Consider the following 56,720-nt stretch of genomic DNA (forward strand, 5'->3'; position numbering starts at 1 on the left):
ACATGTCGGAGGCGGGATCGCGGAAGCGCAGCGTGATCGTGCGCCGGCCCTCGGCCAGCGCCTTGCCGGTGCGCAGCAGGAAGGGCACGCCCTCCCAGCGGTCGTTGTCCACGAAGACCTCGGCCGCGACGAACGTCTCGACGTCCGAGTCGTCGTCCACGTCGTCCTCGTCGCGGTAGCCCTCGTACTGCCCGAACACCACGCGCTCGGGGTCCAGGGGGCGCAGGTCGCGGAACAGCGCGGCCTTGGTGTCGCGCACCGCCTGCGCCGTGAACGAGCCCGGGTCCTCCATCGCCACGAAGCCGAGCAGCTGGCACAGGTGGGTCGAGATCATGTCGCGCAGGCACCCGGTGGACTCGTAGAACGACGCCCGGCCCTCGATGGTGAGGCTCTCGGGCACGTCGATCTGCACCGAGGCGATGGAGCGGCGGTCCCAGGCCGGCTCGAACAACCCGTTGGCGAAGCGCAGCGCGAGGATGTTCTGCACCGCCTCCTTGCCCAGGAAGTGGTCGATGCGGAAGACCTGCTCCTCGTCGACGGCGTCCAGCAGCGCGGCGTCGAGCTCCTCGGCGGTGGCGAGGTCGAGACCGAACGGCTTCTCGACCACGAGCCGGGCCCGCTCGACGAGCTCCTCGCGCTGGAGCATGCCGATCATGTCGGTCATCGCCGACGGCGGGACGGAGAGGTAGACGAGCCGGCGCACCTCGTCGACCGCCACCCCGGCCTCGTCGGCGACCTCCTCCTCGGCCTTGCCCACGGCGGCCGCGAGGTCGGCGCCGTCGTCGGCCGAGGACGTCTGGAAGGTCAGTCGCTCGAGCAGCGGCTCGATCGCCTCGCGCTCGTCGTCGTCGGCGGCCTCGGTCAGCCCCTCGCGGACCTGCTCGCGGAACTCGTCGTCGCTGCCCGGCGAGTGCCGCCCCGAGCCGATCACGCGGTAGCCCTCGGGCAGCCAGCCCGACGCGGCGAGCCGCAGCAGGGCGGGGAACAGCTTGCGCTTGGCGAGGTCGCCGGTGGCGCCGAACAGGACGACCACGTGGGGCGGGGGCGTGGGCGAGGACGACGGGGAGCTGGGCTCGGTCATGAGAACAGCGTGCTCGGTGCCGCCAAAGCGCGACGACCCTCACAGCGCGCGCGGAGTAAGGCTGTACTAAGTTAGGCATGCCTGCCCTCATGTGGAGCGGCAGGGCCCCTGCCCCCTCCCGGAGGACGTCTCTCGTGATCTCTCGCAAGGCCGCACTGCTCTCGCTCGTCGCCGTCGCCCCGCTGGCCTTCGCCGGCTGCGCCTCGGAGGACGCGGAGGCCGACCCGAACGCCGCGACCATCGAGGTCGAGGACAACTTCGGCACCGTCGAGGTGGCCTCCCCGCCGAGCCGGGTCGTCGCGACCGACAACCGCCTCTTCGAGACGCTGTCGGACTGGGGCGTCGAGCTCGTCGCCGCACCGGTGCCGCTGATCCCCGAGTCGAGCGGCTACTTCGGTGACGACGGGATCGTCGACCTGGGCCTCCACACGGAGCCGGACCTCGAGGCCGTCGTCGCCGCCGAGCCCGACCTCATCGTCAACGGCCAGCGCTTCGCCGACTACCAGGAGGACTTCGCCTCCCTCGCCCCCGACGCCGCGATCGTCTCGCTCGACCCGCGCGAGGGCGAGCCCCTCGACGAGGAGCTGAAGCGCCAGGTCACCGTCCTGGGCGAGATCTTCGACAAGCAGGACGAGGCGCAGGCGCTCGCCGACGAGCTCGACGCGGCCGTCGAGCGTGCCGCCGCGGCGTACGACGCCGCCGACACCGTGATGGCCGTCAACGTCTCCGCCGGCGAGATCGGCTACCTCGCGCCCGGCGTCGGTCGCACCCTCGGCCCGGTCTTCGACCTGCTGGGCCTCAGTCCCGCGCTCGAGGTGGACGGCTCCTCCGACGACCACCAGGGCGACGACATCTCCGTCGAGGCCATCGCCAGCGCCGAGCCCGACTGGATCCTCGTGCTCGACCGCGACGCGCCGCTGACCACGCAGGACGGGTCGTACGTCCCGGCCGCCGAGGCCATCGAGGGCTCGCAGGCGCTGGCCGGCGTCCCCGCCGTCGAGGAGGACCAGATCGTCTACATGCCCACCGACACCTACCTCAACGAGGGCATCCAGACCTACATCGAGTTCCTGGACGGCTTCGCCGACGCCCTCGAGGGCGCCGCCTGACGCACCACCGACGGCCTCCGGCCACGGGCACCCGCCCGTGACCGGAGGCCCGGTGCGTGACGAGGACGAACCTGATGGTGGAGAAGACCGCGACCCCCACGCGTACGCCCGGTCGACTGCTCGACCCCTGGCTGGTCGTCGGGGTGGTGGTGGTCGGGCTGCTGCTCGTCGCCTCGCTGCTGACCGGCGTCTACGACGTCTTCGGCGGTGAGCGCGGCGGCGAGATGTTCGCGATCACCCGCATCCCGCGCACCGTCGCGCTGGTGCTGGCCGGCGCCGCGATGGCGATGTCGGGCCTGGTGATGCAGATGCTCACCCAGAACCGCTTCGTCGAGCCCAGCACCACGGGCACGACGGAGTGGGCCGGCCTCGGCCTGCTGACCGTGATGATCCTCGTGCCCCAGGCCAGCCTGACCGAGCGGATGCTCGGCGCCGTGCTCGCCGCGTTCGTCGGCACCATGGTGTTCTTCGCGTTCCTGCGCCAGGTCACCCTGCGCTCGTCGCTGATCGTGCCCATCGTCGGCATCATGCTCGGCGCGGTGGTCAGCGCGGTGTCCACCTTCGTCGCCCTGCAGACCAACATGCTGCAGAACCTCGGCGTGTGGTTCGCGGGCAGCTTCACGTCGGTGCTGCGCGGGCAGTACGAGGTGCTCTGGCTGGTCGCCCTCGTCGTCGTCGCGGTCTTCGTCCTGGCGGACCGGCTCACCGTCGCCGGCCTGGGCGAGGAGATCGCGACCAACGTCGGGGTGGACTACGACCGGATGATCCTGCTGGGCACCGGCCTCATCGCCGTCGCGACCGGCATCGTCACCGTCGTCGTCGGCAACCTGCCGTTCCTCGGGCTCGTCGTGCCCAACATCGTCTCGATGTTCCGCGGCGACGACCTGCGCAGCAACCTCCCGTGGGTCTGCCTGCTCGGGGTCGGCATCGTCACGGTCTGCGACCTCGTCGGCCGCACGATCATCGCGCCGTTCGAGGTGCCCGTCTCCCTCGTCCTCGGCGTGGTCGGTGCGGTCGTGTTCATCGGCCTCCTCCTGCGGCAGCGGCGTCGTGGCTGAGGCGTCCACGTCGCCGGCGGACCTCGTGGCCGCGAGCGCCCCGCGCAGCCGGCGGGCCTCCGGGGCGCTGGACGCACCGGGCGTACGCCGTCGCTACTGGCTCGTGCTCGCCGTCCTGGTGGTCCTGGCCGTCGGGTTCGGGTTCGGCCTGCTGGCCTGGGACAACCCGATGCCGTTCGGCACGCGCGGCTTCTGGCTGATCGCCGAGCTGCGGGCCACCAACCTGGTGGTGATGGCGCTCGTCGCCGTGTGCCAGGCGCTGGCGACGGTGGCGTTCCAGACGGTGACCAGCAACCGGATCATCACGCCGTCGATCATGGGCTTCGAGGCGCTCTACGTCGCCGTGCAGACCTCGGCCGTGTACTTCCTCGGCGTGGCCGGGCTGGTCGCGATCCGCGGGGTCGGGCAGTTCGTGCTCCAGGTCGCCCTGATGGTGGGCTTCGCGCTCGTCCTCTACGGCTGGCTGCTCTCGGGCCGCTACGGCAACCTGCACGTGATGCTGCTGATCGGCATCGTCATCGGCGGCGGGCTCGCGTCGGTCTCGGCCTTCATGCAGCGGCTGCTGACCCCCAGCGAGTTCGACATCCTCGCCGCGCGGCTGTTCGGGTCGGTCTCCAACGCCGACCCCGACTACCTGCCGATCGCGATCCCGCTGGCGCTGGGGGCGGGGCTCCTGCTGCTGCTGCGCTCGCGGCGCCTCGACGTGGTCGCGCTCGGACGCGAGAGCGCGACCAGCCTCGGCATCGCGCACCGTCGCGAGACCATGGTGGTGCTGTTCCTCGTCTCGGTGCTGATGGCCGTCTCGACGGCCATGGTCGGGCCGATGACGTTCTTCGGGTTCCTCGTCGCGACGCTGGCCTACCAGTTCGCCGGCACCCACGACCACCGCTACGTCTTCCCCGTCGCCGTGCTGTCGGGCTTCGTGGTGCTGGCGGGGGCGTACTTCGTGATGCGCCACGTCTTCTACGCCCAGGGCGTGGTCTCCATCATCATCGAGCTGGTCGGCGGCTCGGTGTTCCTGCTCGTCGTCCTGAGGAAGGGCCGTCTGTGATCACGCTGTCCGGTGTCCGCAAGAGCTACGCCCGCGACGCGGTGATCGGGCCCGTCGACCTCACCATCCCGACCGGCGGCATCACCGCCCTGGTCGGGCCCAACGGCGCCGGCAAGTCGACGCTGCTGACGATGGTGGGGCGCCTGCTCGGCATCGACGAGGGCGTCATCGAGATCGCCGGCTACGACGTGGCCAGCACGCCGTCGCGCGACCTGGCCAAGGTGGTCTCGATCCTGCGCCAGGAGAACCACTACGTGACCCGGCTGACCGTCCGTCAGCTCGTCGCGTTCGGGCGCTTCCCCTACTCCCGCGGCCGGCTGACCACCGCCGACGAGGAGGTGATCAGCCGCTCCATCGACTTCCTCGGCCTCGAGGGCCTGGAGAACCGCTTCCTCGACCAGCTCTCCGGCGGCCAGCGGCAGCGGGCGTACGTCGCCATGGTCCTCACGCAGGACACCGACGTCGTGCTGCTCGACGAGCCCCTCAACAACCTCGACATGCGCCACTCGGTGCAGATGATGCAGCAGCTGGGGCGCGCGGCCGAGGAGCTGGGCCGCACGATCGTGATCGTGCTGCACGACATCAACTTCGCCGGGCACTACGCCGACCACATCTGCGCGGTCAAGGACGGCGCCGTCGTCGAGTTCGGCACGCCGGCCGAGATCATGACCGACGAGGTGCTCTCGGAGGTCTTCGACACCCCGGTGCGGGTGATCGAGGGTCCGAGCGGGCCGCTCGCCGTCTACTACTGAGACCGCCGCGGGCTGCTGGGGACGGCTACGAGGCCGCCTCGCCGAACGACAGCGGCGGGGTCGTCTCGCCCAGCAGCCAGGCGTCGAAGAAGCCGGTCAGGTCGGTGCCGAGCTGCTGGCCGACCCACGGCAGGTACGCGCCGCGGTCGCTGCTGACGAACCCGTCGCCCGGGTGGGTGGGCCAGGCCCGCACCATCGCCCAGAAGCGGTCGTCGCCGACCTGCGTGCGCAGGTCGTGCCACATCACGGCGGGGATCACGTAGATGTTGCTCTGCGCGAACTGGTCGGGGTCGTAGGCGGCCGGCGGCCCGGCCTCGGCGCGCAGGCCCGCGTCCATAGCGGCGTAGTAGGAGGCCAGCTCGTCGTCGGTGTAGCCGCCCGCCTCGGCCTCGTAGAGCATCTGGACGTAGGTGGCCATGCCCTCGTTCATCCACACGTCGCTCCAGTCGGCGGGGGAGACCTTGTTGCCGTACCAGTGGTGGGCGATCTCGTGCACCAGCGTCGGCACCGACAGCGCGTAGTCGGTGTTGCCGTAGGTGATCATCGTCTGGGTCTCCATCGCGCTCTCGGACGGCACGACGACCGAGCCCAGGCTGGAGAACGGGTAGGGGCCGAGGAGGTCCTCGACGAACGCCAGCGCGGCCGGGGTCTCCTCGAGCATCGCGAGCAGGCCGTCCTCGCCGGCCGGGGTCCAGTAGGTCAGGTCGACGCCCGACTCCGAGACGTCCTCGGTCAGCTCGTAGTCGCCGACGGCGACGGTCGCCAGGTAGGTCGGCAGCGGCGCGTCGGTGTGGAAGCGGGTGACGGTCTCGGTGTCCGTGCGGACCTCCTCGACCTGCACGCCGTTCGCCACGCCGCGCCACTCGGGGGTCGTGCGCACGGTGATGTCGTAGAGCGCCTTGTCGGAGGGGTGGTCGTTGGCGGGGTACCACGTGAACGCGCCGTAGGGCTCCTGCATCGTCCACAGCCAGTCCTCGTAGCCCGGCTCCTCCGAGCGGGTGATGCCGAGGCCGCCGTCGAAGTCGCTGCGCGTGGTCGGCGCCGCGGTCGGCGTGGGGGGACCCGCGTACGCCACGGTGACGGCGTACCGCTCCTCCGCGGTGACGGGGACGCCCACCGTGAGGTCGTCGCCCGCGTGCTCCCATTCGACGGACGCGCCGTCGATCGTCACGTCGTCGACCTCGAGGTTCCCGGCGAGGTCGAGCGCGAAGGAGTCCTGCGTGGTCGTGGCGCGGAAGGTCACCGTCGTCGTCCCGACCAGCTCGTCGGTTTCAGGGAACCAGGCCAGCTCGATCGCGTAGTGCAGGGCGTCGACCACCGGGTCGCCGACCTCGGGGTAGACCGAGTCGGCGCGCGGACGGCTGACCGCGGTCGCCAGCTCCGCCTCGGCGGGCGTCGCGACGGGCGGCAGGTCGGCGGCGCCCTCCCCGGCGGAGCCGTCGGAGCCGTCGGCCCCGTCGGCCCCGCGCTCCTCGCTGCTGCGGTCCCGGTCGTCGCGGTCGACCACCGCGCCCACCGCGACGACGGCGCCCGCGGCGCCGACCGCGGCCGAGACGAGCGCGACGAGGAACACGGTCCAGCCGCCGACGCGGCCGTCGGTACGCCCGCGGCGCGGCGCCCGGGGCGGCCGGGCGGGGAGCGCGGTGGGACCCGCGGGGCCGGGCGCGCCGGCAGGGCCGGGCGGCGGGGCGTGGGGCGTGGGCTGGGGCTGGGGCGTGGGCTGGGGCGCCGGCTCGGGCCGGGGCTGCGGCGCCCGGTGCTCCGGCAGGACGGGGCGGTCCGGCGACGTGGGGCCGTCGTCGAGCCCCGGGCCGGGCGGCTGCGGCGGCGTCGGCTCGTGCCGCTCCGGCTCGGGTGCGGGGCCGGGGGGCGGCGAGGGCCAGCTCATGGGCTCAGTGTGCCCGCTCGGGCGGTGCAGGCGGGCCAGGAGTGGTCGAGCGGGGAGGGAGCGAGTGGCGGATCGGCAGAGGATCGGCGGGCCGGCTGAGTGGAGAAAACGCGACCGGGCCGGAGAGAACGCGGACGCGGCCGCGTCCCGCGGGTCCGGCGGTCCGCGTTCTCCCGCCGACCGTCCGCGTCTTCTGCGCCGATGGCCCGCGGGCGACGATCCGCACGGTCCGCACGGCCCGCGCCGACCCCGCGCCGACCCCGCGCCGACCCCGTGCCGACCCGCGGCGGCTCGGTTCCCCGCCCTCGTTAGGGTTCCCGCCATGGCCACCCTGCTCATCCGCCAGGCGCGCCTCGTCCCCGTCGGTGCGGGGGTCGTCGCCGGCCCGTCACCCCGTCCCGTCGACGTCGCCGTCACCGACGGCCGGGTCACCGCGGTCGGTCCGGACCTGCCGGTACACCCGGGCGCCTCGAACGCCGAGGTCGTCGACGCCGAGGGCCGGTGGCTGATCCCCGGCCTGTGGGACCACCACGTGCACCTCGGCCAGTGGACCCTCGCCTCGCAGCGCCTCGACCTCGCCGCCGCGCGCTCGCCCGAGGACGCGACGGCCGCCGTGGCGCAGCGGCTGGCCGAGCATCCGGGCTACCCGGTGATCGGCTGGGGCCACCGCTCCGGCGGCTGGGAGCGCGACGTCACCGTCTCCGAGCTCGACGCCGTCTCCGGCGACACCCCCGTGGTGCTGATCTCCGGCGACGGGCACCACGCCTGGCTCAACACGACCGCCCTGCTGCACCTGGCGATGCCGGTGCGCGACTCGGTGGTGCGCGAGGGCGAGTGGTTCGCGGCGTACGCCCGCCTCTCCACCCTCGTGGGCGACGACGGCACCTCGCCGGAGGCGTACCGCCGCGCGCTCGACTCGGCCGCCTCCCTCGGCGTCGTGGGCCTGACCGACTTCGAGTTCTCGGGCGGCGCGAGCGACTGGCTGCACCGCTGGGAGAACGGCTGCGACCGCCTGCGGGTGCGGATGTCGACCTACGCCGAGGGGCTCGACGAGGTGCTCGGCCTCGCGCTGCGCACCGGCGACGTGCTCCCCGGGGTCGCGGACGTGACCGGCCCCGACGACCGCCGCCTGACCATGGGCCCGCTCAAGATCATCAGCGACGGGTCGCTCAACACGCGCACGGCGTGGTGCTGCGAGCCGTACGCCGACGCGCACCGCCTCGAGTACCCCTCGGGCCAGCCCAACCTGTCCGGCTCGGAGCTGCGCACCCTGCTCGAGCGCGCCCACGCCGCCGGCCTTGAGGTCGCCACCCACGCGATCGGCGACGCCGCTGCGGCGGCCGCGCTGTCGGCGTACGCGGCCACCGGTGCCCGCGGCTCCATCGAGCACGCGCAGATGCTGGCCCGGGCCGACTCGCGGCGGATGGCCGAGCTCGGGGTGCGCGCCAGCGTGCAGCCGGCGCACCTGCTCGACGACCGCGACCTGACCGAGAAGATCTGGCAGGAGCGCGCGGCGCGCTGCTTCGCGTTCCGCTGGATGCTCGACGACGGCGTCGACCTCGTGCTCGGCTCCGACGCGCCCGTCTCGCCGCTCGACCCGTGGCTGGCGATCGCGGCCGCGGTGCACCGCAGCGCCGACGAGCGCGAGCCGTGGCACGGCGAGCAGGCGCTGACGGTGGCCGAGGCGCTGGCCGCCTCGACCGACGGGTGGGGCACCGTCGACGTCGGTCACCCGGGCGACCTGGTGCTGCTCGACGCCGACCCCTACGCCTCCTTCGAGACCAGCGCCGAGCAGGGCGCGTGGCTGCGCTCGATGCCGGTGGCCGCCACCTACGTCGCCGGCGAGGCCGTGCACGGCGAGGGCGTCGAGCTGGGTTGACGCGCCGCCGATCGCGCCTCAGCCCGCCGCGGGCTCGCGCCGGCGGGGCGTGAGTTCGCCGGGGTCGCGACGCGTACGCCCGGAGCCCACGGCCCGCCCGACCCGGGCGGCGTCGGCGCGGGCGAGGTCGGAGACCGCCTCGAGCCAGGCGGCGCGGCGGGCCGCGTCGCTCGTGCGCACGCTGGTGAAGCGGGTGACGTCCACCGGCTTCATCCCGACGAAGCGCAGGGTCCCGCCCCGCAGCTGGCGCACGGTCGCGCTGCCCCGCAGCCGCAGGTACCACCCCGGCGAGTCCGCCGTCACGAGCACACGGGCGCTGCGGCCGGCGAGCAGCCCCACGGGCCGGTGGCCGCGGTACGTGTACGCCCACCCCGCCTGCAGCAGGCGGTCGAGGAAACCCTTGAGAAGCGCGGGCGTCGACTCCCACCACACCGGCGTGGCGAGGACGACGTGGTCGGCCTCGCGCAGGAGCCCGGCCGCGTGCAGCAGGTCGGGCTCCAGGGGCTGGTCGGCGCGCAGCCCCCGGTGGAGGACGAGGTCGACGTCGAGGTCGCGGACCGCGAGCAGCGTGGCGTCGGGGTGCGCCGCGGCGTAGGCGCGGGCCAGAGCGGCGGTCAGGGAGTCGGGATCGGGGTGGCCGTCGACGACGAGAGCGGACATGCCGGGCTCCTAGATCTGGTCACTGTCAAGAATGAGGACAGTGACCAGATTAGCTACAGTCTTGCGGGTGTCAAGATCCACGTCGACGTACCACCACGGGAACCTCCGCCCCGTGCTCCTCGCTGCGGCGCTCGACCTGCTCGAGACGCAGAGCGCAGCGGCCCTGAGCCTGCGCGAGGTCGCGCGGCGGGCCGGGGTGAGCCACAACGCGCCGTACCACCACTTCGGTGACCGGTCGGGGCTGCTCGCCGCGGCGGGGGCGGAGGCCATGCGCCAGCTCGTGGCGGCGCAGCGCGCGGCGTACGAGGCCGAGGCCGACCCGCGCGACGCCCTCGTCGCGCTGGGGGTCGCGTACGTGGAGTGGGCGGTGGCGCACCCGGGCGCGTTCGGCGTCATCTACGACCCGGAGATCTGCGCGCCCGGGGCCCCTTCCGAGACGATGGCGCCGTTGATCGCGGCGAACGAGGAGCTGCTGAGCGCGGCGATCGCCGCGACCGACCCTCGACCGGACGGCACGACCGGGCGCGCCGCGGAGCTCGCGGCCCGCGAGGCCGGCGCGTGGGGGAGCGTGCACGGGCTCGCCGCGCTCGTCACGGCCGGACACCTCCCGCGAGCGGCGGTGCGTCCGGCCCTGGAGAGCCTCTTCCCGCGCTCCTGAGCGCCCGGCTCGCCGACGGGTCGCGGTACCTCCGATAGTCGAGAACTACCGGAGGTACCGCGACCCGGGGTGAGGGACGCGCGTACGCCTCAGGCGTCCAGCAGCTCCACGAGCGCGGCGGCCGCGGCGCGCTGCTCGGGCGGCAGCGGGTGGTACGGCGCGGCGGCGGGCGAGTCGTCGTTGATCCAGGGCTCCTCGGAGCACAGGGCGTGACCCTCGGTGGCCGCGAACAGGTCGACGAACTCGACCCCCGCGGCCTCGGCGGCGCGGCGCTGGGCGTTGGCCAGCTCGGAGTTCAGCAGCCGCACGAGCCCGACCTCCTCGGGGGTGACGGGCAGCGCGTCGCAGCCCTCGGTCGCCGGGGCCACCTGGGGGTAGCCGACGACGAGGACCCGGGCCTCGGGCGCGCGCTCCTGCACGGCGCGGATCGCCGCGGCGAGGTCGGTCTCGATGCCGGCCAGCCCCTCCTGCGCCGACTCCAGGGTCAGGTCGGGGCAGGAGCCCGCGGAGCAGCTGCCCGCGAGGAGCGCGAACGCGCCGAAGTCGTTGCCGCCGGTGCTCATCGTGACGACGTCCGTGTCGGGGGTGACCGCGTCGATCTGCGCGGGCACGGTCGTGCCGTCGCCCAGGGTCTGCGGGGCCAGCAGGTCCGCGGTCGTGGCGCCGGAGCACGAGACGTCGGCGAGCTCGGAGCCGCCGTACGCCCCCTGCACCAGGCTCGGGTAGTTGATCGTGGAGCGCGCGCACAGCCCCGAGGCGTTGTCCACCGGGGCGACGCCGGGCGCGGACGTGTAGGAGTCGCCCATCGCGACGTAGCGCTGGTCGGCGAAGTCGTCGGAGTCGTCGGTGCGGACCTCGGGGCCCTCCGCCCCGCTGCCGCCGTCGGCGCCGTCCGACGTCGAGGTGCTGACCTCGGGGGACAGGTCGGGCTCGGAGACGTCGTCGGACCCGCCGCTGCAGGCGGAGAGCGCGAGGAGCAGGGCGCCGGCGAGGGCGGTGCGCCGCAGGGCGACGGGGGTGGGGGACGTCATGGCGACCAGTATCCGCACGTCACGCCAGCGCCACCACGAGGTCGCGCACCACGTCGGGGTCGGCGAGGGCGTCGCCCCACAGCTCGCGCACCCGCCCCATCCGGTAGCGCACGGTCTGCGGGTGCACGAACAGCGCGGCCGCGACGTCCTCACGACGGCCCTGGTGCAGCAGCCAGGCGCGCAGCGTCTCCTCCAGCCGCGCCCGGGTGTCGGCGCGCTGACCGTCCAGCGGGGCCAGGGCCCGCTCGCGCAGGGCCGCGAGCGCCGCGGGGTCGGCGTGCACCACCAGCTCGGCCAGCAGGTCGTCGGTGTCGAGGACGCCGTCGAGCTCGGGGTGCAGGTCGAGGGCGCGGGCCACCCGGTCGACCGACGAGCGGGCCTCGAGCCAGGGCACGGCCGGTCCGATCGCGGCGTCGCGGCGGGCCAGCGCCTCGCGCAGCGCGGCGGCGCTGGCGTCTGGCACGAGCAGCAGCGTGCGCTCGCCGTCGCGGAGCATGGGCAGCTCGTCGGCCGGCGCGAGCGAGGCCGGGTCGACCACGGCCAGCACGGCGCGGGTCTGCTCGCTGGGCACGACGACCGCGGCGAGCGTGGTCGGCGGGGTCCACTCGACCGCCTCGACCGCGGCGTGGACGGCGTCGGCGGGCGCGCCCTCCAGCAGCAGGTGCGCGATCCGCTCCAGGTGGCGGCGCCGCACGCGACCGCTGGCGGCCAGCTCGTCGGAGTGTCCGGCGGCGCTCGAGGCGGACAGCTCGTCGATGAAGGCGAAGACCAGCTCGGCGAACTCGGCGAGCGTCGCCGCGTCGACACCGTGCTCCACCGCCGTGCGGGACAGCTCGCGCCACGAGACGCGGGCGCCGATGCGGTACGCCGCGAGCAGCGCCTCCATCGACCGCCCGGAGCGCGCCTCGCCGCGCCCGAGGTCGTACGCCCCGCGCACGGCGCCCGCGGTCGGCGTGCGCGCCTCGGTGCCCCCGCCCCGGGAGACGAGGGAGACGAAGCCGCCCAGGGCCAGCTGGACGGCCTGCTGGATGGTCGAGCCCATGGGCCCGGTCAGGGCGCCGGCATAGCTGGGGACGTCGGCGATGATGGCGCGCACGGTGCGCTCGGCGACCTCCGGCAGCGCGCCCCGCAGGGCGGCGACAGCCGGATCGGAGAGCGCCAGGTCGTCGGACAGGCCCGCCATGGCCATCGCCTCTTTGTTCGCCGGGGACAAGTTCGTGGCGGGTTTTCACCCGCCGAGCGTGACGAGTTTACGCCTCCGCGGCATCAGGATGGTCACATGACGTCACTGACGCCGCTGCTGCAGGCCCAGACCGGGCTCACCGGTCGCCGGGCCGCGTGGGCCTCCCTGCGCACCCGTCTCGAGAAGGTCGCCAACGCGGCCGTCACCCCGCTGGTGCCGGCCGACTACCTCGACCTGTTCCACCCGCTGCGCGCGGGCGCCGAGCTGCGTGGTCGCGTGGTGTCCGTGGAGTCCGAGACGGCCGACGCCGCCACGATCGTGATCCGTCCCGGTTCCGACTGGGCGGGCCACGTCCCGGGGCAGTACGTGCGGGTCGGCGTCGACGTCGACGGCGTGCGGCAGTGGCGGGCGTACTCGCTGACCCACGGCCCGCGCCGCGACGGCTGCATCTCGATCACCGTCAAGGCCGTGCCCGAGGGCGTCGTCAGCAACCACCTCGTGCACCGCGTGCGCGTGGGCACGCTGCTGCACCTCGAGCAGGCGACGGGCGAGTTCGTCCTGGCGCCCGAGGTGACCGACGGCCCCGACGTCGCCCGCCTGCTCTTCGTCACCGCCGGCTCGGGCGTGACCCCGGTCGTCGGGATGCTGCGCAACCTCTTCCCCGTCACCGACTCCGGCGTCGTGCGGCCGCGCCGCAGCGCCCACCTCGACATCACCGTCGTGCACGTCGCCCCCAGCCGGCCCGACTCGATCTTCCTGCGCGACCTCGAGGCGCTCGACGCCGCCGGCGCGATCCGGCTGGTCGCCCGCTACGACGACGCCCACGGCTTCCTCGACGTCGACGACCTCGAGTCCCTCGTGCCCGACCTGGCCGGGCGCACGACGTACGCCTGCGGCCCCGGCGGCCTGCTCGACGTGCTCACCGCGCACCACGAGGCCCGCGGCCTGCCGCTGTTCACCGAGCAGTTCCGCCCCTCCACCCTCGTGGTCGGGGAGGGCGGCACCGTCAGCTTCCGCAACGGCGCCACCGTCGAGGCCGACGGCTCCTCCCCGCTCCTCGACGTCGGCGAGGCCGCCGGCGTCCTCATGCCCAGCGGCTGCCGCATGGGCGTCTGCTTCGGCTGCGTGATCCCGCTCAAGGAGGGCGCCGTGCGCGACCTCCGCAACGGCGAGGTGACGACCGCGGTGCCCGGCGAGACCGGCCCCGAGGGCGTCCGCATCCAGACCTGCATCACCGCGGCAGCCGGCCCCTGCCACCTCGACATCTGACCCGTCCCTCGCACCGACAGGAGCCCCTCATGACCGTCGTCACCAAGAAGGACGTCAACCCGACCGCCCACCTCACCCCCGAGGACGTCGAGGCGCTCGGCCACGAGCTCGACGCGATCCGCCAAGAGGTGCTGGACACCCGCGGCGAGCGCGACTCGGCGTACATCCGCAAGGTCATCGACACCCAGCGCAAGCTCGAGCTGGGCTCGCGCGCCGTGCTGCTGGCCAGCGCCTTCCCGCCCGCCTTCGTCGCGGGCACCGTGGGTCTCTCGATCGCCAAGATCCTCGAGAACATGGAGATCGGCCACAACGTCATGCACGGCCAGTGGGACTGGATGCGTGACCCGAAGATCCACTCGACCACGTGGGAGTGGGACAACGCCTCGACGGCGGACGGCTGGAAGCACAGCCACAACGAGGTCCACCACACGTACACGAACATCGTCGGCAAGGACAACGACCTCGGCTACGGCATCATGCGCGTGGACGAGGACCAGCGCTGGGTGCCGATGTACCTCGCGCAGCCGCTGTGGAACTTCATCAACGCCTGCTTCTTCGAGTACGGCATCGCGGCCTACGACCTCGAGCTCGGCAAGAACCTGAAGACGCCGAAGGACCGTCGTCCCGAGTCGTTCAAGAAGGCGGCGCGGGCGACGCTGAAGAAGATCCGCGGCCAGATGACGAAGGACTACGTCGTCCACCCGCTGCTGTCGCTGCCGACCGGCTCGTTCCTGCCGACCCTGGCCGCCAACTTCACCGCCAACGTGGTCCGCAACGTGTGGAGCCACTCCGTGATCATGTGCGGCCACTTCCCCGAGGGCGTCGAGACCTACGAGAAGAACGCGATCCCCGAGAAGGAGACGCGCGGCGAGTGGTACCTGCGCCAGATGCTCGGCTCCGCGAACATCTCGGGCTCGAAGGCCATGCACATCATGACCGGCAACCTGTCGCACCAGATCGAGCACCACCTCTTCCCCGACCTGCCGAGCAACCGCTACGCGGAGGTCGCGCCGAAGGTGCAGGCGCTGTTCGAGAAGTACGACCTCAACTACCACTCCGCGTCGCTCCCGGCCCAGGTGTACTCGGCCTGGCACCGCGTGGTGCGGCTGTCGCTGCCCAACGGCTGGCTCGAGACGACGAACCGCCAGAACCTGCCGAGCCAGCTCAAGATGCTGTGGGCGATGACGACCGGCGACCGCAAGGTGCGCCGCGTGGCCCAGCTGCGTCTCGAGCAGCAGGCCCGCCGCCAGCGCGCGGCCCGCAAGGCCGAGGCGGAGGCCGCCGCGGCCTGAACCGCGGCTCCGGCGAGTTTCACACGCTCCGACGGGTGTAGCCGGCGTGCCGGTGGGCCACACTGGCCCCCGGCACGCGGCGACACGAGGAGCGACAGATGAGCGACGACCGGCAGGGTGGAGGTCCGCCCCAGGGCGGTGACGACGAGGCGACCCGGGTGACCCGGGCCCTCCCGGCCACGCCCCCCGGCAGCACGGACCCCGGCAACCAGGGTCCGGGCAACCAGGGTCCGGGCGACCAGGGCGGCGCCGAGGACGACGGGGCCACCCGTGTGACGCGGGCGCTCCCGGCCGACGCGGGCGGCCCGCCGCCGCCCCCGGCGTACGACGCGCCCCCCTCCCCGCAGACCGGGGGCGGCCTGCCCCCGCAAGGGCCCGGTGGCCTCCCGCCCCGAGGCCCCGGTGGTCTCCCGCCGCAGCCCGGCGGACGGCCCTACGGCGCCCCGGAGGGCGGCCGGAGCGACGGTGCGGACGGCGGTGGTGGGAACAAGAAGGTCCTCGTGGCGGCCGGCGCGGCCGCTGCCGTGCTTGCGGCGATCGTCGCGGTCGTGCTCGTCGTCGTGCTCACGGGCGGCGACGACGCCGACGAGGCGGACGGCGACGGCGGCGACGACCGCACGTCGGCGACCGAGGACGCCTCCGACGGGCCCACCGACGCGGAGACCTCCGGCGACGACGAGGAGACCTCGGACGCCGAGCCCACCGAGTCCGCCACGACGGACACGACCGGGGCCCCCGAGACCTCCGCGGCGGCGAGCGACGTCACCGTGAACGTCTCCGGCGGTCGCTACCTCACGCTCGAGGCGCAGCCCGAGGCCTCGACCAGCCTGGTCGTCGACGGCACGGGCGCGATCACGGTCGACGCGTACAACTACTACAGCGACCTCGACATCGTGCTGCAGGTCGTCGGGCCCGACGGCACGGCGGTCTGCGAGGAGGACGCCGGCCTGCGCGGGGCCGGCGAGTCCTGCTCCTTCGACGTCGAGCCCGGCACGTACACGGTGAACGTTGCCGAGTACTGGGGAGAGACCTCGTCGTCCGACGGCTACGTCGCGGTCGCGGCGTACCCTTCCTGACCGATCGGTCGCGCGGTCGCAGGGCCGCGCGCTCCCGGCCCTGCACACGAGCGGAGTGGTGACATGACGGACAACGGCCAGACCGAGCCCGGTTGGTACGACGACGGCACCGGCACGATGCGCTGGTGGGACGGCAACCAGTGGACCGACGAGGTGCTCCACGGCCAGGCGGGCGGCGGCGACGCGACCGAGGTCGCGCCGGCGTTCGGCAAGCAGCCGGGGTTCGGTGACCAGCAGGGGTACGCACAGCAGCCCTTCGGCCAGCAGGGCGGGTACGGCCAGGACGCCGGCGGCTACGGGCAGCAGGGCGGCTACGGCCAGCAGCCCGGGTTCGGTCAGCCGGGCGGCTACGGCGGCGGGTTCGGCGGCCCCGAGCAGGGGCGTCCGCAGGGCGGCGGCAAGGGCATGCTCTACGCGATCATCGGCGTCGCGGCCGTGCTCGTCATCGGCGTCGTGGTCGTGCTGGCCGTGGTGCTCGGCGGGGGCGACTCGAACGACGAGGCGGGTGGCGACGGCGACTCCTCCTCCGAGGGCACCGACGGCGGCAGCTCGGACGGCTCGGGCGGCTCGGGCGACGGGCCGGCGCTGGAGGCCGACGAGATCGAGCTGCCCGACGGCACCACCGAGACCACGACCCTGACCATCCCCGCCGACGGCGACTACGTGCTGAGCGCCGACAACGGCTACGACGACCTCGACATCGTGCTGAAGGTCCTCGACGGCTCGGAGGAGCTGTGCGACGAGGACTCCGGCCTGTCGGGCGACGACGAGGTGTGCGAGGTCCAGCTCGACGAGGGCGAGTACGACGTCGAGGTCTACGACTTCTGGGGCAACGAGCCCAGCTCCAGCGGGGCGGTCACGCTCACCGTCGAGCAGGAGTGACGGCCGGCGCGCAGGGTGATCCAGACCGCAGCGGTGTGGCGGGGTTGAAACGTCTGCGCGGCGGGTACACCGCGGGCCGCTGCCCGTCCTCCCGTGCGTGACCCCGGCGCCAGACGCGGCCAGCTGAAGGGAGCTCAGCGATGAGCAACTGCGCCGTCTGCGGCCACCAGGTCTCCCCCGACTCCGCGTTCTGCGACAACTGCGGCACGCCGAACGACGGCGGCGGCGCGGGCAGCGACGCGCCCACCTCGATCGGTACGCCCGTGGGCTCCGGTGGCGGATACCCGTCGGGCGGCGGCCAGCCCGGTCAGCCGGGCCAGCCGGGCCAGCCGGGCCAGTACGGCGGTGGCCAGGGCTGGGGCGGCCAGCAGGGCCAGCCCTTCGGGCAGCAGGGCAACCAGGGCAACCAGTACGGCCAGCCGTTCGGCGGCGGTGCCGGCGGCGGCTACGGCGGCGGGGGCCAGTACGGCGCGCCGGCCGGGGGCAACGGGGGCGGCAAGAAGAAGACGGGCGTCATCATCGGTGCGGTCGTGGCGGTGGTCGTGGTGGCCGGCCTGGCGGTCGGGATCACCCTCGCGACGAGGGGCGGGGACGACGAGGCCGGCGGTGGCGGCGGCGGTGGCGAGTCCTCGTCCGAGCCGACGGCGGCGCTCAGCACCGACCCGAGCGGCCTGGTGCTCGGCGGCCCGAACGACGTCGAGGTCAACAGCAACGACGAGGTCGTGATCGAGGTCAGCGCGACCGACGAGCAGGTCGTGCTGCTCGGCTCCGAGGACGCCGGAGACCTCTACATCTTCCCGTCCGACCTGAACGCCGAGCTGACCAACACGGCGGCGCTCAGCACCGAGGGCCTGCTGGCGTTCCAGCCGAACCGCTCGGGCACGCAGGTCCTCGAGTTCACCTACTACGGCGACCGCGACGAGGTCGAGCTGTTCGTCGACGTCATCGACGTCCAGGAGCTCGAGCCGGGCGACCCCATCGAGGTCTCCGAGGCCAAGCCGTTCTCGGCCGCGGTCTACGACCTCGAGGGCCTGTACGCCTCGGGCGGCGACATCTTCTTCGGCACCTGCACGCGGGAGTTCTGCCAGCTCGACGGCGACACGCTCGTGATCGCCTCCGCGAACGACCAGACCCCGGAGGAGGCCGCGGTCGAGACGGTCGCCGGCACGTGGTCGGACGGCTCGACGTCGATCGCGTTCACGATGCCGCCCGGCGGTGCCACCAAGACGTTCACGGCCTCCGAGGAGGGCACGATCACCGTGCGCCAGGAGAACGTGGACGAGGAGGTCGACTTCAAGCTGGTGATCACCGACGAGAGCGGCGAGGAGCTGTGCAACGCCGACTCCACCCTGTTCGACGACGAGGTCTGCGTGATCGAGGTGGAGCCGGGCATCGGCTACCGCACGACCGTCAGCGAGTGGAACGACGACCCGGCCGAGACGGGCGACGTCGTCCTGCACCTGGAGTGACCGCGGCGGGGACGCGGAGGTGCACCCGCTATTGAACGCGTGACAACAAGCCGGTGTCTGCGTCATGATCCCCGTCATGGCGCAGACATCGGCACGTCCGCAGGACCCCGCGCAGGGGCGTACGCCCGAGCACGTCGACGTGCTCGTCGTCGGGGCCGGCCTGTCCGGCATCGGGGCGGCCGCGCGTCTCGTGCGCGACCACCCGGACCTCTCGGTGCTGATCCTCGAGTCGCGCGAGCGGCTCGGCGGCACGTGGGACCTCTTCCGCTACCCCGGCGTGCGCTCCGACTCGGACATGTTCACGCTCGGCTACCGCTTCAAGCCGTGGCTGGGGGAGAAGTCGCTGGCCGACGGCGCCGCGATCCGGGAGTACGTCCACGAGACCGCCGAGGAGCACGGCCTGCTCGAGCGGATCCGCTACTCCCACGAGGTCGTCGCGGCGTCGTGGAGCAGCGAGGAGGCCCGCTGGACCGTCGACGTCCTCGCCGACGGCGAGCCGACGACCTTCACGACCGGGTTCCTCTACTGCTGCTCCGGCTACTACGACTACGAGTCCGGCTACCGCCCCACCTTCCCGGGCGAGGAGCACTACCGCGGCGAGCTCGTGCACCCGCAGCAGTGGCCCGAGGACCTCGAGTACGCCAGCAAGCAGGTGGTCGTGATCGGCTCGGGTGCCACGGCCATCACGCTCGTGCCGTCGATGGCGGGCACCGCCGCGCACGTGACCATGCTGCAGCGCACCCCGACGTACGTCATCTCCATCCCGGCCGTCGACCCGCTCGCGCGGGTCCTGCGCCGCGTGCTGCCGGAGATGACGGCGTACCAGGTCACCCGCTGGCGCAACGTCCTGCAGCAGATGGCCTTCTACAACGTCAGCCAGGCGCTGCCCGGTGTCGTGCGGCGCGGCGTGAAGGCGTGGACGCGCCGCCAGCTGCCCGGGGTCGACGTCGACACGCACTTCCACCCGCCCTACGACCCGTGGGACCAGCGGTTCTGCGTGGTGCCCGACGGCGACCTCTACAAGGCGCTGCGCAGCGGCGACGCCTCGATCGCGACGGGCACCATCGAGACCTTCACCGAGCGCGGCGTGCGGCTCACCGACGGCACGGAGCTCGAGGCCGACGTCGTCGTCACGGCCACCGGGCTGAACCTCAAGGCGTTCGGCGGGATCGCGCTCGAGGTCGACGGCGTGGACGTGAAGCTGCCGGACACGATGGCCTACCGCGCCCTGATGCTGACCGGGGTGCCGAACTTCGCCTACACGATCGGCTACACCAATGCCTCGTGGACGCTGAAGGCCGACCTCGTCGCGGACTTCGTCTCCGCCGTGGTCGCCAAGCTGCAGCGCGACGGGCTGCGCAAGGTCGAGGTCGAGCGCGACCCCAGCGTCGGCGAGGAGCCGTTCATGGACTTCGAGGCCGGCTACGTCCTGCGCTCGGTGGACCAGCTGCCGAAACAGGGCTCGCGCACGCCGTGGCGGATGAAGCAGAACTACGTCTACGACCTGCGCGCCATCCGGGGCGCCGACCTCGACGCCGATCCCGCCCTCGTCTGGTCCTGACAGGCTGGTTACCTGCGAGTAGTATCCGCGGCATGGTCGCCTCGCCCACCACCACCCACGTCAGCTGCACCGTGGAGGACGGCGTCGCGCACGTGCGCCTCGACCGGCCCTCCAAGCTCAACGCGCTCACGCTCGAGACCCTCGACGACCTGATCCGCACGGCGCGGTGGCTGCGCACCGACCGGACGCTGCGGGCGGTGATCATCTCGGGGGAGGGCGACGCGTTCTGCGCCGGCCTCGACTTCGCCACGGTGCTGCGCAAGCCGGGCAACGTCGCGCGGGCCTTCGTGCCCTCGCCGCTGCGCGGCACCAACACGTTCCAGGAGGCCTGCTGGGCCTGGCGGCGCGTGCCCGTGCCGGTCATCGCGGCCGTGCACGGCCACTGCTACGGCGGCGGGCTGCAGATCGCGCTCGCGGCCGACTTCCGGATCGCGACGCCCGACTCGAAGTGGTCGGTGCTCGAGGGCCGCTGGGGCCTCATCCCCGACATGAGCGGTGTGCGAAGCCTCTCCGAGCTCGTCGGCCTCGACGTCGCGAAGAAGCTGACGATGACCGCCGAGATCGTCAGCGGCAAGGAGGCCCGCGACCTGGGTCTCGTGACCGACCTCGACGCCGACCCGGTCGCCGCCGCCGAGGCCCTCGCCGCCTCCCTGACCAGCCGCTCGCCCGACGCGGTCGCGGCCGCGAAGCGGCTCTTCGACGGCGCGCGCACCTCCAGCGCCCGGCGCACCTTCGCCCGCGAGCGCCTCGAGCAGCTCTACCTCCTCGCCATCCGCAACACCCGCGTCGCCCGCGAGGCCGCGTTCGCGAAGGTCGTGCCCACCTTCGGACCGCGCTCGCGCTGACGCCGCTCGATCGCTCCCCGGCCGGCCCGCCTCAGCAGCCCCCGTCCGCGTCGGGCTCCGGAAGAAAACGCGGACCACGTCCGAGAGAACGCGGACGCAGGACGGTTGGCGCCCGCGCCGCGTCCGCGTTCTCTTCCGACCGGTCCGCGTTTTCTTCTCCGGCGCGGGAGCCTCGGGCCGGGTGGCAGGCTGGTGCGATGCACGCACCTGTCGCCGACGACGCCCGTCTGAGCGCCACCGAGCGGTGGTTCGCGACGCACGGCCTGCCCTTCTTCGTGCCCGCCGCCCGCACGCAGGCCCGGGCGGCGCTGCGCCCGCGGCGGGTGGTGCCCCGCCTGGTGCTCGTGGGCGTCGCGACGCTGCTGGTCGGCGTGGGCCTGGCGTGGGCCGGGTCGGACGCGGCGCTGGCGCCCGCCGTCCTGCTCACCGGCGGGGGTCTCGCGGTGGCGGCCTACGTCGTCGTCGCGCTCGGCGCGAGGCCGATCGTGGCCTGGGCGGTCGGGCGTACGCTCGGCAGCTTCCGCCAGCTGCTGCCCACCGTGACCCGGGCGCTGCCGCTGCTCCTGGTCTTCGTCACGTTCCTGTTCATCAACGCCGAGGTGTGGCAGATGGCCGCCAGCCTCCCGACCGGGCTGCTGTGGCTGACGGTCCTGCTGTTCGGTGCGATGGCGGTGGTGTTCCTGCTCGTGCGGCTGCCCGAGGAGGTCGGTCGCGTCGATGACAACGTCGACGACACCCTCCTGCTGACGGCCTGCCGGGGCACCCCGCTCGAGGGGGACGCGGCCCGGCTCGTGGCCGACGAGGGCGCCGACCCGGCGCGGCACACCGAGCTCGGACGGTTCGAGCGGTGGAACCTGCTGCTCGTGCTGCTCGTGGTGCAGGGCGTCCAGGTCCTCGTCGTCGCCGCGACGATCTTCCTGTTCTTCCTCGTCTTCGGCGTCCTGACGATGCGGCCGGAGGTCGCGGAGGCGTGGACGGGCGGCCCCGTCGCCTCGGTGCCGGGCCTGCCCGGGCTGACGGCGGAGCTGCTCGCCGTCTCGGTGTTCCTCGCGGCCTTCTCGGGTCTCTACTTCACCGTCGTCGCGGTCACCGACGACACCTTCCGCGGCCAGTTCTTCTCCGGGGTGCTCGGCGAGCTCGAGCGCGCCATCGGCGTGCGGGCCGTCTACCGCGAGATGCTGGAGCGCGACGCCGACCGCGGTGGGTCGGGAGCGGGGGCGGGCTGAGCCCGAGCGTCACGGCCAGGCGAGCCCGACGGTCTCCTCGCTCAGCGCCCACAGCCGACGCTGTGCGTCGGCGTCGCGGGCGAGCTTCGAGCTGCCCACCGGCCGCGGCAGGCCGCGTACCTGCTGGAAGCCGCTGGGGCCGCAGTAGGTGCCGCCCCGCAGGTCCGCCGTCGAGGCCATCAGCGTGGGCAGGGCGCCGTCCGCCGACGACTGGGCCGTCACGGAGGTGACGGCGTCGAGCACCGAGGCGATCGGGCCGGGGCGGCTGGTGCGGCCGGCCGAGAGCAGGTGCGTCGCGGCGTAGCCGGGGTGCGCGGCCAGCGCGCGCACGCCCGTGCCCGCGGCGCGGCGCTGCAGCTCGTAGGTGAAGAGCAGGTTGGCCAGCTTGCTCTGGGCGTAGACCTGCCAGCGGGCGTAGCGCCGCGGCGCGACGTGCGGGTCGTCGAGCGGGGCGCGGCGGGCGATCGCGTGCATCAGCGACGACACCGACACCACGCGGGCGTCGTCGGCGGCGATGAGCTGCGGCCACAGCAGGCCGGTGAGCAGGAAGTGGCCGAAGTGGTTGGTCGCCATCTGCAGGTCGAGGCCGTCGACGGTGCGCCGCGCCGGCGTCGCCATCACCCCGGCGTTGTTGACCAGCAGGTGCAGCGGCCCCAGGTCCGCCGCCTGCGCCGCGGCCTCCCGCACGGAGGCCAGCGACGCGACGTCGAGCACCAGCGACGACAGGTCCGCGTCCGGCACCTCGCCGCGGACGTCCGCAGCCGTCGACGCCAGCTTGTCGGGGTTGCGGCCGGCCAGCACCACGCGGGCGCCGGCGCGGGCCAGCTCCAGCGCGGTCACGGTGCCGATGCCGCTGGTGGGGCCGGTGACCAGCGCCGTACGCCCGTCGAGGCGCGGCATCTGCGCCAGCGACCAGATCCGCGGCTCGTGCTTCACGGGGTCACCGCGAGCGCCTCGACCACGCGGCGGGCGAGGTCGGCGTCGCCGTCGGTCTCCCACTGGGCGAGGTCGACGGAGCCCCGGCCCCCCGACGCCCGGCAGAACGTCTCGAGGTCGGTGCCCAGCGCCGCCGTGGGCGAGGTGATCTCCTCGGCGGCGACCGGTCGCGCCCGGCCGTCGTCGTCGACCCGGACGGCCACCGGCGGCAGCGCCCCGACCACCAGCACGATCGTCGTGCCGACCGGCGGGGCGACGCGCTTGCCCACCACGAAGGGCACGGAGCGCAGCAGCTTCTGGGCGCAGTACGCCGCGGGCAGGCCGTCCAGGCCGCCCGGCAGGCCGACGGCGCGGCGGACGTCCTGCTCGTGCATCCACACGTCCAGCGGCCGGTTGCCGAGGAAGGTCTCGGTGTCCCACCCGATCGCGCCGAACGCCGTCGGGGCGGGCGCGTCGGGGTCGGTCGGCGGGTCCGCGGCCAGGGCGTCGCGGCGCTGCTCGGTGGTGCGGCGCAGCTCGGCGAGGAGGTCGGCGGGCGACGCGTCGCGCCGGGCGACGACGCCCTGCTCGGTGAAGCGGCCCATCTCGTTGCGCACGTGCGGCGGGTCGCCGACGTCGACGGGCTCGTCGGTGACGCCGACCGCGACGGCCTCCAGGTGCGCGAGGTGCGCGAGCACGTCGCGGGCGAGCCAGCCGGGGAGGTCGGTGGGCGCGTCCCAGCCGGCCCCGTCGAGCTGGTCGACCTGGTCGGCCAGCTCGAGGAAGTCCTGGACGGCGGCCCACCAGACGTCGACGTACGAGGCGAGCCGCGCAGCCGGGTCCGTGTCGGAGGGAGGGGAGGAGGCCATGGTCCTCACCCTAGGGCGGGGGTCCCCACGCGGGCCACGGCAGACTTGCCCCCATGAGCAGGACGCCGCGCGTGCGCGCCCCCGAGCTGACCGGCCGCGGCTGGCTGAACACCGGCGGCGAGAGCGTCTCGCTGCGCGACCTGCGCGGCCGGTTCGTGCTGCTGGACTTCTGGACCTTCTGCTGCATCAACTGCCTGCACGTGCTCGACGAGCTGCGGCCCGTCGAGGCGAAGCACGCCGCGCACCTGACCGTCGTGGGCGTCCACAGCCCCAAGTTCGTGCACGAAGCGGATCCGGAGGCCCTCGCCGCGGCCGTCGAGCGCTACGCCGTCGAGCACCCGGTCCTCGACGACCCCGAGCTGCGCACCTGGCAGGCGTACACCGCTCGCGCCTGGCCGACGCTCGTGCTCGTCGACCCCGAGGGCTACGTGGTCGCGCAGTACGCCGGCGAGGGCCACGCCCACGCGATCGACCGGCTGCTCGACACGCTGGTCGCCGAGCACGAGGCGAAGGGGACGCTGCAGCCGGGCGACTCGCCCTACGTCGCGCCCGTCCCGACGCCCGGGGACCTCCGCTTCCCGGCGAAGGCGGTGCCGCTGCCGGACGGTCGGGTGCTGGTCGCCGACGCCGGGCACGACGAGGTCGTCGAGCTGGCGGGGTCGGACGGCCCGGTGCTGCGCCGCTTCGGCGGGTTCCGCGAGCCCAACGGCCTGTGCCTGCTGCCGGCCGACGTGGCCGCCGAGGTCGGCTACGACGTCGTCGTCGCCGACACCGTGGCGCACCGGCTCGCGGGCCTGCGGCTCGCGGACGGCGACGTGCGTACGCTCGCGGGCGACGGCCGCCAGGGTCTCCCGGGCGAGCCCACCACGAGCCTGTCGTCGCCGTGGGACGTGGCCTGGTGGCGCGAGCGGGTCTGGGTGGCCATGGCCGGCGTGCACCAGCTGTGGACGTTCGACCCCCGCACCGGCGTCGTCGAGGTGGCCGCCGGCACCGCCAACGAGGGCCTGCTGGACGGTCCGCTCGCCGAGGCGTGGTTCGCGCAGACCTCCGGCCTCGCGGTCTCCTCCGACGGGGAGCACCTGTGGATCGCCGACTCGGAGACCTCCTCGCTGCGCCGCCTGGACGCGCACGGGGTCCGCACGTTCGTCGGCACCGGCCTCTTCGACTTCGGGTTCCGCGACGGGCCGGGCGGCTCGGGCGAGGCGGCGGGCCTGCTGCAGCACCCGCTCGGCGTCACCGTGCTGCCGGACGGGTCGGTGGCCGTCAGCGACACCTACAACGGCGCCGTGCGCCGCTTCGACCCCGCGGTCGGCGCGGAGGGCGAGCTGACGACCCTGGCCACCGATCTCGCCGAGCCCAGCGGGGCGTACCTGGCCGACGACCACCTCGTCGTCGTCGAGTCGACCGGCCACCGCCTCACCCGCGTGCCGCTCGGCGCCGCGGTCGCGACCGAGGGCTTCGCGCACACCACGCAGCGGCCGGTGACCGAGATCGGGGGCGAGGTCGAGCTCGTCGTGGCGTTCGCGCCGCCGCCCGGCCAGAAGGTCGACGACCGGTTCGGACCGGCCTCGCAGCTCTTCGTCTCCGCGACCCCGCCGGCGCTGCTGCGCGAGGGCGAGGGGCGCGGCACCGATCTCGTGCGCCGGCTCGTGCTCGACCCGGCCGTCGGGGACGGGGTGCTGCACGTGGCCGCGCGTGCCGCGTCGTGCGACGCCTCGGTCGACGGCGTGGTGCCCGAGGGGGCCGCCTGCCACCTGCACCAGCAGGACTGGGGGGTTCCGGTGCGGGTCGTGGCCGACGGGCCCGGCGAGGTGCGCCTCGCGCTCGGCGGCGCCGACGCCTAGCCTCAGGTGGTCGCGGCGTCGAGGAACGCGCTGCCGAGGGCGGCCGCGTCGTCGCCCGTGGTGACCGTCAGCGGCCAGAGCAGGTTGGCCACCGCGTCGCCGCGCGCCGCCGCGCACACCCACTGCTGCGCCTGCTGCGACTCCCCCTCGCCGACCACGACGGGCAGGAAGCCGCACGCGAGGGCCGCGTCGTCGACCTCGCCGACCGCGACGTCCTGGCCCAGGTTGGCGGTGACGACCTGGTACGCCGTGTCCGCCGGTGCGCTGGCCGCCAGCTCGTCGCCCACCTCGAGGGAGACGATCAGCGGGTCGGTCGAGCCGTCGACGACGTAGACGGCCCCCGCCGGGCTGCCGTCCTCCGCGACGGTGCGTCCGTCGAACCCGTCGCCGAGCGCGGCCTCGAGCGCGTTCTGCGCCTGCTCGGAGGCGTCCCGGGTCCAGGTCGCGCCGCCGGCCTCGAAGGTCTCGGGCAGGACGAGGGCGTCACCCGTCGCGCCCGAGGCCTCGGAGGACTCCGTCGGCTCCGGGTCGTCGGTCGGCGGCTCGCCGTCGGGCTGGCGCAGCCACCACACGAGCACGACCAGCCCGGCGAGCGCGACCGTGACGGTCACCCACCAGCGGCGCTTCATCATGGTCGGGACCGGGCCCGGCTCGTCCTCGCTCACGGGGACCAGACTGCCACCTGCGACCGACGACCGCTCGGGGTGACCCAGGAGACAGCCGCGCGGATTGCCGAGCGCGGCATGGCGGCACGTAGATTCCCCGACGGCCAGTGATCAGCCGCAGTCGGCCCGGATCACCCTTCCTTGTGCCCGGTGTGGTGCGCCCCCCTCGGGCGCAGGGACCAGCGATCGGGTCCATCGAGATCGCGTCTCGTCAGGCCCACCGGAGCAGCACCCGCGGTTCCGCGCGCAGACGCACACCCCTGCAGTGCGACGCGCCCCCGTGCGCGAGAAGAGAGTGCCCGGCTTGTCCGAGACCGTCCTGACCCCTGACGACACCGAGAACACCGAAGAGACCGCGTCGTTCGCCGGCCTGAAGCCCGAGCTGGTCGCCGCCCTCGCGGCGCAGGGCATCACCGCCCCGACGCCCGTCCAGCAGGCCGTCATCCCCGACGCGCTCGCCGGCCGCGACGTCCTGGGCCGCGCCCAGACCGGCTCCGGCAAGACGCTGGCGTTCGGCATCCCCGTGCTCGAGCGGCTCGCTGGCCGCCGCAGCCGTCCGTGCCACCCGCGGGCGGTCGTCGTGGTGCCGACCCGCGAGCTCGCCACGCAGGTCACCCGCTCGCTGTCCCCGCTCGCGCAGGCCGTGGGCCTGCGCCTGACGACGGTGTACGGCGGCGTCCCCTACGAGCGGCAGGTCCGTCAGCTGCGGCAGCGCGCCGACATCGTGGTCGCCACCCCCGGGCGCCTCGGCGACCTGCTGGAGAACGGCTACTGCTTCCTCGACGACGTTCGGCTCACGATCCTCGACGAGGCCGACCACCTCTGCGACCTGGGCTTCTTCCCGGTCGTCGACGAGCTCGTCGGGAAGACCCCGGCCGGCTCCCAGCGCCTGCTGCTGAGCGCGACCCTCGACGGCGACGTCGACACCCTGGTGCGCCGCCACCTGAGCGAGCCCCGGCTGCACGAGCTCGACCCGAACGCCGGCGCGGTCACCACCATGACCCACCACACCCTCGTGGTCGGCGGCTTCCGCGAGAAGGTGGACGCCGCGGTGGACCTCGTCCGGGCCAACGGGCGCACGATCGTGTTCACCCGCACGCGCGACGGCGCCGTCGAGCTCGCCGAGGCGCTGGAGAACGCCGGCGTCGGTGCGGTGGACCTGCACGGCGACCTGTCCCAGCGCGTCCGCGAGCGCAACCTCGCCCGCTTCTCCTCCGGCGGCGCGACCGCCGTGGTCGCGACCGACGTCGCCGCCCGCGGCATCCACGTCGACGGCGTGAACCTGGTCGTCCACTTCGACGCGGCGTCCGACCCCAAGGCGTACCTGCACCGCTCGGGCCGCACGGCCCGCGCCGGCACCGCCGGCACCGTCGTCACGCTGACGACGCCGAAGTTCCTCGCCGCGGTCGTGCGCCTGCAGAAGGGGGCGGAGGTCGAGGTGCTGCACCACGACGTCCGCACCGCGCCGCGCCCGATGACCGCCGAGGCCCTCGACGCGTCGGGCACGTCGGCGCCGCCGACCCGCACCGGTCCGGGCGCCCGCAGCGGCGGGCCGCGGTCGGGCGGACCGCGCCCGGGCGGCTTCCGCCAGGGCGGCCCGCGCCGCGACGGTGGCCCCCGTTCGGGCGGCCCGCGCTCGGGTGCTCCCCGTGCGGGCGGGCCGCGCCGCGACGGCGACCGTCCCGACGGTGGCTACCGGGGTCGGCGCGACGACCGCGCGACGTCGGGTGCCTCGGGTTCCTCGGGCAAGCCCGCCGGCGCGTCGGCGTCGGGCAAGAAGCAGCGGTGGAACCGCGAGCAGCGCGAGGAGCGCAGCGGCCGCTGACGCGACCCACCCCGCCCGGAGGGGGAGAGAACGCGGACCGGGTCCAGGAGAACGCGGACGGGACGAGCCTGCACGACTCGTCCCGTCCGCGTTCTCTCGCGACCGGTCCGCGTTTTCCCGCGACCGGTCCGCGTCGTCCGACCCCGCTCCGGCGGGCGGGGCTCACGGCGCCCCGCGGTTCTCCTCCAGCTTGGGCAGCACGTCGCCGAGCTCGTCGCGCACGAGCAGGTCGGTGCGGACCTGCCCGGCGCGGTAGGACGCGCGTCCGACCATGTGCGAGGCGACCGGCGCCGTCACCATCTGGAAGGTCGCGACGAGCACGAGGATCGCGGTCGCCGCGGGGTCGCGCAGGATCAGTGCGAGCCCGAGCACGACGAGCAGCAGCCCGAGCACCTGCGGCTTCGTCGCGGAGTGCATCCGGGTCAGCAGGTCGGGGAAGCGCAGCAGGCCGATCGCGGCCACCAGGCTCAGGAACGCGCCGAGCAGCAGGAAGATCCCGCCGGCGATGTCCAGGACGTTCGTCATCGGCTCATCCTCCTGGCCCGCAGGCTCTTCTCGCGCAGGCTGCGCTCGCGGCGCTGCGCGAGCCGGGCGCGGTTGTCGGGGTCGTCGCCCTCCTCGGCCTCGACGTCGTCGCTGCCGGGGGAGAACCGCGCGACGCTGACGGAGCCGACGAAGCCCAGCAGGGTCGCCATCAGCAGCAGCGGCATCGTCTCGGAGCTGCGGTCGATGGCCGCCTCGAGCGCGATCGCGCAGATGCTGATGGCGATCAGCACGTCGAACGCGATGGCGCGGTCGAGGATCGTCGGGCCGAGGGTCATCCGCAGCACGACGAGCAGCGCCGCCACCCCCAGCAGCAGCCCACTGGCCACGAGCAGGACGGTCATGAGGGAACCTCCTCCGAGAGCTCGAAGTCGCCGAAGGCGTCGACGACACGCTTCTCCTGGGCCAGCACGCGCTGGCGCACGGCCTCCACGTCGTCGTCGTTGCGCACGTCGATGGCGTGCACGAACAGCGAGTGCGTCCCGCGGTGCACCTCGACGACGACGCTGCCCGGCACCAGCGAGACGAGCTCGGCGACGACGGTGAGCACGAAGTCCGACTCGCTGCGCAGGCGCACGCCCACGAGCGCGTTGGTCAGCGGCTTCGGCGGGAACAGGGTGGTCCAGGCGACCTGGACGCTCGCCACGACGATGTCGAAGTGGAAGCGCGCCACCAGCACCACGAGGGGCCACGGCCGGAGCCGCATCTCCAGGCGCAACGGCGGCAGCGGGAAGACGAGGCAGACCAGGACGGCGACGACGACACCGCCGAGGAGCGAGAAGGGCGTGTAGGTGCCCCACAGCACCCACCACACGAGCGCGAGCAGCAGCACCATCGGCCACTGCACGGCGCGGTAGCGCGCCAGTCGCTGCTTGCCGGAGCGCGTGGTCCTCATCTGGGGGCTCACGGCGCCTCCCCCAGGACCGAGGAGAGGTACGGCGTGCGCTCCTGCAGGTCCTCCGCCGCCCGGTCGGTGAAACCGAAGAGCGGACCGGCGAGGAACGAGATCGCGACGCTCACCGCGACGAGCGCGGCGGCGGGCACGACCATCGAGCCGGGCAGGCGGCTGGGCAGGGCGTCCTCCTCGAGGAGCTGGTGGAGGTCCTTCTCCGGGGCGTCGGAGTCGACGACCCGTGCAGCGTCGGCGACGTCGTTCTTGTCGAAGGCCACCGAGCCGACGTGCACGTGCCCGCGGTGGCGGACCATGTGCGGCGCACTGGCGCCGTTCTCGTCCTGGGGATCGACGCCGGAGGGGAGCAGCTTCATCATCTCGTGGGCCTGGGCCGGCGAGCGCCAGAAGGCGAGCGCCCACGTCTTGGCCACGGCGTACAGGGTCAACAGGCTGGTCAGGGTGCCGCCGGCGACGAGCAGGTACGCCATGGGGGAGCCGTCCGCGATGCCCGCCTGGAACAGCCCGACCTTCCCGAGGAACCCGGAGAGCGGCGGGATCCCCGCGAGGTTCATCGCGGGGATGAAGAAGAGCACGCCGAGCAGGGGGGCCAGCCGGGCCAGACCGCCCAGGCGTAGCAGGGCGGTGCTGCCGGCGCGGCGCTCGATGAGACCCAGCACCAGGAAGAGCGCGGTCTGGATGGTGATGTGGTGGGCGATGTAGAACACCGCTCCCGACAGTCCGTCCGTGGTCGCCAGCGCGACGCCGAAGATCATGTAGCCGATGTGGCTGACCAGCGTGAAGGACAGCATGCGCTTGATGTCCGACTGCGCGATCGCGCCCAGGATGCCGACGATCATGGTCGCGAGGGCCGCGACCATCAGCAGGTCGGTGAGGGGACTCTGCGGGAACAGCAGGGTCTGCAGCCGCATGATGGCGTACACGCCGACCTTGGTGAGCAGGCCGGCGAACACGGCCGTCACCGGTGCCGGCGCGGTCGGGTAGCTGTCGGGCAGCCACAGCGACAGCGGGAAGACGGCCGCCTTGATCGAGAACGTGACGAGCAGCAGCAGCTGCAGGGTGAGCGCCACGCCGTCGGGCAGCTCCTCGACCCGCACCGCGATCTGCGCGAGGTTGAGGGTGCCGACGGCGGCGTAGACGGCGGCCAGCGACAGCAGGAACAGCATCGAGGACGTCACGTTGACGACGACGTAGATCGTGCCGGCCCGCACGCGTGGCCCGGTCCCCCCGAGCGTCAGCAGGACGTAGCTGGCGAACAGCAGCATCTCGAAGCTGACGAACAGGTTGAACAGGTCGCCGGCGAGGAAGGCGTTCGCGACGCCGGCGACGAGCACCAAGAACGTCGGGTGGTAGATCGAGACCGGGGTCTCGGACTCGTCGCCCGTCATGCCCTGGCCGATCGAGTACGCGAGGACCGCGAGCGTCACGACCGAGCTCACGAGGAGCATCAGCGCCGCGAGCCGGTCGGCGACCAGCGCGATGCCGAGCTGGTCCCAGGCGCCGAGCCAGACGACCTGCGGGCCCTGCTGGTCGGCCGCCACGAGCAGCACGACCGCGATCGCGACGATGGCGACGAGCACGACGAAGGTGACGGCTCGCTGGGCGCCGGGACGGCGCGAGAGCATCAGCGCCAGGCCGGCGCCGAGCAGCGGCAGCAGGACGGGGAGCGGTACGAGGCTCGTCATGGTCACGGTGCGCCCTCCTCCTTGACGACCGCGGCCTCTTCGCCGGGCTCGTCGTCGTCCTGGTGGCCCGTGGTGAGCCCGTAGCTGTCGGACGTGAGGTCGTCGATCGCGAGCTTGCGGATCGCTGCGTCCTCCACGTCGTCCTGCACGTCGTCGTGGCCGTTGAGCTGCCAGGACCGGTGGGCCATCGCCAGCAGGAAGGCGATGGTGCCGAGCGTGATCACGATGGCGGTGAGCACGAGGGCCTGCGGAAGCGGGTCGGACATGTCCTCGGGATCGGACGAGCCCACGATCGGCGACGTGCCGGGCCGCCCGCTGGCGATCATGAACATGACGTTCACGCCGTTGCTCAGCAGGACGAGCCCGACGAGCACGCGGGTGATGCTGCGCTCCAGCAGCAGGTACACGCCGCAGCCGACGAGCGCGGCGACGACGACCGCCAGGGTGAGGTTCACCTGCACGTCAGACCACCGCGCCCTTCCGGCCGGCCTCGGCGACCTGGTCGCCGCGTGAGCCGCCCGAGCCGTCCCGCTCGGCCCGCAGGATCTGCCGGTCGAGGCGGGACCCGAAGGTCCGGAGCAGGTCCAAGATGAGTCCCACCACCACCAGGTAGACGCCGATGTCGAAGAAGATGGACGAGACCAGGTGCGGCTCGCCGAGGAAGCCGAGGTCGAGGTAGTAGTCGGCCGTCTGCTGCGGGAGGCCGCCGAAGGCCATCGGGGCGAGCCCCGACGCCGCGGCGATGAAGAGGCCGGTGCCGATGAGGATGCCCGCGTCGATCGGGGCGGCCTCGTCGAGCTCGTAGCGGCCGCCCGCGAGGTAGCGGATCATCAGGGCCAGACCGGTCACCATGCCGGCCGCGAAGCCGCCGCCCGGCTGGTTGTGGCCCGCGATCAGCAGGTAGATCGCGAAGACCATGATGACGTGGAAGATCAGCCGGGTGACGACCTCGAAGATGATCGAGCGCCGCTCGGGGCTCAGGGTCCGCGGCCCCGGGAGCCACACACGTCGGCCCGGTCGGGTCGGCTGCTTCTCGACGCCGGCGGGGTAGGGGACGTCGGCGACCCGGCGGATGCCGGACATCCGGGTGTCGAGGAAGATCAGGCTGGCCACGCCGGTCGCGGCGACGACGAGCACGGCGATCTCCCCCATCGTGTCCCACGCGCGGATGTCGACGAGCGTCGTGTTGACGATGTTGTAGCCGTACGCGAAGTCGACCGAGGCCTCGGGGAAGGCGTCGGAGATCGGCGTCGCGGTGCGGGCCGCCGCCGCGACGACCATGAAGGCGGCGGCGCCGACGCCGGTCGCGGCCGCGAGGCCCATCCGCCAGAAGCGTTGGCGCGTCAGCGGCCGGTTGGTGAAGTAGTCCGGCAGCCGGCGCAGCACCAGCACGAAGACCACGAGGCAGACGGTCTCGACGAGCACCTGCGTGATGGCGATGTCCGGGGCTCCCTGGACGAGGAAGAGCAGCGCGCAGCCGTAACCGGTGACGCCGGCGAGGATCACGGCGCGCAGACGCCGGCGCGAGCGCACGGTCGCCAGCGCGGCCGCGACGATCACCGCACCGATGATGGGCTGGGCGAAGCGGTCCGCGCCGATGAGCTGGATGTCGAGGGTGGGGTCGCGCAGCGCCTGGATCGCGCCGTAGCCCGGCAGCACCAGCACCGTGATGATGATGACCGCCAGGTAGGTCGCGACCGAGCCGCGCTGGAACGAGCCGGTGACCTCCACCGCGACGCGGTCGACGGTGCGCATGCCGAGTCGGTACGCCCCCTCCGCGCTGGCCCGCGGGGCCATCCGGGCCTGGAAGCGGCACAGGGGCTCGCGCGCGAGGAACAGGGCGGCGCCGACGACCACGGCGCTCACCGAGAGCCACAGCGGCAGGCCGAGGCCGTGCCACAGCGCGAGGTACTCCTCGTGGGCGCCGGCGGGGAGCTCGTCCGCGTACGGGGCGAACGTCGTGGTCAGCAGCGCTCCCGCGAAGCCGAGCCCGAGGCTCAGCGCGGCGAGCAGCACCGGCGAGACCGTGAACGCGGGGTGCGGGGCCTTGACCGCGGTCGGCGCCACGCCGGGCTTGGCCGCGAAGGCGCCCCACAGGAAGCGGATCGTGTAGCCGACCGTCAGCGCGGAGCCGGCGACGAGCCCGACGAGCACGGCCCAGCCGGCTGCCGCGTGCACGCCGGCGGTCTCGCCGTGGGCGAGCTCGACGAGACCGGCGAACACGGTCTCCTTGCCCACCCACCCGAGGACGGGCGGGATGCCGGCCATGGACGCGCCGGCGATGACCGCGGCGACCGCGACGGCCGGCATCTTCCGGCCGACGCCGGAGAGCTCGTGCAGGTCGCGCGTGCCGGTCTGCTTGTCGACGATGCCGACGACGAGGAACAGGGTCGCCTTGAAGAGGGCGTGCCCGAGCAGGACGGCGAGGCCGGCCAGCGCCGCGGTGCGCGAGCCGATGGCGAACACGACGGTGAGGAAGCCGAGCTGGCTGACGGTGCCGAAGGCCAGGAGCAGCTTGATGTCGTTCTGCCGCAGCGCGCGCCAGCCGCCGATCAGCATCGTCGCGGTGCCGAGGGTCAGCAGGGACAGGTGCCACCCGGGGACGGTCGAGAACGCGGGCGCCAGCAGGGCGACGAGGTAGATGCCGGCCTTCACCATCGACGCGGCGTGCAGGTACGCACTGACCGGCGTCGGCGCGGCCATCGCGCCGGGGAGCCAGAAGTGGAACGGGAAGATGGCCGACTTGCTGACGGCGCCCACGAGCAGCAGCAGCACCGCGACCGTCACGGAGGTGCCGCTCGGCGGGTCGGCGAGGATCTCCGTGATCCGGAACGTGCCCGCTGCCGCCCCCAGCATCAGCATCCCGACGAACATCACGAGGCCGCCGAGCGTGGTCACGATCAGCGCCTGCATGGCCGCCAGCCGGCTCGCCCGCTTCGTCGGCTCGAACCCGATCAGCAGGAACGAGAAGATGGTCGTGAGCTCCCAGAACACGAACAGCACCAGCAGGTCGTTCGCGAGCACCAGGCCGAGCATCGCGCCGACGAAGGCCGTGAAGCTGGTGGCGAAGATCGTCAGGCCGGGCGTGCCGTCCTTGAAGTACCAGGCGCAGTACGTCATCACCAGCGTGCCGATGCCGGCCACGATCAGCAGCATCACCCACTGCAGGGTGCCGACGGCGAACGCGAGCTCGAGCCCGAGCGCGGGCACCCACTCCACGACGGAGGTGACGGTGCCGCCGTCGCGGACGTCCGGGTAGAGCGTGAAGGCCCACACGGTCGTCGCGGCGGGCAGGAGGGCGAGAGCGAGGAACGCCCGGCGCCCGATGGTCCGCACGAGGGCAGGGGCCAGCATGGCGGCGACGAGATGGGCGACGGTGACAGCGAGCAAATGCGCGGCCTTCGTGGTCGGCGCAGACCGCGATGAGGGTCGGTGGTCAGCGGGGGCGGGCTACGGAGGTCGGGATCCCTATTCTAGAGGACGCTCCGCGGCTCGCCCGCGCCCGGCTCAGGCCACCGGGCTGAGCGCGAGACGGACGGCGATCACGAGCATGACGACGCCGACGACGGTCTCCAGGACCCGCCAGGTGGCCGGACGTGCCAGCAGCCGGTGGGCGCGCGACGCCCCGTACCCCAGCGCGCTGAACCACAGCACGCTCGCCGCGACCGCGCCGCCCGCGAACCACCAGCGCAGCCCCGGTCCCTCCTGCTGCGCGATCGAGCCCAGCATCAGCACGGTGTCGAGGTAGACGTGCGGGTTCAGCCAGGTGAGCGCCAGCGCGGTCGCGACGGTGCGGACGGCCCCGTGCCCGAGCGCACGTACGCCGTCCCCCTCGCCCACCAGGGCGCCCGGGCGGGCCGCGCGTCGCAGCGCCAGCACGCCGTACGCGGTGAGGAACGCGACGCCGCCCCAGCGCAGGACCTCGATCGCGGTCGGCGCCAGCGCCAGCAGCGTGCCGACCCCGGCGACCCCGGCGACGATCAGCAGCGCGTCCGAGGTCGCGCAGACCGCGACCACCGGGGCCACGTGGCGGCGCAGCACGCCCTGGCGCAGGACGAAGGCGTTCTGCGCGCCGATGGCGACGATGAGGGAGAGGCCGGTCAGCAGGCCGGCGCCGACGGTGAGCAGGCTGGCGGAGATGGGCACGGGTCCGACGCTAGGGTCGCCCAGCCATGAAGTGAAGCGAAGGAATCTGATGATCCGTTAGCGTTGCTTCATGTACCAGCCCGCCCACCTCGCGGCCCTCGTCGCGGTCGTCGACCACGGCACCTTCGACCGGGCGGCGACCGCGCTGCACGTCACCCCCTCGGCCGTGAGCCAGCGGATCCGGGCGCTCGAGACGCAGGTCGGGCAGGTGCTGGTGACGCGGGCGGCCCCGTGCCGGGCCACCCCGGCGGGCGACGTCCTGGTCGGCCTCGGTCGGCAGACCGCCCTGCTCGCCGACGAGGCGGTCCTGCGGCTGGGCGGACCCGCCGGGGTGCGTCGGGCGGCGGTCGCGGTGAACGCCGACACCCTCGCCACGTGGTTCCACGACGTGCTCGACGTCGTCGCGGGCTGGGACGAGGTGGCGCTCGAGATCCACGTCGAGGACCAGGGGCGTTCGACCCGCCTGCTGCGCGAGGGCCGGGTCCTCGGGGCCGTCACCTCCGACGACCAGCCGGTCCAGGGCTGCACCGTGCAGCGGCTGGGCGGGCTGCGCTACCACCCCGTCGCGACGCGGTCGCTGCTCGAGCGGCACGGCGGGGTCGCGGCGCCGGACTTCGAGCGCCTGCCCCTCGTGCGGTTCAACGAGGTCGACGCCCTCCAGCACGACTGGCTCGCCGGGCGGGCGGGGCCGGAGGTCGTGCCGCGGGTGGTGCACCGCGTCCCCACGACCGCCGACATGGGCGAGGCGGTCGTGCGCGGGCTGGGCTGGGGGATGCTGCTGGACACCCAGCTCGAGGCCGTCACCGAGCGGGTACGCGCCGGCGAGCTCGTCGCGCTGGCCCCCGGGCGACCGCTCGTCGTCCCCCTGTTCTGGCAGCGCTGGCGACTGCGCTCCGAGCTGCTCGACCGGCTCGGCGACGCCGTCCTGGCCGCGGCCCCCGGCGACCCGTGAGCGCACCGAGGGCCCCCGGCGTGCGCCGGGGGCCCTCGGTGGTCGGTCAGGGGTGGGTGCGACTCAGAACGCGGCCTCGTCGAGGTCCATGATCGCCAGGTCGACGCCCTCGGCGATCCGGCGCTCGGCGCTGAGGCGCGGCAGGTTGACCTGCGCGAAGAACTGTGCGGCCGCGACCTTGCCCTCGTAGAAGGCCTTGTCGGAGCCCGGGTCGCCGTCCAGCTTCTGCAGCGCGACCTCGGCGCCGCGCAGCAGCAGCCAGCCGCACACGACGTCGCCCAGCGCCATCAGCAGGCGGGTGGTGTTGAGCCCGACCTTGTAGACGTTGCGGATGTCGCCGCCGCTGGAGGCGTCGGCGCCCATGAGGTCGTTGATCATCAGGCCGACCAGGGCGTTGGCGTCGTCGAGCGCGGTCGCGAGCAGCTCGCGCTCGGACTTGAGGCGGCCGTTGCCGGCCTCGGACTCGATGAACGCCTTGATCTCGCCCGCCAGGTGGCCGAGCGCCTGGCCCTGGTCCTTGACGATCTTGCGGAAGAAGAAGTCCTGGCCCTGGATCGCCGTCGTGCCCTCGTAGAGGGTGTCGATCTTGGCGTCGCGGACGTACTGCTCCAGCGGGTACTCCTGCAGGAAGCCGGAGCCACCGAAGGTCTGCAGCGACTCGGTGCCCAGCAGCACCCAGGAGCGCTCCGAGCCGTAGCCCTTGACGATGGGCAGCAGCAGGTCGTTGACGGACTCCGCGAGCCGGTCGTGCTCGCCCGCGGCCTCGGCCAGCTGCACCTTGTCCTGCCACGACGCGGTGTAGAGCACCAGCGAGCGCATGGCCTCGGCGAACGACTTCTGGGTCATCAGCGAGCGGCGCACGTCGGGGTGGTGCGTGATCGTGACGCGGGGCGCGGTCTTCGCCGAGTTCGTCAGGTCGGCGCCCTGGACGCGGTTCTTCGCGTACTCGAGAGCGTTGAGGTAACCGGTCGACAGCGTCGCGATGGCCTTCGTGCCGACCATCATCCGGGCGTTCTCGATGACCTGGAACATCTGGGCGATGCCGTCGTGGACCTCGCCGAGCAGCCAGCCCTTCGCGGGCTCGCCGCCGCCGACCTGCGGGTCGCCGAAGGTGACCTCGCACGTGTTGGAGACCTTGATGCCCATCTTGTGCTCGACGTTGGTCACGTAGACGCCGTTGCGCTCGCCGGTGAGCTCACCGGTCTCGTGGTCGAAGTGGTACTTCGGCACGACGAAGAGGCTGAGGCCCTTCGTGCCGGGCCCGCCGACGCCCTCGACGCCGGCCGGGCGCGCGAGCACGAGGTGGATGATGTTGTCCTGCAGGTCGGACTCGGCCGAGGTGATGAAGCGCTTGACGCCCGTGATGTTCCACGAGCCGTCCTCGTTCGCGGTCGCGCGCGAGCGGCCGGCGCCGACGTCCGAGCCCGCGTCGGGCTCGGTGAGCACCATGGTGGCGCCCCACTTCTTCTCCACGATCAGCTGCGCGATGCGCTTGTCGCGGTCGGTGCCGTTGCGGTGCACGACGCCCGCGAAGGCGGGGCCGGCGGCGTACATCCAGATCGGCGCGTTCGCGCCGAGCACCAGCTCGCCCAGCGCCCACACGATCGAGGACGGGGCCTGCTGGCCGCCGAGGTCCTCGACGATCTGCAGGCGCCAGTACTCCGCGTCCATCCAGGCGTCGTAGCTCTTCTTGAAGCTGGCGGGGATGGGGGCCGTGCTCGTGGCCGGGTCGAAGACCGGGGGGTTGCGGTCGCTGTCCTCGTAGGAGGCCGCGAGGTCCTCGCGGGCGAGGCGCTCGACCTCGCGGAGGATCTCGCGGGCGGTGTCGGCGTCCAGGTCGCCGAAGGGCCCGGTGCCGAGGATCTCGTCCCGGCCGAGCACCTCGAAGAGGTTGAACTCGATGTCGCGCAGGTTGCTCTTGTAGTGGCTCACGGATCCACCTTCGTGCGGGGTCTCGGGGTCGCCGGACGCAGTCGCTACCGGTCAGTAACTTCAATGATCGGCACCCCTGGGCGGAATTTCAAGTCGAAGCGCGCACGGAGTTCGCGACCAGCACGTGAGACACCACCGGGCCTCCTCGGAAGATCAACTTAAGTTTGCTTGTCGACTTATCCGAGTCGATACAGATGAGCGGGAGGTGCGTGGTGGGCAAGCTGGTCGTCCTGGGCGTCGTGGGCTTCCTCGCCCAGCTCGTCGACGGATCGCTCGGCATGGCGTACGGCGTGACGTCCTCGACCCTGCTGCTCGCGGTCGGCATCGCCCCCGCCGCGGCCTCGGCGGCCGTGCACTTCTCCGAGATCGGCACCTCGCTGGTCTCCGGCGTCTCCCACCACAAGCTCGGCAACGTCGACTGGCGCACCGTCGGCATCCTCGCCGCGCCCGGCTTCGTCGGGGCGTTCGCCGGGGCGACCTTCCTGGTCAGCCTGCCGGCCGACGTCGCCCGGCCCTGGGTCGCCGGGATCCTGCTCGCGCTCGGCCTCTACGTCGTCTTCCGGTTCCTCGTGCTCGGCGGGCGCCGCCCGCAGTTCAAGGGCCGCCCCAGCGCCGCCTTCCTCGCGCCGATGGGCCTGTTCGGTGGTGCGCTCGACGCGATCGGCGGCGGTGGGTGGGGTCCCGTGGGCACCACGACCCTGCTGTCCTCGGGTCGGCTCGAGCCGCGCAAGGTCGTCGGCTCCATCGACACCTCCGAGTTCGTCGTCGCGGTCGGGGGCTCGCTCGGCTTCCTCATCGGCCTGGGCGCCGCGGGCATCGAGTGGGAGATCGCGCTCGCCCTGCTCGCCGGCGGCGTGGTCGCCGCGCCGATCGCCGCGTACCTCGTCAAGATCCTGCCCGCGCGGGTGCTCGGCGTCGCCGCGGGCGGGCTCATCGTGCTCACCAACTCCACGACCATCGCGCAGACCCTCGGTCTCGAGGGTGCGGGCGTCGGCGTCCTGGCGGGGGCCGTCGCGGTCCTCTGGGTCGCCGGCATCGTGTGGGCCGTGCGGGACGAGCGTCTGGCCCGCCGCCTCGAGCGGGAGCGGACGGGCGAGGCCGCGCTCGAGCACGCCTGAGCGACTCGGGCCCGGTCCCCGGCCGCGCCGCAGGCGCGCCCGGGGCGCGACTCTGACAGAATCGCGGCATGCGCGTCTCCGCCAAGTCCGACTACGCGCTCCGTGCGCTCATCGAGATGGCGGGGCGTGACGACGGCAAGCCCGTCAGCGCCGAGGAGCTCGGCCGTCTCCAGGAGATCCCCCACGGGTTCCTCCAGGCGATCCTGGCCGACCTGCGCCGGGCGGGCGTCGTGGTCTCCCAGCGGGGGCAGTACGGCGGGTGGCGGTTGCACCGCGGCGCCGACGAGATCTCGGTGGCGGACGTGATCCGCGCCGTCGACGGGCCTCTGGTGTCGGTCTACGGCCTGCGCCCCGAGTCGGTGACCTACAACGACTCGGCGGCCGTGCTCCAGCACGTCTGGATCGCGGCCCGCTCCTCGCTGCGCGACGTCTTCGAGAACGTGACGATCGCCCACCTGGCCGCGCAGGACCTGCCGGAGACCGTCACCCGCCGCACCGCGGACGAGGACGCCTGGCAGACCCGCTGACGCCTCAGTCGTCCCCGAACGGGTCGGCCAGCACGTCGGCGAGCGTCTCCACGAGACCGCGCAGCTCGCGCCAGTCCGCGCGTACCCGCTCCTGCAGCTCCGGCACGCCGATCACCGAGGGCTCGAAGCCGTGCTCGCGGCCCAGCGACAGCGACCGGTGGCGCAGCAGCCCGATCCGCGGGTGGTCCCGGTCGAAGCCGCGGGGCGCGGTCTTCAGGCGGTCGCCCGCCACGTCCCAGCCCGTCTGCTCGAGGCCGGCGACCTGCTGCTCGAGCGGCGGTCCGGTGTCGGAGTCGGAGACGTACGCCCGGAAGCGGGCCAGCGCGGCCGGCTCGGCGCGGTAGAACCCGCCGCCCGTGCGGACGCCGGCGGCGGAGACCTGGACGTACCACCCGCAGGAGGGGCCGGCGGCGACGAAGGCGCCCTGGTGCGTCTTGTAGGGCGTCTTGTCGGTGCGGAAGCGCACGTCGCGGTAGGGGCGGAAGACCTTGGCGGTGCCGAACTCGGCCTCGAGGGCCGCGGCCAGGGCGAGCATCGGGGCGCGCACCGACACGTCGTACTGCTGCTTGTGGGCCAGCCAGAACGAGCGGGTGTTGTCGATCTCGAGGTCCTCGTAGAAGTCGAGGGCCGCCTCGGGGAAGCCGGTGAACGGCTCGGGGGTGGGGGGTGCCATGGAGCGGACGACGAGACTCGAACTCGCGACATCGACCTTGGGAAGGTCGCGCTCTACCAACTGAGCTACGTCCGCGCGGCCGGTGGTCGCCCACCGGCCGTCGCCGATGCTACTCGATCGGGGCGAGGCCCGGGCGGCGAGGGCTGACCGTGTCGCCCGACGAGCGTCCGGTCAGGCGCCGCTGCACCCAGGGGACCAGGTGCTGGCGCGTCCAGTCGAGGTCGGCGCGCAGCCGCTCGGAGCGCGCGAGCGTCGGGACCTCGGGCAGGGGCAGCGGGGTCAGGTCGTGCTCGACGCCGAGCGCGTCGAGCACCATGATCGCCACGAACTGGTGGCCCGCCGGGCCGAGGTGCATGCGGTCGACGTCCCACAGGCGGGCGTCGGCGGAGGCGAGACCGTCGGGCAGGCCGTGCGCGATGCGCCAGGAGTCCGCGACGGTCGCGCCGTGCCGGTCGGCGATCTCGCGCACGTGCTCGTTGTAGAGGGCGAAGCGGCCGCGGATCGGTGCGTACAGCCCGGCACTGCCCGGGTCGAACGCGGTGAAGACCACGACGCGCGCGCCGCTGGCGACGAGGCGCGCGACGGACGCGTCGTACGCCTGGGCCAGGTCGTCGAGGTCGACCGACGGGCGCACGATGTCGTTGGCCCCGGCGTAGATCGTCACCAGGTCCGGCTCGAGGGCCAGCGCGGGCTCGACCTGCTCGTCGAGGATCTGCAGGAGTTTGCGCCCGCGGATGGCGAGGTTGGCGTACGCGAAGTCCGGCGCGGCGGTCGCCAGGACCTCGGCGACGCGGTCGGCCCAGCCGCGCACCCCGTTCGGGCGGGAGGGGTCGGCGTCGCCGACCCCCTCGGTGAAGGAGTCGCCGAGGGCGACGAAGCGGCGGTACGGGGCGTTCGCGGGCATGCGTTCAGTGTGCAACCAGTTGCGCGCCTGGTGCACGTCGGGGCGGACAGCCGCGCCGCCAGGGGGTGGGCATGCCCTAGGTTGGGCGCGTGCTGCTCTCCGACCGCGACATCCTGGCCGAGATCGAGGCGGGGCGGGTCGCCCTCGAGCCGTTCGACCCCGCGATGGTCCAGCCGTCGTCGGTCGACGTGCGTCTGGACCGGTTCTTCCGGGTGTTCGACAACCACCTCTACCCGCACATCGACCCCGCCGAGGACCAGCCGGACCTGACGCGCGTGGTCGAGCCGGGCGGGGACGAGCCGTTCATCCTGCACCCGGGCGAGTTCGTGCTCGGCTCCACCTTCGAGGTCGTCGGTCTGCCGGACGACGTGGCCGCGCGCCTCGAGGGCAAGTCGTCGCTGGGTCGCCTCGGGCTGCTCACGCACTCCACGGCCGGGTTCATCGACCCGGGCTTCTCGGGCCACGTCACCCTCGAGCTCGCCAACGTCGCCAACCTGCCGATCAAGTTGTGGCCCGGCATGAAGATCGGGCAGCTGTGCTTCTTCCGGCTCAGCTCGGCGGCCGAGCACCCGTACGGATCGGAGCGCTACGGCTCGCGCTACCAGGGCCAGCGCGGCCCGACGCCGTCGCGCTCGTTCCTCAACTTCCACCGCACGTCGATCTGAGATCGCCGCAGGGTCGGGTGTCCTGCGTCACCGGGAGTTGCCAAGGTTAGGCACGCCTTAGTAGCGTCCTGCGGGTTGTCATCCCCCGCTCCTGTAAGGACGCCCCGTGCACAAGCTCCCCCTCCGGCGCTCGTCGGCCCTCGCCGCCGCCGCCAGCGTCGCCCTGCTGGGCCTCACCGCCTGCTCGACCGGTTCGAGCGGCAGCGACGGCGGCAACGCCCCGCAGGCGAACACCACGGCCGACGCGGACGCGTTCCCGGTCACGATCGAGTCCGCCTACGGTGAGGCCACCATCGAGGAGGAGCCCGAGCGGGTCGTCACCCTCGGTGTCGACGGCGACGTCGTCGCCTCGCTGGGCGTGGCTCCCGTCGCCGTGCAGAAGATGACGTGGGGCGGCAACGAGGCCGGCACGACCGACTGGTTCGACGAGACCCTCGCCGAGATCGACGGCGCCGAGGCCCCCGAGCTGATCGACGTCACCGACGCCGTGCCGACCGACCAGATCATCGGTCTCGAGCCCGACGTCGTGATCGCCACCAACTCGGGCCTCACGCAGGACGACTTCGACAAGCTCACCGAGGCCGGCATCCCGGTCGTCGCCCACCCGGGCGTGCAGTGGGCGACCACCTGGGAGCAGTCGACCGAGATGACCGGCCAGGCGCTGGGCCGCAGCGACGCCGCCGCCGACCTGGTCGAGGAGGTCCAGGCGGACCTCGAGGCGACCGCGGAGGAGCACCCGGAGATCGTCGGCGCCTCGTTCGTGTGGGCGTTCTTCGACCCGACCGACGTCTCGAACATCGGCGTGTACACCACCGCCGACAACCGCCCCGCGATCCTCGAGGAGCTCGGCATGGTCTCCCCGGAGATCGTCACCGCGGGCGGCACGGACTCGTTCTTCTTCAACGTCTCGGCCGAGCGCGCCGCGGAGCTCGACGCTGACGTGATCATGGCGTACGGCACCACCGTCGAGGAGTCCGAGGCGCTCCTGGAGACCCCGGTCCTCCAGCAGATCCCGCCGGTCGCCGAGGGCAACTACGTCATCACGCTCGAGCCGAACGACACCCTGGGCCTCTCGTTCCCGTCGGTCCTGGGCATCCCGTACGCGCTCGACCACTTCATCCCCGAGGTCGCGGCCGCCATCGGCGGCGAGCCGCAGATCTACTGAGCGACCTCCCACGAGCTGAGATCCGTGTGACCGTCACGGAGACCTCTCCCGACCTGCCCGGCCGGACCGCCACAGCCGGCCGGGCACGGAACCCGCACTGGGGCACGTCGACGAGCGCGGCGGTGGGCATCGCCGCGCTCGTCGTCGCCGCCCTCGCCTCGCTGTGCATCGGCAACCGCTGGGTCGACCCGCTGGCGCTCCTCGACGGCAGCGACCCCGACAACGTCTTCATGGACGCCCGGCTGCTGCGCACCGGCGTCGCCGCCCTCCTCGGCGCGGCGTTCGGCCTCGCCGGCGCGGCCATGCAGGGGCTGACCCGCAACCCGCTGGCGGACACCGGCCTGCTCGGCGTGAACGCCGGCGCGGCCTTCGCGATGGTCGCGGGCATCACCTACGTCGGCACGGCCTCCATCGGCGGCTACATCTGGTTCGGCTTCATCGGCGCCGGCGTGGCCGCCGTGGGCGTCCACCTCATCGCCAGCCTCGGCCGGGGTGGTGCCACTCCGGCCAAGCTCATCATCGCGGGTGCGGCGGTCACCGCGGCGCTGACCAGCTGGACCACCGCGATCCTGCTGATGAGCCGCGAGACCATCGACGCCACGCGGCGCTGGCAGATCGGCAGCGTCGCCGGCAAGCAGACCGACGCGCTCCTGACCGCGCTGCCGTTCATCCTGGTCGGCTTCGCGCTCGTGCTCTCCAGCGCCCGCGTGCTCAACGCCCTGGCGCTCGGCGACGACCTCGCCCGGGGCCTGGGGCGCAACACCGCCCGCGACCGCGCGATGGTCGGCCTCGGCCTGGTGCTCCTCGTCGGCGCCTCCGTCGCGCTGGCGGGCCCGATCGCCTTCCTCGGCCTGCTGGTGCCGCACCTCGTGCGGATGCAGGTGGGCGGCGACTACGCGCGGATCCTGCCCTTCAGCGCCCTGTGGGGCGCGATCCTGATGATCACCGCCGACACGGTCGGCCGGTTCGTCCTGCCGCCCAGCGAGATCCAGGTCGGCGTGATGACCGCCGTGCTCGGGGCGCCCGTGTTCCTCGTCATGATCCGTCGCGGAAGGCTGGGGAGCCTGTGACCAGCGTCAGCGAGCGCCCCTCCGAGGTGCTCACCCACATCGTCACCGCCGACGTCGAGCGCGTACGCCGTGCGCGTCGCGGCCCGCGGCGCCGGCACGCGATCGTGCTCGCGGTGCTCGGCGCCCTCGCCACGACCCTTTTCGCCGTCCACCTGCTGCTCGGCGGCTACACCTTCACCGCGCCCGACGCGTTCCGGATCGTCTTCGGCGACGGCATCGGCCGGCCGACGGCCGAGTTCATCCTCATGGAGTCGAAGCTGCCCCGGGCCCTGACGGCCCTCGGTGTGGGCGTCTGCTTCGGCATCGGCGGCGCCGTCTTCCAGACCACGCTGCGCAACCCGCTCGCGAGCCCCGACATCATCGGCGTCAGCGCGGGCGCGAGCACCGCAGCCGTGGTCGCCCTGCTCAGCTTCGGCCTGCGCGGCGACGCGGTGGCCGCGGCCGCCGGCGTCGGCGCCGTCGCCACGGCGCTGCTCGTGCGCTGGGTCTCCGGGGGTCTCGGGGGCTATCGCCTCGTCCTCGTCGGCGTCGGCACGGCGGCGGCACTGCTCTCCGTCATGCACTACCTCTTCACCCGCGCGGCGGTCTGGGACGTCCAGCTCGCGCTGCGCTGGATCACCGGAAGCCTGTCCGACGCGGACTGGCAGAAGGTGCAGGTGCTCGCCGTCGCGCTGGTCGTCCTGCTGCCGCTGGTGTGGTGGTCGGGTCGCGACCTGCGGGTCAACGAGCTCGGCGCGGACACCGCGACGGGCCTGGGCGTACCGTCCCGTCGCCCCGAGATCCTCATGCTCGTCGCCGTGCTGCTGATCGGGGCGGGCGTCGCGGGGGCGGGGCCGGTCTCCTTCCTCGCGTTCCTGTCCGGCCCGATCGCCCGTGGCCTCAACCGCGGCCGCACGAGCATCGCGGGGGCCGCGCTCGTGGGCGGCAGCATCCTGCTCGCCGCCGACTTCGTCGGCGCGAACCTGATCGGCGACGTCAAGATGCCGGCCGGCATCATCACCGGCGCCGTCGGCGCCCCGTTCCTCCTCTGGCTGATGGCCCGGGGCGCTTCCGGAAGGAGTCCGCGATGAGCGCGGCACCGCACGAGGCGGGCGCGCGCACGCGCCTGTACGCCGACGCCGTCACGCTGGGCTACGACGGCACCACGGTCGTCGACGCCCTGACGGTCGCCGTCCCCGACGGCAGGATCACCGTCATCGTCGGCGGCAACGGCTGCGGCAAGTCGACCCTGCTGCGCGGCATGTCCCGGCTGCTGAAGCCGCAGGGCGGCGCGGTGCTGCTCGACGGCGAGGCCGTCCACACCGTGCCCACCAAGAAGGTGGCCCAGCGCCTCGGCCTGCTGCCGCAGAACCCGATCGCGCCCGAGGGCGTCACCGTGGTCGACCTCGTCGGCCGCGGCCGGCACCCGCACCAGAGCGCCCTGCGCCGCTGGAACTCCGAGGACGACCGGGCGGTGGCCGAGGCGCTGGCGCTGACGGACACGACCGACCTCGCGGAGCGCGTCGTCGACGAGCTCTCGGGCGGGCAGCGGCAGCGGGTCTGGATCGCGATGGCGCTGGCGCAGGGCACGGACCTGCTGCTCCTCGACGAGCCGACCACCTACCTCGACGTCGCCCACCAGGTCGAGATGCTCGACCTGCTCGCTGACCTCAACGAGCGCGCCGGCACCACGATCGTGATGGTGCTGCACGACCTCAACCTCTCGGCGCGCTACGCCGACCACCTGGTGGCGATGAAGAACGGACGCGTCGTCGCCGAGGGCGCGCCCGGCGAGGTCGTCACCGAGGCGGTGGTCCAGGACGTCTTCGGCCTCGAGAGCCGCGTCATCCCCGACCCCGTGTCCCACACCCCCCTCGTCGTGCCGGTCGGCCGCCACCTCGGCCGCCCGGTGCCCGCGCTCGCCAAGGAGCTGTGATGGCCGAGTACTCGTTCCTCCTCGAGACCGTCGAGGTGCGCGCCGTGCGCCGCGTCTCGCCGTCCTTCGTGCGCGTCGAGCTGGGCGCCGACGGCCTCGCCGACCTGGGCCTCGACGGCCCCTGGCTCGACACCCGCGTGAAGATCGTGTTCCCGGGTGCCTCGGGCGTCGTGCCGACCTTCGAGACCGGCGACGACTGGTACGCCCGGTGGCTCGCGCTGCCCGACGAGGAGCGCGGCTGCATGCGCACCTACACGGTGCGCGACGTCGTGGGCGAGGGCGTCGACACCCGGATGGTGATCGACATCGTGGTGCACGACCCGGGCGAGCACGGCGACGCCACCGGCCCCGGCAACGACTGGGCCCGGAACGCGACGATCGGCGACCAGGTCGCGCTGATGGCGCCGCGCCGCGGCCACGCGTACGGCGGGATCGAGTGGCTCCCCGGCCCCGGGGCGCGCGACCTGCTGATCGTCGGCGACGAGACCGCGGCCCCGGCCGTCTACGGCGTGCTGCGCGACCTGCCCCGCGACGCGCGCGGCACCGCGTACCTCGAGGTGCCCTGCTCCGACGACGTGCTCGACGACGTGGTCGGCCCCGAGGGTGTCGAGGTCGTCTGGCTGCCGCGCGACGGCCGCCCCCGCGGCGAGGAGCTGCGGGCCCGGGTGCTCGAGCGGCTCGACGCGACCGCCACGGCGCACGCCGACGCCGGGGACCTGGAGGAGGACCCCGACGAGATGCCGTGGGAGACGCCGGTCTACTCCGCCTCGGGCGAGGAGGTCGGGGGCGAGGCGCCGGCCGACGGCCCGTTCGCGGGCCTGTACGCCTGGATCGCCGGGGAGTCCCGGGTCGTCACCGGCCTGCGCCGCGCCCTCGTCAAGGACCTCGGCGTGGACCGCCAGCAGGTCGCGTTCATGGGCTACTGGCGCGAGGGCGTCGCGATGAAGGCCTGAGCCCCGGCTCCCGGTCAGCCGCGGCGTCGGCGCCGGGGCCGCGGGGGTCCGTCGTCGTCGCCGGGCAGGGTGCGCCGCCGCGGGCGGGCCGTCCACTGCTGGCGCAGCTCGGCGTCGCGCAGGCGGGCCAGGGCGGCGGTGGTCTCGGGGTGGTGGTGCACGACGGGCTCCTCGTGGCGGTGTCGGTGGCGCGGCCGGTGCGGCCGGACGGGCTGGTGCGGATCAGACGTGGCGCAGCACGACGCCACCGCTGACGGTGGTCGCGCGCACCTCGACGTGGGGCTGTCCCTCGGCGGGGGCGCCGAGCTGCTCGAGCTGGTTGTCGATGCGTCCGGAGACGGTGGAGACGTCGGTCCAGACGGGGGTGCCGCTGGGGACGTCGCAACGGACGTCGCCGGAGGCGGTACGCGCGGTGAGCGCGCCCTGCGGCAGGTGCTCGACCACGGCGTCCCCGCTGCCGCTGGCGAACTCCACGTCGCCGCCGGCGCGGCGCAGGCGCAGGGTGCCGGAGCCGGTGCGCACCTTCGAGGCGCCCGCGACGACGCCGAGGTCGGCGTCGCCCGACCCGGTGCGGACCACCAGGTCGCCGGCGACCTCCCCGACGCGCACGTCCCCGGAGCCCGTCTTCACGAGGAGCTCGGCGGCGGCCGCGTCGACGCGTACGTCCCCGGAGCCCACCGCGACCTCCAGCCGCCCGCTCGCGTGGGCGACGGTGACGTCACCGGAGCCGGCTCCCAGGAGGGAGTCGACGCCGGTCTCGGCCACCGTGATGTCACCGGAGCCGGTGTCGATGCCGGTGCGCGCCAGGGGACCGGTCGCCGACACGGACGCCGAGCCGCACCGGGCGGCCAGGCGGCTGCCGGCCGGGACGCCCAGGCGGGCGTGGACCTCGCGGTTGCGGCCGAGGAAGCCCGACGACTTGGGCGCGAGGACGCGCAGGTCGCCGCCGTCGAGCTCGACCGTCGTGTCGTCGGCGCCCGCGCCGGTGAGCGCGATCGTCGTGGTGGTCGTGTCGGACGCGGCGAGCGTGAGGGAGCCTGCGCCGAGCTCGACGTAGACGTCGAGCGGGCCCGGGGTGTCGAAGGTGTGCTCGGACATGGCTGCTCCTGGGTGTGCGGGACCGACGGGCCGGCGTGGGCCGGTCCGGTGGGCGGGTGCGGGACGGGTGGGGAGCCGGGTGTCAGCTCCAGCCGGTGAGCCGGCGGTTGCGGCGCTGGAACGGGTCGGCGGCGCCGAGGGGCAGGCTGCTGAGGTCGATGTCGACGTTGACGACCCCGCGGTGGGCGGCCGATCGCACCGCTGCCACCAGCCAGGTGTTGAGGGACTGGCCGGCGTCGGCCGCGCGGCTCTCGGCCTGCTGCTTGAGCGACTCGGGCAGCCGCAGGCTGACGCGCGCCACGGAGCCGTCGTCCTCGGCCTCGGGCGCCGGCGGTGTCGGCGGGGTGGGCGGGGCGGGGGGAACGGGTGCGGCCGGCGGGGCCGGGACGCCGGGGTCGACGACGAGCTCGACCTCGCGGCCGGCCAGCCGGACCTCGACGCTGCCCTGCGGCAGGTCGGCGGTGATCTCGGAGGCGGCGTCGGCCAGCACCTCCATGAGCACGAGCCGAGCCGCCGGGTCGATCGCGAGGGCGAGGCGCTCGGCGGCGGCGCGGATGTCCTCGCTACCCGCCTCGGCGGCGGTGACGAGGTCCCGGCGGAGTCCGGTGACGTACGGCGTGAGGTCCATGACGCCACTATGACACCATCATGACATCAGTACAAGATGCTCGATGGCGTCAGCGTGACGGCGCAGCGCCGGTGGGCGTCGGCCCTGCGATCCTCGTGCCGTGGCAGCCGCCGAGGATCGACACCGGCCCGGCACCCCGGCGTACCGTCGGCTCAACCTCGCGATGATCTGCGCGGGCCTCGCGGCCTTCGGGATGCTGTACGCCACGCAGCCGGTCCTGCCGGAGATCGCCGCCGCCTACGGCACCACCGCGACCACCGCGTCGCTCACCGTCTCCGCGAGCACCGGCGCGCTCGCCCTTGCGGTCATCCCCGTCACGGCGCTCGCCGCGCGCTGGGGTCGCGTGCGCTCGATGCGCGTCGGCCTGCTCCTCGCGGTCGCGCTCGCGATCGCCTGCGCGGCCGCGCCCAGCATCGGTGCCCTCATCGGTCTGCGCGGCGTGCTCGGCCTCGTGCTGGCGGGCGTCGTGGCCGTCGCCATGGGCCACGTCGGCGCGGAGGTGCACCCGAGCGGTGTGGGGGCGGCGATGGGCCTGTACGTCGCGGGCAACTCGCTGGGCGGCGTCGGTGGGCGCCTCGTCACCGCAGGGGCGGCGGACCTCGGGTCCTGGCGCCTCGGCCTGCTGCTGATCGCGTTGTTCGCGCTGGTCGCCACCGCCGGCTTCTGGTGGCTGCTGCCCGACGCGGTCAACGACCACCCCGGTCCGCAGTCGCGCGGCGGCTTCGGCCCCGTCCTGCGCGAGCCGGCCCTGCTGGCCCTGGTCGCGGTGCCGTTCCTGCTGATGGGCGGCTTCGTCGCCGTCTACAACTACCTGACGTTCCGGCTGGTCGCCCCTCCGTTCGAGCTGCCGGTGGCGCTCGTCGGCCTGGTGTTCCTGGCGTACCTCGCCGGCACGACCTCGTCGGCGATCGCCGGGCGCGCCTCGGACCGGTACGGCCGCCTGCCGGTCTTCGCCGGCGGCGTCGTCGTGATGATCGGCGGGCTCGTGCTCACCCTGGTCGACAGCGTGCCGGGCGTGGTGCTCGGCCTGGTCCTGCTGACCGCGGGCTTCTTCGCCGGCCACGCCGTCGCGAGCGGCTGGACCTCGCTGGCGGCGGGCGCGTCGGCGACGCAGGCGAGCGCGCTGTACGTCTGCGCCTACTACGGCGGGTCCAGCGTCTTCGGCGCCTGGGTCGGCACCGCCTGGAGCGCCTTCGGGTGGCCCGGCGTGGTGGTGTGGGTCGGCGCCCTCGCCGCCCTCGCCCTCGCCGCCGGCGTCTTCGCCGCCTCGCGCCTGCGGCGGGGCTGACCCCCTCTGGATCACCCGGTGAACCGGGTAACGCTCGTCTTCGTGCCTGTTTGAACAGGCACGAAGACGAGCGTCACGGCACAGAGTCTGCGCAGGGCCGGTCGGGTCAGAGGTCGAACAGGGAGCTGCTCCCGTGGATGTCGGCGTCGGTACGCGGGGTGTGTGCGGCCCCGTTGGACGTCGCCCGGGTGGGCTTCTCCGGCTCCGGCTCGGGCTCCGGCTCGGGCTCCGGCTCCGGCTCCGCCTTGGCCTCTGCCTGCGGCTCGGGCTCGGGCTCGGGCGCCTGCGCGACCGGCTCGGCCTCCGCCTTGGCGGCCGGCTGCGCCGGCTCGGGCGCGGCGAAGTCGAACAGCGACCCGGCGGCGTTGATGTCGACGTCCGTCGCCGGGGTGCTTGCGGCCGCCGTGGGCTTCGCGGTCCCGGCCGGCTCCGGGGTCGGCTCGGGCTCCGGCTCCGGCTCCGGGGTCGGCTCGGGCTCCGCCTCCGCCTCAACGGTCGGCTCGGGCTCGGGGGCCGCGGCGGGCTCCGCCTTCGCGACCGGAGCGGCCGTGGGGGCGGCGAAGTCGAACAGCGACCCGGCGGCGTTGATGTCGACGTCGGTCGCGGGAGTGCTCGCCGTCGTCGACGCGGCGGCCTTCGGTGCGGCCTCCGCCTCTGTGGCCTCGGCGGACTCGGTCGGTTCGGGCTCGGTCTCCTGAGCCGGCGCCTCCGGCTCCGGCGCCGCCGCCTCGGGCTTCGCGGCCGGCGTCGCCGGCTCGGGGGCAGCGATGTCGAAGAGCGAACCTCCCGACGGGATCGACGTCGCCGGTGCCGTGGTCGAGCCGGTGGCGCGGTCCGCGGACGGCTCGTCCGCCGGTGCCTTGTCCGCCGGTGCCTTGTCCGCCGGTGCCTCGTCCGCGGGTGCCTTCTCGACCGGGGCCGCCTTCGGCGCGGGCTTGGCCGCAGGCGCCTCCGCCTTGGCCTTGATGTCGAACAGCGAGCCGCCCGAGCCCAGGTCGGTACCCGGCTCCGTCGCCGGCTCGGCCGTCTTCGCGGCAGGCTCGGCAGGGGACTCCGTCGTCGTGTCCTCCGTCGTCGCCGGCTCGGCCGGGGCGGCCTTCGCCGCAGGCGCGGACGGGGCCACGTCGAACAGCGAGCCGCCCGACCCGAGGTCGGCCGCGGGCTTCGCCGGCTCGGCAGCCGGCTTCTCCGCCGCCTTCTCCGCCGGCTTCTCCGCCGGCTTGGCCGGGGCGTCACCGCCCAGGTCGAACAGCGAGCCGCCGGAGGCGGGCTCGGCCTTCGTCGCAGGCTTCGCGGGCTCCGCCTTCTCCTCCGGTTCGCCCTTGGCTGCCGGGGCGGGGGAGTCGAAGAGCGAGGAGGTGTCGGAGCCGAACAGCGACCCGCCGGTGCCCTCCTTCTTCGGCTCCTCCTTCTTCGCCCCGGGGGTGTCGAAGAGGGACGAGCCTCCGGACGCCTTGGCCAGGGGGCCGGCGTCGGCGGTCTCGGTGACGGTGTCCTCGGTGATCGTCACGTCGCCGGCCTCGGGCTCGGCCTTGGTGGCCTCGTCCTTGTCGGCGGGCTTCCCGGCGGACTTCGCCGCGGGAGCGGCCTTCGCGGCGGGGGCGGCCTGGGGCGCGGCGCCGGGCAGCAGCTTCGTGGCCTGCTCGCCCTTCACCGACGCCAGGAGCATCTGTGCGACGTCGAGGACCTCGACCTCCTCGCGGGCGTTGCCGTTGGACTGCTCGGAGGTCAGGCCGTCGGAGAGCATGACGCGGCAGAAGGGGCAGCCGACCGCGATCTGGTCCGCCCCGGTGCCGACGGCCTCCTTGGTGCGGTTGAGGTTGATGCGCTCACCGATGGTCTCCTCCATCCACATGCGCGCGCCGCCGGCGCCGCAGCAGAAGGACCGCTCGGCGCTGCGCTCCATCTCCTTCACCTCGGCGCCCGGCATGATCTGCAGGAGCTCGCGGGGCGGGGAGTAGACCTGGTTGTGCCGGCCCAGGTAGCAGGGGTCGTGGTAGGTGATCTTGCGCTGGTGAGCACCCGCACCGTCCGCCACCGGGGTGAGCTTGCCGTCGCGCACCAGACGGTTCAGCAGCTGCGTGTGGTGGATGACCTCGAGCTCGATGCCGAGGTCCTTGTACTCGTTCTTCAGCGTGTTCATGCAGTGCGGGCAGGTGGAGACGACCTTCTTGGCCTTGGCGTCCTTGAGCGTCTCCACGTTCTGCTGGGCCAGGCCCTGGAAGACGAACTCGTTGCCCGCGCGCCGGGCCGAGTCACCCGTGCAGGTCTCGCCGTTGCCGAGCACGCCGAAGCTGATGCCCGCGATGTTGAGCAGTTCGGCGGTCGCACGCGTGGTCTTCTTCGCGCGGTCCTCGTACGCGCCGGCGCAGCCGACCCAGAACAGCCAGTCGACCTCGTCGAGCGACTCGATGGTCTCGCCGACCACGGGCACCTCGAAGTCGAGGCCTTTGGCCCAGTCCATCCGTGCGGTGGCGGACATGTTCCACGGGTTGCCCTTGTTCTCCAGGCCCTTGAACAGTCCGTTGAGCTCGGCGGGGAAGTTCGACTCGACGAGCACCTGGTAGCGGCGCATGTCGACGATGTGGTCGACGTGCTCGATGTCGACGGGGCACTGCTGGACGCAGGCGCCGCAGGAGGTGCAGGACCACAGCACGTCGGGGTCGATCACCGCGGAGCCGTCCTGCGGCATGTAGAACCAGTCGTCGCCGGTGTCGCCGACCAGCGGGCGCTCGGCCTCGCGGGCCAGGGCCGGGTCGTTCTCCAGCAGCGCGACCGCGGCCTCGCTGTCCTCGCCGCCCGCCTTGGAGAAGGGGGCCTTGGCGTACGCGTGGTCGCGCAGGCCCATCACCAGCAGCTTCGGCGACAGCGGCTTGTCGGTGTTCCACGCCGGGCATTGGCTCTGGCAGCGGCCGCACTCGGTGCAGGTGGTGAAGTCGAGGATGCCCTTCCAGGAGAAGTCCTCGAGCTTGCCGACGCCGAGCGTCGAGTCCTCGTCCAGGTCGTCGAGGTCGTCGAGCGTGACCGGCTTGCCGGCCGAGGTCAGCGGCTTCAGCGCGCCGAGGGCGGTGCGGCCGCTCGACTCGCGCTTGAACCAGATGTTGGGCCAGGCGGTGAAGCGGTGCCAGGCGACGCCCATCGTGAGGTTTGCCGAGATGACCATCAGCCAGACCATGGCGAGCAGGATCTTGATCAGCGCGATGACGACGATGATGTTCTCGAGGGCGGCCTCGGACCCCGCGCCGGAGGGGAACAGCGCGTTGCCGACGTGCGAGCTGAGCGGGAAGTGGAACGTGTTGAAGTCCTCGGGGTGGTCGCTGGCGACCTGGCCGAGGTTGTACTCCGCGCCGCGGATGAACAGGATCGCGGAGCCCTCGAGCAGCGCCATCGCCTCGACGAAGTACGCCTGCCACTGGTTCGAGCCGTAGAAGCGGCTGCGGCGACCGTCCTTGCGCGGGTGCTTGCGCTGGCGGTAGACGATCAGGAAGACGATGCCGATCGTGCTGAGCAGGCCGAGGCCCTCGCTGGCCCACTCGAAGAGGAAGAAGTGGCCGATGATCGGCAGGGCGAACTCGGGGTCGAACAGCTGGAAGTAGCCGGTCATGACCGCGGTCGAGAGCAGCAGGAAGCCCGCGTACACGAACCAGTGCATGATGCCGACCCAGTGCCACTGCAGCATCCGGGTGTGGAGGAACGTCTCCTTCACCATCGTCACCGTGCGTCGCCACGGCTGGTCGCTGCGCCCGGGGCCGACCGGCTGGCCGACCTTCACGGTCGACACGATCGAGCGGACCGCTGCGGTGGTCATCGCGACCGCGACGGCCGTGACCGACAGGGCCACCACGATGGCGACGATCTGGATAGCACTCATGCTGCAGAGCTCCCGTCATACGGGCGCCCGTGTCGGCCACATCGACACGAGCGCGTCGTCCGACCTTAGTGTCGCGGCGTTCGCTGCGTCACACCAGTGGTTGTGACTCGCATCCTACTTGGCGGTAACTTCCGCCGGTCGCGGGGTGGCCGCGGGGTGGTCGGTGCGCTGCGCGCAGGCGTACGCCCGCGGTGTTGGGTGGCGGGCAGCGTCAGGTCGCGCTGGCGAGCGCGGCGTCGACGCTGGCCGGGGCGAAGACGTGGTCGGCCAGGAGGAGGGCGAGGCCGACCGAGCCGGCCCGCACGTCGAGGCGGCTGCGGTGCAGCTCGAGGCGTCGCGTCGCCAGGGGGAGCGAGCGGGAGTAGACCATCTCGCGCAGCCCCGCGAAGATCTGCTCCTCCGCCTCGGCGAGCTGGCCGCCGACGACCACGACGCGCGGGTTGAGGATGTTGACGGTCTCGGCGAGCGCGACGCCGAGCACGCGGCCGGCCGTGCGGGCGAGCCCGACGGCCACAGGGTCGGCCGTGCGGATCCGCTCGACGACCTCGTCGACGGTCGACAGGTCGCGACCAGCGGCCACGAGGTCGCGCAGCATCGCCCACCCGCCCGCCCGGGCCTCGACGCAGCCGGTGTTGCCGCAGCGGCACAGGGGGTCGAGGCCGTCGTCGCCGAGCGCCTGCGTGTGCCCGATGTCGCCGGCCGCGCCGTCAGCGCCGCGGTGGATCCGCCCGCCCGCGATGATGCCGGCGCCGACGCCCGTCCCGAGCTTGATCATCAGGAGGGTGTCGGCGTGCTGGTAGTGGGTGCGGTACTCGCCCCACGCCATCGCGGTGGCGTCCTTCTCCAGCAGCAGGGGGCAGTCGTACGTCCGGGCGAACCAGGCCCGGATGTCGAAGCGGTCCCAGCCGGTCATGATCGGCGGGCTCACCACGGTGGCCTGCTCGTGGTCCACCGGGCCCGGGACGGACAGGGCGATGCCGCGGACGTCGCCGGACTCGCGTCCGGTGCGGGCCAGCAGGTCGGCGAACAGCGGGTCCACGCGGGACAGCACGGCCTCGGGGCCCTCGGTCACGTCGCTCAGCGCCGGGGCGTCGAGCAGCACCCGCCCGCTGAGGTCGCAGACCGCGGCGCGCAGCGCCGTGGCGCCGATGTCGCAGACGAGCAGGACGCCCCGTTCGACGTTGAAGGCGAACGCGCCGGCCGGTCGGCCGCGGCCGCGGCCCGGGACGACGCCGAGGTCGCGCTCCACGAGCAGTCCGGCGTCCTGCAGCAGGTCGATGCGCTGGTTGACCGTCGACCGGGACAGGCCCGTCAGCGCCATCACCTCCGTGCGGGTGAGCGGCGAGCGGGCGCGGAACAGCGCGAGCAGCTCGCCGGGCCCGACGATGCCGGCCGACGACCCGGCGGGTCCGGCAGCACCGTCGAGCGGGGCGCCGGCGGGGCCGGTGGGTGCGGTCGACATGGTTCACACCCTAATAAGAGTCGGCGAGAAACGGAAAGGCCTTCATTAATGATTGACAGAAGTCATTAATCGAGGTTCGATGCTCCTCGACCTCATGACTGGGGTCACACCCCCGCCCCGACGTCGTGGTCGCGGCACCGATCCGAAGGACATCCCCCATGCGTCGTGCTCCCCGCTCCCGCCACCTGGCGGCCGCCGCCGTCGCGGCAAGCCTGTGCCTCGTCGCCTCCGCCTGCGGCGGCGACGACTCCTCCGCCGGCTCGGGCGACGAGTCGATCTCGGCGGTCATCAAGGGTCTGGACAACCCCTTCTTCCAGCAGATGGAGGACGGGATCGACGCGGGCGCCTCGTCCGCCGACATCAGCGTCGACGTCCAGGCCGCGGCCGACATCACCGACACGACCGGCCAGCTCGACAAGCTCAACGTGGTCGCCGGGCAGGACCCGGGCTGCGTGATCGTCAACCCGATCGACGGCACCAACCTCGTGCAGGGCCTCGCCGGCCTGGCCGCGCAGGACGTCCCGATCGTCAACATCGACAGCCCGGTCGACGCCGACGCCGCGGAGCAGGCCGACGCGACCCCCGACACCTACATCGGCACCGACAACAACGAGGCCGGCCGGCTCGGTGGCGAGCACATGCTCACCCTGCTCCCGGAGGGCGGCACGGTCGCCCTCGTCGGCGGCATCGCGGGCGACGTGACCAGCAACGCCCGCCTCGACGGCTTCACCGAGGCGGTCGGCGACGGTGTCGAGATCGTCCAGACGGTCAACGCCAACTGGTCGCGCGACGAGGCGCTGACGCAGGCCACGACGATCCTGCGCGCCAACCCCGACCTGGCGGGCTTCTTCGTCGCCAACGACGACATGGGCCTCGGCGTCGCCCGCGCGGTCGCCGACGTCGGCCGCACCGGCGAGGTCGAGATCATCACGGTCGACGGCGTCGAGGACGGCCTCAACGGCGTCGCGAACGGCGAGCTGTCGGCGGTCGTCGCGCAGTACCCCTACGCCATCGGCGAGATGGGCGTGAACGCGTGCCGCGCGGCCATCGCCGGCGAGGACCTGCCCGAGAACGTGACCGCCCCGGTCGCCCTCGTCACGGCCGACAACGTCGACCAGGCCCTCGAG

General features: G+C 73.4%; 50 protein-coding genes and 1 tRNA gene (2 of these 51 running past the window's edge). 27 read left to right on the forward strand and 24 right to left on the reverse strand.

The window, feature by feature from the left end; all coding sequences use genetic code 11:
• Positions 1–1,081 carry the 5' portion of a glucose-6-phosphate dehydrogenase gene (zwf, locus tag RDV89_RS09560; protein ID WP_315732784.1) on the reverse strand. 362 nt of this gene lie to the left of the window's left edge, so the window shows 1,081 of its 1,443 coding nt (coding positions 1–1,081); it begins with the start codon at positions 1,079–1,081; the stop codon falls past the left edge of the window.
• A 134-nt stretch (positions 1,082–1,215) separates the two neighbouring features.
• Here zwf and RDV89_RS09565 point away from each other — a divergent pair, with 134 nt between their 5' ends.
• The 4 genes from RDV89_RS09565 (at position 1,216) to RDV89_RS09580 (ending at position 5,051) form a co-directional block, all read left to right on the forward strand.
• Complete coding sequence (locus RDV89_RS09565) at positions 1,216–2,190, forward strand: siderophore ABC transporter substrate-binding protein (RefSeq protein WP_315732785.1); 975 nt, start codon at positions 1,216–1,218, stop codon at positions 2,188–2,190.
• A 74-nt stretch (positions 2,191–2,264) separates the two neighbouring features.
• Positions 2,265–3,248: an ABC transporter permease gene (locus RDV89_RS09570; protein ID WP_315732786.1), complete on the forward strand. Its 984-nt coding sequence runs from the start codon at positions 2,265–2,267 to the stop codon at positions 3,246–3,248.
• Positions 3,241–4,299 (forward strand): iron chelate uptake ABC transporter family permease subunit, encoded by a 1,059-nt coding sequence (locus tag RDV89_RS09575; protein ID WP_315732787.1) that lies wholly within the window; start codon positions 3,241–3,243, stop codon positions 4,297–4,299. The genes RDV89_RS09570 and RDV89_RS09575 overlap by 8 nt, the downstream gene beginning before the upstream one ends.
• Positions 4,296–5,051: an iron ABC transporter ATP-binding protein gene (locus tag RDV89_RS09580; protein WP_315732788.1), complete on the forward strand. Its 756-nt coding sequence runs from the start codon at positions 4,296–4,298 to the stop codon at positions 5,049–5,051. Before RDV89_RS09575 ends, RDV89_RS09580 begins: the two co-directional genes overlap by 4 nt.
• 25 nt (positions 5,052–5,076) lie before the next feature.
• Here RDV89_RS09580 and RDV89_RS09585 read toward each other — a convergent pair whose 3' ends face one another.
• Positions 5,077–6,939, reverse strand: coding sequence for a M1 family metallopeptidase (locus RDV89_RS09585; protein ID WP_315732789.1), 1,863 nt, complete (start codon positions 6,937–6,939; stop codon positions 5,077–5,079).
• Positions 6,940–7,261: 322 nt separating this feature from the next.
• Between RDV89_RS09585 and RDV89_RS09590 the strand changes: the two genes are divergently transcribed.
• Positions 7,262–8,818, forward strand: coding sequence for an amidohydrolase (locus RDV89_RS09590; protein WP_315732791.1), 1,557 nt, complete (start codon positions 7,262–7,264; stop codon positions 8,816–8,818).
• 18 nt (positions 8,819–8,836) lie between these two features.
• Here the strand turns inward: RDV89_RS09590 and RDV89_RS09595 are convergent, their stop codons facing one another.
• Positions 8,837–9,478 carry an NAD(P)H-dependent oxidoreductase gene (locus tag RDV89_RS09595; protein ID WP_315732792.1) on the reverse strand — a complete coding sequence of 214 codons (642 nt, stop codon included), beginning with the start codon at positions 9,476–9,478 and terminating at the stop codon, positions 8,837–8,839.
• Positions 9,479–9,545: 67 nt separating this feature from the next.
• Here RDV89_RS09595 and RDV89_RS09600 point away from each other — a divergent pair, with 67 nt between their 5' ends.
• Positions 9,546–10,136 carry a TetR/AcrR family transcriptional regulator gene (locus RDV89_RS09600; RefSeq protein ID WP_315732793.1) on the forward strand — a complete coding sequence of 197 codons (591 nt, stop codon included), beginning with the start codon at positions 9,546–9,548 and terminating at the stop codon, positions 10,134–10,136.
• A gap of 89 nt (positions 10,137–10,225) precedes the next feature.
• On the opposite strand, the gene RDV89_RS09605 is transcribed toward RDV89_RS09600, so the two are convergent.
• Both RDV89_RS09605 and RDV89_RS09610 read right to left on the reverse strand, forming a co-directional pair.
• The gene (locus tag RDV89_RS09605; RefSeq protein ID WP_315732794.1) at positions 10,226–11,167 is read right to left on the reverse strand and encodes an SGNH/GDSL hydrolase family protein; all 942 of its coding nucleotides are present in this window, start codon (positions 11,165–11,167) and stop codon (positions 10,226–10,228) included.
• A gap of 19 nt (positions 11,168–11,186) precedes the next feature.
• Positions 11,187–12,350: an RsbRD N-terminal domain-containing protein gene (locus RDV89_RS09610; protein ID WP_315732795.1), complete on the reverse strand. Its 1,164-nt coding sequence runs from the start codon at positions 12,348–12,350 to the stop codon at positions 11,187–11,189.
• Positions 12,351–12,446: 96 nt separating this feature from the next.
• On the opposite strand from RDV89_RS09610, the gene RDV89_RS09615 reads away from it, so the two are divergent.
• From RDV89_RS09615 to RDV89_RS09650, 8 genes are all read left to right on the forward strand, one after another.
• A complete protein-coding gene (locus tag RDV89_RS09615) occupies positions 12,447–13,619 on the forward strand; it encodes a flavin reductase family protein (RefSeq protein WP_315732796.1) in 1,173 nt (390 codons plus the stop codon).
• Positions 13,620–13,648: 29 nt separating this feature from the next.
• Entirely contained in the window at positions 13,649–14,911 is a 1,263-nt protein-coding gene (locus RDV89_RS09620; RefSeq protein WP_315732798.1) for a fatty acid desaturase family protein, read from the forward strand.
• 98 nt (positions 14,912–15,009) lie between these two features.
• Positions 15,010–15,987 carry a hypothetical protein gene (locus RDV89_RS09625; RefSeq protein WP_315732800.1) on the forward strand — a complete coding sequence of 326 codons (978 nt, stop codon included), beginning with the start codon at positions 15,010–15,012 and terminating at the stop codon, positions 15,985–15,987.
• Between the two features lie 63 nt (positions 15,988–16,050).
• A complete protein-coding gene (locus RDV89_RS09630) occupies positions 16,051–16,869 on the forward strand; it encodes a DUF2510 domain-containing protein (protein ID WP_315732802.1) in 819 nt (272 codons plus the stop codon).
• 140 nt (positions 16,870–17,009) lie between these two features.
• Entirely contained in the window at positions 17,010–18,338 is a 1,329-nt protein-coding gene (locus tag RDV89_RS09635) for a zinc ribbon domain-containing protein (protein WP_315732804.1), read from the forward strand.
• Positions 18,339–18,414: 76 nt separating this feature from the next.
• Positions 18,415–19,899 (forward strand): flavin-containing monooxygenase, encoded by a 1,485-nt coding sequence (locus RDV89_RS09640; protein WP_315732806.1) that lies wholly within the window; start codon positions 18,415–18,417, stop codon positions 19,897–19,899.
• A 32-nt stretch (positions 19,900–19,931) separates the two neighbouring features.
• Complete coding sequence (locus RDV89_RS09645) at positions 19,932–20,744, forward strand: crotonase/enoyl-CoA hydratase family protein (protein WP_315732807.1); 813 nt, start codon at positions 19,932–19,934, stop codon at positions 20,742–20,744.
• A 197-nt stretch (positions 20,745–20,941) separates the two neighbouring features.
• Positions 20,942–21,970 carry a hypothetical protein gene (locus RDV89_RS09650; protein ID WP_315732808.1) on the forward strand — a complete coding sequence of 343 codons (1,029 nt, stop codon included), beginning with the start codon at positions 20,942–20,944 and terminating at the stop codon, positions 21,968–21,970.
• Positions 21,971–21,979: 9 nt separating this feature from the next.
• On the opposite strand, the gene RDV89_RS09655 is transcribed toward RDV89_RS09650, so the two are convergent.
• Both RDV89_RS09655 and RDV89_RS09660 read right to left on the reverse strand, forming a co-directional pair.
• Positions 21,980–22,906 carry an oxidoreductase gene (locus RDV89_RS09655; RefSeq protein ID WP_315732809.1) on the reverse strand — a complete coding sequence of 309 codons (927 nt, stop codon included), beginning with the start codon at positions 22,904–22,906 and terminating at the stop codon, positions 21,980–21,982.
• Positions 22,903–23,754 carry a maleylpyruvate isomerase family mycothiol-dependent enzyme gene (locus tag RDV89_RS09660; protein ID WP_315732810.1) on the reverse strand — a complete coding sequence of 284 codons (852 nt, stop codon included), beginning with the start codon at positions 23,752–23,754 and terminating at the stop codon, positions 22,903–22,905. The genes RDV89_RS09655 and RDV89_RS09660 overlap by 4 nt, the downstream gene beginning before the upstream one ends.
• Before the next feature lie 53 nt (positions 23,755–23,807).
• Between RDV89_RS09660 and RDV89_RS09665 the strand changes: the two genes are divergently transcribed.
• Positions 23,808–25,598 carry a redoxin domain-containing protein gene (locus RDV89_RS09665; protein WP_315732811.1) on the forward strand — a complete coding sequence of 597 codons (1,791 nt, stop codon included), beginning with the start codon at positions 23,808–23,810 and terminating at the stop codon, positions 25,596–25,598.
• 2 nt (positions 25,599–25,600) lie between these two features.
• Here the strand turns inward: RDV89_RS09665 and RDV89_RS09670 are convergent, their stop codons facing one another.
• A complete protein-coding gene (locus RDV89_RS09670) occupies positions 25,601–26,263 on the reverse strand; it encodes a hypothetical protein (protein ID WP_315732812.1) in 663 nt (220 codons plus the stop codon).
• Between the two features lie 304 nt (positions 26,264–26,567).
• Between RDV89_RS09670 and RDV89_RS09675 the strand changes: the two genes are divergently transcribed.
• Positions 26,568–28,088 (forward strand): DEAD/DEAH box helicase, encoded by a 1,521-nt coding sequence (locus RDV89_RS09675; protein ID WP_315732813.1) that lies wholly within the window; start codon positions 26,568–26,570, stop codon positions 28,086–28,088.
• Positions 28,089–28,250: 162 nt separating this feature from the next.
• On the opposite strand, the gene mnhG is transcribed toward RDV89_RS09675, so the two are convergent.
• The 7 genes from mnhG to RDV89_RS09710 form a co-directional block, all read right to left on the reverse strand.
• Positions 28,251–28,613 carry a monovalent cation/H(+) antiporter subunit G gene (mnhG, locus tag RDV89_RS09680; protein ID WP_315732814.1) on the reverse strand — a complete coding sequence of 121 codons (363 nt, stop codon included), beginning with the start codon at positions 28,611–28,613 and terminating at the stop codon, positions 28,251–28,253.
• Positions 28,610–28,975, reverse strand: coding sequence for an MrpF/PhaF family protein (locus RDV89_RS09685; RefSeq protein WP_315732815.1), 366 nt, complete (start codon positions 28,973–28,975; stop codon positions 28,610–28,612). Before RDV89_RS09685 ends, mnhG begins: the two co-directional genes overlap by 4 nt.
• The gene (locus tag RDV89_RS09690) at positions 28,972–29,538 is read right to left on the reverse strand and encodes a Na+/H+ antiporter subunit E (protein WP_315732816.1); all 567 of its coding nucleotides are present in this window, start codon (positions 29,536–29,538) and stop codon (positions 28,972–28,974) included. Before RDV89_RS09690 ends, RDV89_RS09685 begins: the two co-directional genes overlap by 4 nt.
• Positions 29,535–31,226, reverse strand: a complete 1,692-nt coding sequence (locus tag RDV89_RS09695; RefSeq protein ID WP_315733190.1) for a Na+/H+ antiporter subunit D — start codon at positions 31,224–31,226, stop codon at positions 29,535–29,537. The genes RDV89_RS09690 and RDV89_RS09695 overlap by 4 nt, the downstream gene beginning before the upstream one ends.
• 2 nt (positions 31,227–31,228) lie before the next feature.
• Positions 31,229–31,687: a Na(+)/H(+) antiporter subunit C gene (locus RDV89_RS09700; RefSeq protein WP_315732817.1), complete on the reverse strand. Its 459-nt coding sequence runs from the start codon at positions 31,685–31,687 to the stop codon at positions 31,229–31,231.
• A 1-nt stretch (position 31,688) separates the two neighbouring features.
• Positions 31,689–34,616: a Na+/H+ antiporter subunit A gene (locus tag RDV89_RS09705; RefSeq protein WP_315732818.1), complete on the reverse strand. Its 2,928-nt coding sequence runs from the start codon at positions 34,614–34,616 to the stop codon at positions 31,689–31,691.
• A gap of 117 nt (positions 34,617–34,733) precedes the next feature.
• Positions 34,734–35,372, reverse strand: a complete 639-nt coding sequence (locus RDV89_RS09710; RefSeq protein ID WP_315732819.1) for a LysE/ArgO family amino acid transporter — start codon at positions 35,370–35,372, stop codon at positions 34,734–34,736.
• A gap of 70 nt (positions 35,373–35,442) precedes the next feature.
• Here RDV89_RS09710 and RDV89_RS09715 point away from each other — a divergent pair, with 70 nt between their 5' ends.
• A complete protein-coding gene (locus RDV89_RS09715) occupies positions 35,443–36,324 on the forward strand; it encodes an ArgP/LysG family DNA-binding transcriptional regulator (RefSeq protein WP_315732820.1) in 882 nt (293 codons plus the stop codon).
• A 63-nt stretch (positions 36,325–36,387) separates the two neighbouring features.
• Here RDV89_RS09715 and RDV89_RS09720 read toward each other — a convergent pair whose 3' ends face one another.
• Positions 36,388–38,256, reverse strand: a complete 1,869-nt coding sequence (locus RDV89_RS09720; protein WP_315732821.1) for an acyl-CoA dehydrogenase — start codon at positions 38,254–38,256, stop codon at positions 36,388–36,390.
• A gap of 194 nt (positions 38,257–38,450) precedes the next feature.
• Between RDV89_RS09720 and RDV89_RS09725 the strand changes: the two genes are divergently transcribed.
• Together RDV89_RS09725 and RDV89_RS09730 are read left to right on the forward strand one after the other, a co-directional pair.
• Entirely contained in the window at positions 38,451–39,374 is a 924-nt protein-coding gene (locus RDV89_RS09725; protein ID WP_315732823.1) for a sulfite exporter TauE/SafE family protein, read from the forward strand.
• A 68-nt stretch (positions 39,375–39,442) separates the two neighbouring features.
• A complete protein-coding gene (locus RDV89_RS09730; RefSeq protein ID WP_315732824.1) occupies positions 39,443–39,901 on the forward strand; it encodes an RrF2 family transcriptional regulator in 459 nt (152 codons plus the stop codon).
• Positions 39,902–39,905: 4 nt separating this feature from the next.
• Here RDV89_RS09730 and RDV89_RS09735 read toward each other — a convergent pair whose 3' ends face one another.
• From RDV89_RS09735 to RDV89_RS09745, 3 genes are all read right to left on the reverse strand, one after another.
• On the reverse strand, positions 39,906–40,574 hold the full coding sequence (locus RDV89_RS09735) for a DUF2461 domain-containing protein (protein ID WP_315732825.1): 669 nt from the start codon (positions 40,572–40,574) through the stop codon (positions 39,906–39,908).
• Positions 40,574–40,649 (reverse strand) — tRNA-Gly (locus RDV89_RS09740). Before RDV89_RS09740 ends, RDV89_RS09735 begins: the two co-directional genes overlap by 1 nt.
• Positions 40,650–40,683: 34 nt before the next feature.
• A complete protein-coding gene (locus RDV89_RS09745; protein WP_315732826.1) occupies positions 40,684–41,478 on the reverse strand; it encodes an SGNH/GDSL hydrolase family protein in 795 nt (264 codons plus the stop codon).
• A gap of 89 nt (positions 41,479–41,567) precedes the next feature.
• On the opposite strand from RDV89_RS09745, the gene dcd reads away from it, so the two are divergent.
• The 6 genes from dcd to RDV89_RS09775 all read left to right on the forward strand — a co-directional run bounded on the left by dcd (position 41,568) and on the right by RDV89_RS09775 (position 47,246).
• A complete protein-coding gene (gene dcd, locus RDV89_RS09750) occupies positions 41,568–42,143 on the forward strand; it encodes a dCTP deaminase (protein ID WP_315732827.1) in 576 nt (191 codons plus the stop codon).
• 106 nt (positions 42,144–42,249) lie between these two features.
• Complete coding sequence (locus tag RDV89_RS09755) at positions 42,250–43,308, forward strand: ABC transporter substrate-binding protein (protein ID WP_315732829.1); 1,059 nt, start codon at positions 42,250–42,252, stop codon at positions 43,306–43,308.
• A 26-nt stretch (positions 43,309–43,334) separates the two neighbouring features.
• Positions 43,335–44,378, forward strand: a complete 1,044-nt coding sequence (locus RDV89_RS09760) for a FecCD family ABC transporter permease (protein ID WP_315732830.1) — start codon at positions 43,335–43,337, stop codon at positions 44,376–44,378.
• Positions 44,375–45,448: a FecCD family ABC transporter permease gene (locus tag RDV89_RS09765; protein ID WP_315732831.1), complete on the forward strand. Its 1,074-nt coding sequence runs from the start codon at positions 44,375–44,377 to the stop codon at positions 45,446–45,448. Before RDV89_RS09760 ends, RDV89_RS09765 begins: the two co-directional genes overlap by 4 nt.
• Positions 45,445–46,293 (forward strand): ABC transporter ATP-binding protein, encoded by an 849-nt coding sequence (locus RDV89_RS09770; RefSeq protein ID WP_315732832.1) that lies wholly within the window; start codon positions 45,445–45,447, stop codon positions 46,291–46,293. Before RDV89_RS09765 ends, RDV89_RS09770 begins: the two co-directional genes overlap by 4 nt.
• Positions 46,293–47,246, forward strand: a complete 954-nt coding sequence (locus tag RDV89_RS09775; RefSeq protein WP_315732833.1) for a siderophore-interacting protein — start codon at positions 46,293–46,295, stop codon at positions 47,244–47,246. Before RDV89_RS09770 ends, RDV89_RS09775 begins: the two co-directional genes overlap by 1 nt.
• 14 nt (positions 47,247–47,260) lie before the next feature.
• Here RDV89_RS09775 and RDV89_RS09780 read toward each other — a convergent pair whose 3' ends face one another.
• From RDV89_RS09780 to RDV89_RS09790, 3 genes are all read right to left on the reverse strand, one after another.
• Positions 47,261–47,407 carry a hypothetical protein gene (locus tag RDV89_RS09780; RefSeq protein ID WP_315732834.1) on the reverse strand — a complete coding sequence of 49 codons (147 nt, stop codon included), beginning with the start codon at positions 47,405–47,407 and terminating at the stop codon, positions 47,261–47,263.
• 61 nt (positions 47,408–47,468) lie between these two features.
• A complete protein-coding gene (locus RDV89_RS09785) occupies positions 47,469–48,344 on the reverse strand; it encodes a DUF4097 family beta strand repeat-containing protein (protein ID WP_315732835.1) in 876 nt (291 codons plus the stop codon).
• Between the two features lie 82 nt (positions 48,345–48,426).
• Positions 48,427–48,972: a pilus assembly protein HicB gene (locus tag RDV89_RS09790; RefSeq protein ID WP_315732837.1), complete on the reverse strand. Its 546-nt coding sequence runs from the start codon at positions 48,970–48,972 to the stop codon at positions 48,427–48,429.
• 100 nt (positions 48,973–49,072) lie between these two features.
• On the opposite strand from RDV89_RS09790, the gene RDV89_RS09795 reads away from it, so the two are divergent.
• The gene (locus RDV89_RS09795) at positions 49,073–50,260 is read left to right on the forward strand and encodes an MFS transporter (RefSeq protein ID WP_315732838.1); all 1,188 of its coding nucleotides are present in this window, start codon (positions 49,073–49,075) and stop codon (positions 50,258–50,260) included.
• Positions 50,261–50,366: 106 nt separating this feature from the next.
• Here RDV89_RS09795 and RDV89_RS09800 read toward each other — a convergent pair whose 3' ends face one another.
• Together RDV89_RS09800 and RDV89_RS09805 are read right to left on the reverse strand one after the other, a co-directional pair.
• On the reverse strand, positions 50,367–54,131 hold the full coding sequence (locus tag RDV89_RS09800) for a (Fe-S)-binding protein (protein WP_315732839.1): 3,765 nt from the start codon (positions 54,129–54,131) through the stop codon (positions 50,367–50,369).
• A 211-nt stretch (positions 54,132–54,342) separates the two neighbouring features.
• On the reverse strand, positions 54,343–55,593 hold the full coding sequence (locus tag RDV89_RS09805; protein WP_315732840.1) for an ROK family transcriptional regulator: 1,251 nt from the start codon (positions 55,591–55,593) through the stop codon (positions 54,343–54,345).
• 158 nt (positions 55,594–55,751) lie between these two features.
• Here RDV89_RS09805 and RDV89_RS09810 point away from each other — a divergent pair, with 158 nt between their 5' ends.
• A protein-coding gene (locus RDV89_RS09810) for a substrate-binding domain-containing protein (RefSeq protein ID WP_315732841.1) crosses the window boundary here: on the forward strand, positions 55,752–56,720 show its 5' portion. It continues 57 nt past the right edge of the window; 969 of the gene's 1,026 nt are visible here — the first part of the coding sequence; its start codon is at positions 55,752–55,754; its stop codon lies off the right edge, out of view.

The organism is Nocardioides imazamoxiresistens, assembly GCF_032378595.1.
Classification (GTDB): Bacteria; Actinomycetota; Actinomycetes; order Propionibacteriales; family Nocardioidaceae; genus Nocardioides; species Nocardioides imazamoxiresistens.

Excerpts from the sequence above, each read along its gene's own strand:
- RDV89_RS09570 (WP_315732786.1), top strand. The coding sequence starts at position 2,265 with ATGGTGGAGAAGACCGCGACCCCCACGCGTACGCCCGGTCGACTGCTC.
- RDV89_RS09585 (WP_315732789.1), bottom strand. The coding sequence starts at position 6,939 with ATGAGCTGGCCCTCGCCGCCCCCCGGCCCCGCACCCGAGCCGGAGCGG.
- RDV89_RS09590 (WP_315732791.1), top strand. The coding sequence starts at position 7,262 with ATGGCCACCCTGCTCATCCGCCAGGCGCGCCTCGTCCCCGTCGGTGCG.
- RDV89_RS09595 (WP_315732792.1), bottom strand. The coding sequence starts at position 9,478 with ATGTCCGCTCTCGTCGTCGACGGCCACCCCGATCCCGACTCCCTGACC.
- RDV89_RS09605 (WP_315732794.1), bottom strand. The coding sequence starts at position 11,167 with ATGACGTCCCCCACCCCCGTCGCCCTGCGGCGCACCGCCCTCGCCGGC.
- RDV89_RS09610 (WP_315732795.1), bottom strand. The coding sequence starts at position 12,350 with ATGGCGGGCCTGTCCGACGACCTGGCGCTCTCCGATCCGGCTGTCGCC.
- RDV89_RS09615 (WP_315732796.1), top strand. The coding sequence starts at position 12,447 with ATGACGTCACTGACGCCGCTGCTGCAGGCCCAGACCGGGCTCACCGGT.
- RDV89_RS09620 (WP_315732798.1), top strand. The coding sequence starts at position 13,649 with ATGACCGTCGTCACCAAGAAGGACGTCAACCCGACCGCCCACCTCACC.
- RDV89_RS09625 (WP_315732800.1), top strand. The coding sequence starts at position 15,010 with ATGAGCGACGACCGGCAGGGTGGAGGTCCGCCCCAGGGCGGTGACGAC.
- RDV89_RS09630 (WP_315732802.1), top strand. The coding sequence starts at position 16,051 with ATGACGGACAACGGCCAGACCGAGCCCGGTTGGTACGACGACGGCACC.
- RDV89_RS09635 (WP_315732804.1), top strand. The coding sequence starts at position 17,010 with ATGAGCAACTGCGCCGTCTGCGGCCACCAGGTCTCCCCCGACTCCGCG.
- RDV89_RS09640 (WP_315732806.1), top strand. The coding sequence starts at position 18,415 with ATGGCGCAGACATCGGCACGTCCGCAGGACCCCGCGCAGGGGCGTACG.
- RDV89_RS09645 (WP_315732807.1), top strand. The coding sequence starts at position 19,932 with ATGGTCGCCTCGCCCACCACCACCCACGTCAGCTGCACCGTGGAGGAC.
- RDV89_RS09650 (WP_315732808.1), top strand. The coding sequence starts at position 20,942 with ATGCACGCACCTGTCGCCGACGACGCCCGTCTGAGCGCCACCGAGCGG.
- RDV89_RS09660 (WP_315732810.1), bottom strand. The coding sequence starts at position 23,754 with ATGGCCTCCTCCCCTCCCTCCGACACGGACCCGGCTGCGCGGCTCGCC.
- RDV89_RS09665 (WP_315732811.1), top strand. The coding sequence starts at position 23,808 with ATGAGCAGGACGCCGCGCGTGCGCGCCCCCGAGCTGACCGGCCGCGGC.
- mnhG (WP_315732814.1), bottom strand. The coding sequence starts at position 28,613 with ATGACGAACGTCCTGGACATCGCCGGCGGGATCTTCCTGCTGCTCGGC.
- RDV89_RS09685 (WP_315732815.1), bottom strand. The coding sequence starts at position 28,975 with ATGACCGTCCTGCTCGTGGCCAGTGGGCTGCTGCTGGGGGTGGCGGCG.
- RDV89_RS09695 (WP_315733190.1), bottom strand. The coding sequence starts at position 31,226 with ATGACGAGCCTCGTACCGCTCCCCGTCCTGCTGCCGCTGCTCGGCGCC.
- RDV89_RS09715 (WP_315732820.1), top strand. The coding sequence starts at position 35,443 with ATGTACCAGCCCGCCCACCTCGCGGCCCTCGTCGCGGTCGTCGACCAC.
- RDV89_RS09725 (WP_315732823.1), top strand. The coding sequence starts at position 38,451 with ATGAGCGGGAGGTGCGTGGTGGGCAAGCTGGTCGTCCTGGGCGTCGTG.
- RDV89_RS09730 (WP_315732824.1), top strand. The coding sequence starts at position 39,443 with ATGCGCGTCTCCGCCAAGTCCGACTACGCGCTCCGTGCGCTCATCGAG.
- RDV89_RS09735 (WP_315732825.1), bottom strand. The coding sequence starts at position 40,574 with ATGGCACCCCCCACCCCCGAGCCGTTCACCGGCTTCCCCGAGGCGGCC.
- RDV89_RS09745 (WP_315732826.1), bottom strand. The coding sequence starts at position 41,478 with ATGCCCGCGAACGCCCCGTACCGCCGCTTCGTCGCCCTCGGCGACTCC.
- RDV89_RS09770 (WP_315732832.1), top strand. The coding sequence starts at position 45,445 with ATGAGCGCGGCACCGCACGAGGCGGGCGCGCGCACGCGCCTGTACGCC.
- RDV89_RS09775 (WP_315732833.1), top strand. The coding sequence starts at position 46,293 with ATGGCCGAGTACTCGTTCCTCCTCGAGACCGTCGAGGTGCGCGCCGTG.
- RDV89_RS09785 (WP_315732835.1), bottom strand. The coding sequence starts at position 48,344 with ATGTCCGAGCACACCTTCGACACCCCGGGCCCGCTCGACGTCTACGTC.
- RDV89_RS09790 (WP_315732837.1), bottom strand. The coding sequence starts at position 48,972 with ATGGACCTCACGCCGTACGTCACCGGACTCCGCCGGGACCTCGTCACC.
- RDV89_RS09800 (WP_315732839.1), bottom strand. The coding sequence starts at position 54,131 with ATGAGTGCTATCCAGATCGTCGCCATCGTGGTGGCCCTGTCGGTCACG.
- RDV89_RS09805 (WP_315732840.1), bottom strand. The coding sequence starts at position 55,593 with ATGTCGACCGCACCCACCGGCCCCGCCGGCGCCCCGCTCGACGGTGCT.